General features: G+C 58.5%; 48 protein-coding genes, 1 tRNA gene and 1 pseudogene (2 of these 50 running past the window's edge). 19 read left to right on the top strand and 31 right to left on the bottom strand.

What is annotated here, in order from left to right; all coding sequences use genetic code 11:
• Both treY and H035_RS0106870 read left to right on the top strand, forming a co-directional pair.
• Positions 1-3,023 carry the 3' portion of a malto-oligosyltrehalose synthase gene (gene treY / locus H035_RS0106875; RefSeq protein ID WP_022948250.1) on the top strand. Its footprint begins 2,086 nt before the window's first position, so 3,023 of the gene's 5,109 nt are visible here — the last part of the coding sequence; its start codon lies beyond the left edge, outside the window; the stop codon is at positions 3,021-3,023.
• Positions 3,024-3,052: 29 nt separating this feature from the next.
• Positions 3,053-3,799 (top strand): flagellar brake protein, encoded by a 747-nt coding sequence (locus tag H035_RS0106870; RefSeq protein ID WP_026596360.1) that lies wholly within the window; start codon positions 3,053-3,055, stop codon positions 3,797-3,799.
• A 63-nt stretch (positions 3,800-3,862) separates the two neighbouring features.
• Here H035_RS0106870 and H035_RS0106865 read toward each other — a convergent pair whose 3' ends face one another.
• Genes H035_RS0106865 through sucC form a run of 3 tightly spaced genes read right to left on the bottom strand, consistent with a single transcriptional unit; the run spans position 3,863 to position 7,541 of the window.
• Positions 3,863-5,500: an NAD+ synthase gene (locus tag H035_RS0106865; RefSeq protein ID WP_026596359.1), complete on the bottom strand. Its 1,638-nt coding sequence runs from the start codon at positions 5,498-5,500 to the stop codon at positions 3,863-3,865.
• A 5-nt stretch (positions 5,501-5,505) separates the two neighbouring features.
• Positions 5,506-6,375 (bottom strand): succinate--CoA ligase subunit alpha, encoded by an 870-nt coding sequence (gene sucD, locus H035_RS0106860; RefSeq protein ID WP_022948247.1) that lies wholly within the window; start codon positions 6,373-6,375, stop codon positions 5,506-5,508.
• Entirely contained in the window at positions 6,372-7,541 is a 1,170-nt protein-coding gene (gene sucC / locus H035_RS0106855) for an ADP-forming succinate--CoA ligase subunit beta (protein ID WP_022948246.1), read from the bottom strand. Before sucC ends, sucD begins: the two co-directional genes overlap by 4 nt.
• Before the next feature lie 68 nt (positions 7,542-7,609).
• Between sucC and H035_RS0106850 the strand changes: the two genes are divergently transcribed.
• Positions 7,610-9,223 carry a sensor histidine kinase gene (locus tag H035_RS0106850; RefSeq protein ID WP_022948245.1) on the top strand — a complete coding sequence of 538 codons (1,614 nt, stop codon included), beginning with the start codon at positions 7,610-7,612 and terminating at the stop codon, positions 9,221-9,223.
• The gene (locus tag H035_RS0106845; protein ID WP_022948244.1) at positions 9,220-10,575 is read left to right on the top strand and encodes a sigma-54-dependent transcriptional regulator; all 1,356 of its coding nucleotides are present in this window, start codon (positions 9,220-9,222) and stop codon (positions 10,573-10,575) included. Before H035_RS0106850 ends, H035_RS0106845 begins: the two co-directional genes overlap by 4 nt.
• Here the strand turns inward: H035_RS0106845 and H035_RS0106840 are convergent.
• The 5 genes from H035_RS0106840 to H035_RS0106820 form a co-directional block, all read right to left on the bottom strand.
• Positions 10,572-10,997: a hypothetical protein gene (locus H035_RS0106840; protein WP_022948243.1), complete on the bottom strand. Its 426-nt coding sequence runs from the start codon at positions 10,995-10,997 to the stop codon at positions 10,572-10,574. The two genes, H035_RS0106845 and H035_RS0106840, sit on opposite strands and share 4 nt — an antisense overlap.
• 88 nt (positions 10,998-11,085) lie before the next feature.
• On the bottom strand, positions 11,086-11,898 hold the full coding sequence (locus tag H035_RS0106835; protein ID WP_022948242.1) for a formylmethanofuran dehydrogenase subunit C: 813 nt from the start codon (positions 11,896-11,898) through the stop codon (positions 11,086-11,088).
• Positions 11,899-11,902: 4 nt separating this feature from the next.
• The gene (fhcD, locus tag H035_RS0106830; RefSeq protein WP_022948241.1) at positions 11,903-12,799 is read right to left on the bottom strand and encodes a formylmethanofuran--tetrahydromethanopterin N-formyltransferase; all 897 of its coding nucleotides are present in this window, start codon (positions 12,797-12,799) and stop codon (positions 11,903-11,905) included.
• Positions 12,799-14,460, bottom strand: coding sequence for a formylmethanofuran dehydrogenase subunit A (locus H035_RS0106825; RefSeq protein ID WP_022948240.1), 1,662 nt, complete (start codon positions 14,458-14,460; stop codon positions 12,799-12,801). The genes fhcD and H035_RS0106825 overlap by 1 nt, the downstream gene beginning before the upstream one ends.
• Before the next feature lie 37 nt (positions 14,461-14,497).
• Positions 14,498-15,772: a formylmethanofuran dehydrogenase subunit B gene (locus H035_RS0106820; RefSeq protein WP_022948239.1), complete on the bottom strand. Its 1,275-nt coding sequence runs from the start codon at positions 15,770-15,772 to the stop codon at positions 14,498-14,500.
• Between the two features lie 147 nt (positions 15,773-15,919).
• On the opposite strand from H035_RS0106820, the gene H035_RS0106815 reads away from it, so the two are divergent.
• The 3 genes from H035_RS0106815 to H035_RS21250 all read left to right on the top strand — a co-directional run bounded on the left by H035_RS0106815 (position 15,920) and on the right by H035_RS21250 (position 16,560).
• Positions 15,920-15,996: transfer RNA gene (locus H035_RS0106815), tRNA-Arg, on the top strand.
• 157 nt (positions 15,997-16,153) lie between these two features.
• Positions 16,154-16,351, top strand: coding sequence for a type II toxin-antitoxin system HicB family antitoxin (locus H035_RS0106810; protein WP_022948238.1), 198 nt, complete (start codon positions 16,154-16,156; stop codon positions 16,349-16,351).
• Positions 16,348-16,560: a type II toxin-antitoxin system HicA family toxin gene (locus H035_RS21250; protein ID WP_084684847.1), complete on the top strand. Its 213-nt coding sequence runs from the start codon at positions 16,348-16,350 to the stop codon at positions 16,558-16,560. The genes H035_RS0106810 and H035_RS21250 overlap by 4 nt, the downstream gene beginning before the upstream one ends.
• Before the next feature lie 765 nt (positions 16,561-17,325).
• Here the strand turns inward: H035_RS21250 and ltrA are convergent.
• From ltrA to H035_RS18585, 11 genes and pseudogenes are all read right to left on the bottom strand, one after another.
• Complete coding sequence (gene ltrA / locus H035_RS0106805; protein WP_022948237.1) at positions 17,326-18,657, bottom strand: group II intron reverse transcriptase/maturase; 1,332 nt, start codon at positions 18,655-18,657, stop codon at positions 17,326-17,328.
• A 667-nt stretch (positions 18,658-19,324) separates the two neighbouring features.
• Positions 19,325-20,011: pseudogene (locus H035_RS18590) on the bottom strand (IS256 family transposase); the annotation flags it as partial.
• A gap of 117 nt (positions 20,012-20,128) precedes the next feature.
• Entirely contained in the window at positions 20,129-20,341 is a 213-nt protein-coding gene (locus H035_RS0106795) for a type II toxin-antitoxin system HicB family antitoxin (RefSeq protein ID WP_022948235.1), read from the bottom strand.
• Entirely contained in the window at positions 20,331-20,591 is a 261-nt protein-coding gene (locus tag H035_RS0106790; protein ID WP_022948234.1) for a type II toxin-antitoxin system HicA family toxin, read from the bottom strand. The genes H035_RS0106795 and H035_RS0106790 overlap by 11 nt, the downstream gene beginning before the upstream one ends.
• A gap of 90 nt (positions 20,592-20,681) precedes the next feature.
• Complete coding sequence (locus tag H035_RS22855) at positions 20,682-20,885, bottom strand: addiction module antidote protein (RefSeq protein ID WP_456152363.1); 204 nt, start codon at positions 20,883-20,885, stop codon at positions 20,682-20,684.
• Between the two features lie 216 nt (positions 20,886-21,101).
• Positions 21,102-22,280: a YncE family protein gene (locus H035_RS0106785; RefSeq protein ID WP_022948233.1), complete on the bottom strand. Its 1,179-nt coding sequence runs from the start codon at positions 22,278-22,280 to the stop codon at positions 21,102-21,104.
• Between the two features lie 133 nt (positions 22,281-22,413).
• The gene (locus H035_RS0106780) at positions 22,414-22,689 is read right to left on the bottom strand and encodes a DUF4242 domain-containing protein (protein ID WP_022948232.1); all 276 of its coding nucleotides are present in this window, start codon (positions 22,687-22,689) and stop codon (positions 22,414-22,416) included.
• Between the two features lie 61 nt (positions 22,690-22,750).
• Entirely contained in the window at positions 22,751-23,347 is a 597-nt protein-coding gene (locus tag H035_RS0106775; RefSeq protein ID WP_022948231.1) for a TetR/AcrR family transcriptional regulator, read from the bottom strand.
• Between the two features lie 152 nt (positions 23,348-23,499).
• Positions 23,500-23,790: a type II toxin-antitoxin system RelE/ParE family toxin gene (locus H035_RS0106770; protein WP_022948230.1), complete on the bottom strand. Its 291-nt coding sequence runs from the start codon at positions 23,788-23,790 to the stop codon at positions 23,500-23,502.
• Positions 23,783-24,040 carry a type II toxin-antitoxin system ParD family antitoxin gene (locus H035_RS0106765; RefSeq protein ID WP_022948229.1) on the bottom strand — a complete coding sequence of 86 codons (258 nt, stop codon included), beginning with the start codon at positions 24,038-24,040 and terminating at the stop codon, positions 23,783-23,785. Before H035_RS0106765 ends, H035_RS0106770 begins: the two co-directional genes overlap by 8 nt.
• Positions 24,041-24,290: 250 nt before the next feature.
• Positions 24,291-25,733 carry a sodium/proline symporter gene (locus H035_RS18585; protein ID WP_022948228.1) on the bottom strand — a complete coding sequence of 481 codons (1,443 nt, stop codon included), beginning with the start codon at positions 25,731-25,733 and terminating at the stop codon, positions 24,291-24,293.
• Positions 25,734-26,001: 268 nt separating this feature from the next.
• Here H035_RS18585 and H035_RS0106755 point away from each other — a divergent pair, with 268 nt between their 5' ends.
• The gene (locus H035_RS0106755; protein ID WP_022948227.1) at positions 26,002-26,745 is read left to right on the top strand and encodes a Crp/Fnr family transcriptional regulator; all 744 of its coding nucleotides are present in this window, start codon (positions 26,002-26,004) and stop codon (positions 26,743-26,745) included.
• Here the strand turns inward: H035_RS0106755 and H035_RS0106750 are convergent.
• Positions 26,742-27,842 carry a DUF1207 domain-containing protein gene (locus tag H035_RS0106750; RefSeq protein ID WP_235044550.1) on the bottom strand — a complete coding sequence of 367 codons (1,101 nt, stop codon included), beginning with the start codon at positions 27,840-27,842 and terminating at the stop codon, positions 26,742-26,744. The genes H035_RS0106755 and H035_RS0106750 overlap by 4 nt on opposite strands.
• A 14-nt stretch (positions 27,843-27,856) precedes the next feature.
• On the bottom strand, positions 27,857-28,315 hold the full coding sequence (locus tag H035_RS0106745) for a BON domain-containing protein (RefSeq protein WP_026596355.1): 459 nt from the start codon (positions 28,313-28,315) through the stop codon (positions 27,857-27,859).
• 314 nt (positions 28,316-28,629) lie between these two features.
• On the opposite strand from H035_RS0106745, the gene H035_RS18575 reads away from it, so the two are divergent.
• From H035_RS18575 to H035_RS18570, 5 genes are all read left to right on the top strand, one after another.
• The gene (locus H035_RS18575; protein WP_051149823.1) at positions 28,630-29,775 is read left to right on the top strand and encodes a CapA family protein; all 1,146 of its coding nucleotides are present in this window, start codon (positions 28,630-28,632) and stop codon (positions 29,773-29,775) included.
• Between the two features lie 71 nt (positions 29,776-29,846).
• A complete protein-coding gene (locus H035_RS0106735) occupies positions 29,847-31,535 on the top strand; it encodes a DUF4912 domain-containing protein (protein ID WP_026596354.1) in 1,689 nt (562 codons plus the stop codon).
• Complete coding sequence (locus H035_RS0106730; RefSeq protein ID WP_026596353.1) at positions 31,528-33,111, top strand: glycoside hydrolase family 57 protein; 1,584 nt, start codon at positions 31,528-31,530, stop codon at positions 33,109-33,111. The genes H035_RS0106735 and H035_RS0106730 overlap by 8 nt, the downstream gene beginning before the upstream one ends.
• A 75-nt stretch (positions 33,112-33,186) precedes the next feature.
• Entirely contained in the window at positions 33,187-34,140 is a 954-nt protein-coding gene (corA, locus tag H035_RS0106725) for a magnesium/cobalt transporter CorA (protein ID WP_022949504.1), read from the top strand.
• Between the two features lie 88 nt (positions 34,141-34,228).
• Entirely contained in the window at positions 34,229-34,549 is a 321-nt protein-coding gene (locus H035_RS18570; RefSeq protein WP_022948223.1) for a hypothetical protein, read from the top strand.
• A gap of 51 nt (positions 34,550-34,600) precedes the next feature.
• Here H035_RS18570 and nfi read toward each other — a convergent pair whose 3' ends face one another.
• Genes nfi through gcvH form a run of 5 tightly spaced genes read right to left on the bottom strand, consistent with a single transcriptional unit; the run spans position 34,601 to position 37,759 of the window.
• Entirely contained in the window at positions 34,601-35,275 is a 675-nt protein-coding gene (gene nfi / locus H035_RS0106715; protein ID WP_026596352.1) for a deoxyribonuclease V, read from the bottom strand.
• Positions 35,262-36,053 (bottom strand): nucleoside triphosphate pyrophosphohydrolase, encoded by a 792-nt coding sequence (gene mazG, locus H035_RS0106710; protein ID WP_040574358.1) that lies wholly within the window; start codon positions 36,051-36,053, stop codon positions 35,262-35,264. Before mazG ends, nfi begins: the two co-directional genes overlap by 14 nt.
• Entirely contained in the window at positions 36,053-36,985 is a 933-nt protein-coding gene (locus H035_RS0106705) for a carbohydrate kinase family protein (protein WP_022948221.1), read from the bottom strand. Before H035_RS0106705 ends, mazG begins: the two co-directional genes overlap by 1 nt.
• Positions 36,986-37,010: 25 nt before the next feature.
• Entirely contained in the window at positions 37,011-37,373 is a 363-nt protein-coding gene (locus tag H035_RS0106700; protein WP_022948220.1) for a diacylglycerol kinase, read from the bottom strand.
• Positions 37,373-37,759, bottom strand: coding sequence for a glycine cleavage system protein GcvH (gene gcvH / locus H035_RS0106695; RefSeq protein ID WP_022948219.1), 387 nt, complete (start codon positions 37,757-37,759; stop codon positions 37,373-37,375). The genes H035_RS0106700 and gcvH overlap by 1 nt, the downstream gene beginning before the upstream one ends.
• Positions 37,760-37,900: 141 nt before the next feature.
• Between gcvH and H035_RS20735 the strand changes: the two genes are divergently transcribed.
• The 3 genes from H035_RS20735 (at position 37,901) to H035_RS0106680 (ending at position 43,204) form a co-directional block, all read left to right on the top strand.
• Complete coding sequence (locus tag H035_RS20735) at positions 37,901-38,869, top strand: efflux RND transporter periplasmic adaptor subunit (protein WP_022948218.1); 969 nt, start codon at positions 37,901-37,903, stop codon at positions 38,867-38,869.
• 159 nt (positions 38,870-39,028) lie between these two features.
• Positions 39,029-42,157 carry an efflux RND transporter permease subunit gene (locus H035_RS0106685; RefSeq protein ID WP_022948217.1) on the top strand — a complete coding sequence of 1,043 codons (3,129 nt, stop codon included), beginning with the start codon at positions 39,029-39,031 and terminating at the stop codon, positions 42,155-42,157.
• Positions 42,158-42,238: 81 nt separating this feature from the next.
• The gene (locus H035_RS0106680) at positions 42,239-43,204 is read left to right on the top strand and encodes an IS481 family transposase (protein ID WP_022948216.1); all 966 of its coding nucleotides are present in this window, start codon (positions 42,239-42,241) and stop codon (positions 43,202-43,204) included.
• On the opposite strand, the gene H035_RS0106675 is transcribed toward H035_RS0106680, so the two are convergent.
• Both H035_RS0106675 and H035_RS0106670 read right to left on the bottom strand, forming a co-directional pair.
• Complete coding sequence (locus H035_RS0106675; RefSeq protein WP_022948215.1) at positions 43,183-43,404, bottom strand: hypothetical protein; 222 nt, start codon at positions 43,402-43,404, stop codon at positions 43,183-43,185. The genes H035_RS0106680 and H035_RS0106675 overlap by 22 nt on opposite strands.
• A 196-nt stretch (positions 43,405-43,600) precedes the next feature.
• Positions 43,601-46,387 carry a choice-of-anchor O protein gene (locus H035_RS0106670; protein ID WP_152485980.1) on the bottom strand — a complete coding sequence of 929 codons (2,787 nt, stop codon included), beginning with the start codon at positions 46,385-46,387 and terminating at the stop codon, positions 43,601-43,603.
• On the opposite strand from H035_RS0106670, the gene H035_RS0106665 reads away from it, so the two are divergent.
• The 3 genes from H035_RS0106665 (at position 46,388) to H035_RS0106660 (ending at position 48,492) form a co-directional block, all read left to right on the top strand.
• On the top strand, positions 46,388-46,684 hold the full coding sequence (locus tag H035_RS0106665; RefSeq protein ID WP_152485979.1) for a hypothetical protein: 297 nt from the start codon (positions 46,388-46,390) through the stop codon (positions 46,682-46,684).
• 826 nt (positions 46,685-47,510) lie between these two features.
• A complete protein-coding gene (locus H035_RS21755; RefSeq protein ID WP_161624009.1) occupies positions 47,511-47,969 on the top strand; it encodes a hypothetical protein in 459 nt (152 codons plus the stop codon).
• 67 nt (positions 47,970-48,036) lie between these two features.
• Entirely contained in the window at positions 48,037-48,492 is a 456-nt protein-coding gene (locus tag H035_RS0106660; RefSeq protein ID WP_026596350.1) for a hypothetical protein, read from the top strand.
• Positions 48,493-48,597: 105 nt separating this feature from the next.
• Here the strand turns inward: H035_RS0106660 and H035_RS0106655 are convergent, their stop codons facing one another.
• The 3 genes from H035_RS0106655 to H035_RS0106645 all read right to left on the bottom strand — a co-directional run.
• Positions 48,598-49,929 carry an HlyD family type I secretion periplasmic adaptor subunit gene (locus tag H035_RS0106655; RefSeq protein WP_022948211.1) on the bottom strand — a complete coding sequence of 444 codons (1,332 nt, stop codon included), beginning with the start codon at positions 49,927-49,929 and terminating at the stop codon, positions 48,598-48,600.
• A 15-nt stretch (positions 49,930-49,944) separates the two neighbouring features.
• A complete protein-coding gene (locus H035_RS0106650) occupies positions 49,945-51,669 on the bottom strand; it encodes a type I secretion system permease/ATPase (RefSeq protein ID WP_026596348.1) in 1,725 nt (574 codons plus the stop codon).
• Positions 51,670-51,789: 120 nt separating this feature from the next.
• Positions 51,790-57,671, bottom strand: the 3' portion of a protein-coding gene (locus H035_RS0106645) for a DUF4347 domain-containing protein (RefSeq protein WP_022948209.1). It continues 1,105 nt past the right edge of the window; the window shows 5,882 of its 6,987 coding nt (coding positions 1,106-6,987); the start codon falls outside the window, past its right edge — the gene reads right to left on this strand; the stop codon is at positions 51,790-51,792.

The following is a 57,671-nucleotide window of genomic DNA, read 5'->3' as shown; positions in this document are numbered from 1 at the left end:
AAGACCACCTTCCCGGCACGACGGACAATTATCCCAATTGGCGCCACAAACTGCCGCTGAATCTAGAGGAATGGGGAACGGATACCCGGCTACGCGGATTCGCCGAAGCGATGGTGGCCGAACGCGGGACTTCCGTGACTCCCCGGGTGCCGGCCGAATTGCCCGCCTGCAGTCCCCTCAGCGCGCCTCGCGCCACCTATCGCTTGCAACTTTCCGGCGCCTTCACCTTCAGCCAGGCCCGGGAACTGGTACCCTATCTGGCGGACCTGGGGATTTCCCACATCTACTGCTCGCCCATCCTCCGCGCCCGTCCCGGCAGCGAACACGGCTACGACATCATCGACCACACCGCCCTCAACCCGGAACTCGGCTCCCCCGAAGACTTCGAGTCCCTCCTGGACGTCTTGGAACAACATGGAATGGGGATACTCCTGGACATCGTCCCCAACCACATGGGCGTGATGGGGTCGGACAACCAATGGTGGCTGGACGTCTTGGAAAACGGCCAAGCCTCGGATTACGCGGATTTCTTCGATATCGACTGGGACCCGGTGAAAGCCGAACTGAAGGGTAGAGTGCTGGTGCCGGTGTTGGGAGATCACTACGGGGCGGTGCTCGAACGCGGGGAACTCAAACTCGATTTCGACGAGGAAGCAGGCCAATTCTCCGTCTGGTACTGGGAACACTGTTTTCCGGTGGACCCCCGAGCATATCCCCAGATCCTCGCCCATCGCATGGAACTGCTCGGTGCCCGCCTGGGAGAGGAACATCCGGACTTTCTCGAATACCAAAGCCTGACCACCGCTTTTTCCCACCTGCCCAGCTCCCGCGAGGGCGAATCGCAACGACGCGCCGAACGCAACCGGGACAAGGAAATTCACAAACGCCACCTGAGCGAACTGGCCGCCCGCAATCCGGACATCCTGTTCTTTTTGTGGGAAAACGTGGCGCTTTTCAACGCCATTCCCGCCGAGGCGAGCAGCTTGGAACTCATGGATCGCTTGCTGGGCGCCCAACCCTATCGGCTCGCCCATTGGCGGGTGGCGGCGGACGAAATCAATTATCGACGTTTCTTCGACATCAACGACTTGGCCGCTTTGCGCATGGAACGAGAGGAGGTATTCCGGGCCACCCATCGATTGATCGAGGATTTAATGGCTCGGGGACGACTCGCCGCCCTGCGCATCGATCACATCGACGGGCTATACGCTCCCAATGCCTATCTCGCCCGCCTTCGCCGCCTGTACCGGGAAGCCCAACCCACCGCGACGGCCCCCCCTTACCTCCTGGTGGAAAAAATCCTCGCCCCCCACGAACGACTCCCTCCGGAGTGGCAAATCTGCGGAACCACCGGCTACGATTTCGCCAATTTGATGGGCGGGCTGTTTGTCGACGGCAATGCGGCCGATGCGATGGAACGCATCTGGCGAAGCGTCTCCCAGCGTCGGGACCGCTTCGACGAAACCTTGTATCAAGCCAAGCGCACCATCATGAAGAGCGCGCTTGGCTCGGAGCTCAATATGCTCGCCAATCGATTGGCGCGCATCGCCGAGGCCGATCGTCACACCCAGGACTACACCCTGATCGCCCTGCGCGGCGCCCTGATGGAAGTGGCCGCCTGCTTCCCGGTTTACCGCACCTATATCGGGGAAGGAGAACAACAGGACGAAGACCGCCAGCACATCGAGTGGGCCTGCAATGTGGCCAAGAAACATGCCCGCACCGCCGACGTGAGCGTGTTCGATTTTCTCCGCGACGTGCTGTTGACCACCGCCGGCGAAGGAAAAACCGAGGACTATCGCCAGGCGGTGCTGGAATTCGCCATGCGCTACCAGCAATTCACCAGTCCGGTCACGGCCAAGGGCATGGAAGACACGGCCTTCTATCGCTACCATCGACTGGTGTCGTTGAACGAGGTGGGAGGAGAACCGCGCCGCTTCGGGGTGAGCGTCGCCGCATTTCATCACGTGAACCAGGAACGGTCGCGCGCCACCTCCCTGGCGATGCTCGCCACCAGCACCCATGACAACAAACGCTCGGAAGACGTGCGCATGCGGATCCACGTCTTGTCCGAAATACCCGCCGAATGGCGCCGCGTGGTCAGCCGCTGGCATCGAAGCAACCGCAGCCGCCTGGGCAAGCTCGACGGCACCCCCGCTCCCACCCGCGGCGACGAATATCTGCTCTACCAGACCCTGATAGGTACCTGGCCCTTGGAGGAAGAAGCCGACTTTGCCGTCTACGTCGACCGCATTCGCAACTACATGATCAAGGCCGTGCGCGAAGCCAAGGAAGTCAGCAGTTGGATCAATCCCGACCCGGATTACGAAGAAAAGCTGGCGCGCTTCGTGGAAGATATCCTACCGCCCAAGGCCAACTCCCACTTTCTCCAAGAGTTCGCGCCATTCGCCCGAAGGATCGCCCACTTCGGCCGACTCAACGGTCTGACCCAAACCTTGCTCAAGCTCACCTGCCCGGGCGTTCCGGACATCTATCAAGGCACCGAATTTTGGACGGACAGCCTGGTGGACCCGGACAATCGCCGGCCGGTGGACTATCCGTTGCGCGTCGAAACTTTGAAGCGACTGGACGAGAAAGCAACCGAAACGGACCGACTCACGCTCTGCCGCGAACTGCTTATCGACCTGGAAAGCGGCGCCGCCAAGTTCCATCTGCTCCGCCAAACCCTCGCCGTACGCCGGGAATGGCCCGACCTGTTCGCCCGGGGCGACTATCGGCCGATCGACCTGGAAGGTTCGAAGGTCGACCATCTCATCGCCTTCGCCCGGACCTGGCAAGACCAGACGGTGGTGGCGGTGGCGCCCCGCCTGACCTACACCTTGTTGCAAGGCGAAACCGTCTTTCCTCATGGGGAACCGGTTTGGGGAAATACCGTCTTGAATCTAACGCCCGGGAGATGGCTGAACGTTTTGACCGGCGAGGAATTGACCTCGACGAACGGTACTCTAGAAGCCGCCCAGGTCTTGAGTGAATTTCCAGTGGTGCTATTATGGAAAGTTTAGAATCATACTAAGAAAAACAGGTCCCGCCCATGTCCAAGCATAAACTTGCTGGCGCCACGGACAGCCGGCGATTTTTGCTTAAATCCCCTACCGATATTGTACGAATTTTGCGATTCCTGATGCAGCAACGCGCCATCGTCACCGCTCATCTGGACGGCGGCAAGACCATGCTGGTCACCGCGGTGCTTTTAGTGGATCCAAAACGCAAACTGCTCGTGCTGGATTACGGTCCCGACTCCCGCGTCAACCAACGCGTCCTGGCCAGCGAAAAACTGTTCTGCATCAGCAAGCTGGACCGGATCGAGGTCAAGTTTACCCTGCACGGCATCAGTCAAGCCCGTCTGGAGGGCCAACCGGCTTTCCGAGCCGACCTGCCGGAGACCGTCTATTACCCGGAACGGCGTCACTTCTATCGCCTCACCCTGCCCAAAACTTCCCCCTTGAGTTGTATCGTGAAGCTGAAGGATGACAGCGAGATTTCCTTGAGCGTCGTCGATCTAGGCATCGGAGGTATCGGCTTAATGGATGACCGGGGAGAAGACGCGCTCGAGAGTGGAGCGATCTACCCCGATAGTCGCCTGGAATTGCCGGAGCTCGGTCAGGCGAACTTCGATCTGGAAGTATGCTCGATTGCCGGAAGTCGCGGGCAATCAGGGGAAAAACGTCGACTCTGCTGTACTTTCCACAACCTGAAGCCCGTTGATGCTGCGCTGATTCAGCGCTATCTCAACCAGCAACAGATCAAATTGCGCCAAACCACGCCGGACGGGCGTTGAGGCAGCGATGCGCCGCCGCGGCCCGACGCGTGGCAAAAAAGAGGGGAGGCGTTGCGACCTACCCTATTTATTGAAAGAGGTCACCGGACAGAAGCCGTTGGTGATCGGATAGCGGCGATCGCGGCCGAAAGCCCGCGGGGTAATCCGTACCCCCGGCGGGGCCTGACGGCGCTTGTACTCGTTACGGTCCACCAAGTTGACCACCCGCCGCACCGTGGCCACCTCGTATCCGGCGGCGATGATCTCCTCGATCGATCGATCCTGCTCCACGTACATGGCCAGAATGGGATCGAGCACGGCATAGGCCGGCAAGCTGTCCTCGTCTTTCTGATCGGCGGCCAATTCCGCCGACGGCGGGCGGGTTAAGATTCGGTCGGGGATGACCGGACGAATCGCGTTGATATGCTCGGCAAGACGATATACCTTTAATTTGGTCACATCCTTGATCGGCGCAAACCCGCCGGCCATATCGCCGTACAAGGTGGCATAACCGACGCTCATCTCACTCTTGTTGCCGGTGGACAGAACCAGCTTTCCTGACTTGTTGGAAATGGCCATCAGGGTGACGCCGCGGCAACGAGCCTGAATATTTTCTTCGGTCACGTCCCAGGCCATCCCGGCGAACTCGTCCGAAAGCAAACCGAGGAACGCGCCGAAAGCCGATTCGATGGGGATCACCCGGTAACCTACGCCCAGGTTGGCCGCCAAAGCCTTGGCATCGGAGAGGCTGATCTCGGATGTAAAACGCGACGGCATCATCACCGCCTCCACGTTGTCGGCGCCCAGGGCCTCGACTGCGAGTGCCAAGGCCACGGAAGAATCGATGCCCCCGGACAAACCCAATACCGCCCCCTCGAAGCGATTCTTGCGAGTATAGTCGCCGATTGCCAGCACGATGGCTTTATGGATGCTGGGGATCTCCTCGGCCACTGGCGCGACCGGGCCGGGCCGCGGACTTGCCCGCTCACCGTCCCATTCGAACTCGGCGATTTCCAGCGCCTCCTGGAATTCCGGCAAGCGGCGCACCACCTGCCCGGTGTCGTTCATAACAAAGGAACCCCCGTCGAAGACCAATTCATCCTGACCGCCCACCTGATTGACGTACACCACCGGCATGCGGGTGTCGGCGATTCGGGCGTGCACCGAGGCCTCGCGCTCGTAAATCTTGCGAATATGAAACGGCGAGGCGTTGAGATTGAGCATCAGATGCGCGCCCGCCAAGCAGGTCAGTTCCACCGGGCCGGCATGCCAAATATCCTCGCAGATGGACAAGCCCACGGGAACGCCTTTGAGCAGGAACAGTCCTGCGGCATCGCCGGCTTGAAAATAGCGTTTCTCGTCGAACACCCCGTAATTGGGCAGTTCGTGCTTGCGATAGACGAAACGTAGCTGGCCGTCGCCGAGCACTGCCGCGCTATTATACAAACGGCCGTTGTGGCTCTCGGGAAACCCGACGATGATCTCGATACCCGAAGCCGCCTGCCGAATCCGGTCCAACCCCGTCCGGCAGACGCGCAGAAAATCGGGCCGCAAAAGCAAATCCTCGGGGGGATAACCGGAGACGGCCAATTCGCTGAAAACGACCGCATCCGCCTCCAGCTCGTCGCGGGCCCTTTGGGCGGCGGCGATGATCTTGGTCACATTGCCTTCGATGTCGCCCACGCAATAGTTGAGCTGGGCCAAAGCCAAGCGCAATCGAATTCCTTTCACGTCAGACAATCCTTCATCCGCGCGCCCATTTCAGTGGGCAAATCCACCACCTCCACGCCGGCCCGGCGCAGGGCCGTCACCTTGGCCTCGGCGGTGCCGCGGCCGCCGCTGACGATCGCTCCGGCATGTCCCATTCGCCGCCCCGGCGGCGCACTCCGGCCGGCGATGTACGCCACGACCGGCTTGGAGACCCGCGTGCGGATGAATTCCGCCGCCTCTTCTTCCTCTTCCCCGCCGATTTCCCCCACCAGGATAATGCTGCGAGTTTCCGAATCTTCCTCGAAGAGCGCCAACGCATCGATGAAATTCATGCCGTGGAGCGGATCCCCCCCGATTCCGATGCAGGTGCTCTGTCCCAAGCCCTCGCGGGTGGTCTGCCAGACCGCCTCGTAGGTCAATGTCCCCGATCGCGACACGATGCCCACGCCGCCGCGGCGGTGGATGAAGCCGGGCATGATGCCAATCTTGCATGCATCGGGCGCGATGATCCCCGGACAGTTGGGACCGATCAGCACACACTCATATTCGCTGAGCGCTTCCCGGACGCGCAGCATGTGTAAGGTGGGAATCCCCTCGGTGATGCACACCACCAGGCGCAGCCCGCAATCGGCCGCCTCCAGGATCGCATCGGCGGCAAACGCCGGCGGAACGTAGATAACGCTCGCCTCCGCATCGGTGGCGCGCACCGCCTCGCGTACCGTATCGAACACCGGTAGTCCCAAATGGGTCTGGCCGCCCCGCCCGGGGGTCACGCCGCCCACCAGACGAGTCCCGTATTCCAAGGCCTGTCGGGAGTGGAAAGTCGCCTGCTTGCCGGTGAATCCCTGACAAATCACCTTGGTATTGCCATCGACCAATACGCTCATGCCTCTTCCTCCGCTGCCGCCACCGCCTTATGCGCCGCCTCCAACAGATCCGACGCGGGAATGATCGCCAGCCCCGACTGCTCCAACAGCTTGCGACCCGCTTCGGCTTCAGTGCCCTCCAGGCGCACCACCACCGGCACGCCCACGTGCACTTCGCGCACCGCGGCGATGATGCCCTCGGCGATCAGATCGCAGCGGACGATGCCGCCGAAAATATTGACCAGAATCGCTCTCACCTGGGAATCCGATAAAATGATCTTGAACGCTTCCGTCACCCGCTCGGCCGAGGTTCCGCCGCCCACGTCGAGAAAATTGGCCGGCTCGCCGCCGCACTGTTTGATCAGATCCAGGGTCGCCATGGCAAGCCCGGCGCCATTGACCATGCAGCCGATGTTTCCATCCAACGTGACATAACTGAGTCCGTGCTCCCGTGCCCGCCGTTCTTTCGCATCCTCCTGCGTCGGATCGTGCATGGCCTGGATATCGGGATGCGCATGGAGCGCGTTGTCGTCGAAATTGATCTTGGCATCCAGCGCCATCAACGCGCCCTCGGCGGTTATCGCCAGCGGGTTGATTTCGATCTGGCTGGCGTCCTTGTCCAAAAACAGCCGATAGAGGCCGTTCAAAAGGGCCACAAAAACACCTACCTGCTTTCCCGCCAGTCCCAATCCGAAGGCCATTTCCCGGCCTTGGTAGGGCATCGGACCTGCCGCCGGGTGAATGTGGAAACGCAGGATTTGTTCCGGTTGCTCGGCGGCAACCTGCTCGATGTCCATCCCGCCGGCAGCCGAAGCCATCACCGAAATCCGCCCTCGCCCCCGGTCGATCACCCAGCTCAAATACAATTCGCGCGCCACGTCGGTCGCCGCCTCCACCAGCACGGCATCGATCGGCAATCCACCGGGTCCGGTTTGCGGGGTCGCCAAGTGCGTGCCCAAAAGCTTTCCCGCCGCATCCCTGACTTCAGCGGGCGTCTCGGCCACGATCACCCCGCCCGCCTTGCCCCGCCCGCCGGCGTGAACCTGCGCTTTCACCAGCCAAGGCCCCCCGCCCAGGGCCGCTGCCGCCGCCCGGGCTGCGTCCCGGGTTCGGGCAACCCGGCCGGCGGGAATCGGGATGCCGTATTCATCAAACCAGGTCTTAGCCTGGTATTCGTGGATGTTCATAATGCCGCTATAATTAATTCAACCCCTGGTTGCCATTCTAAGCCAACTGCCTCATTCAAGGCGAGTCCATGATTAACCACCAGCAGCTGCGCCCCTGCCCGTTTTCCAAGTATCGAATCCAAGCATCCCAAGCTTGGCAACTGTTGTCCGTATTTACTGGATACCAGGCGGTTCTGAGCCTATTGCTGTGCATTGCGTTCCAATCCTCTTGGGGACCGGCCCATCTGGGCAAAGTCCATCCATCGCTGTTCCTCTGGACCGCTTACGCTTATTTCCTGGCCATCGTCGCTACCCTTCCGTTCCTAGGGTGGCGCCAACCCAACTATGTCTGGCAAACAGGGATGCACCTTTGTTTGGATCTCGGCCTCCTTCCCTTGCTGATATACACCAGCGGCGGGCTGGAGAGCGGTTTCGGCGTTTTGCTGGCGGTTTCGGTCGTGGCCGCCGGCATTCTGATTGGCGGACGCTGCGCCCTCGGTTTTGCCGCCCTGGCCAGCATCGACGTACTGGCGGTGGAAGCAATCGGCGATTGGTATCACGCTTTCGAAACCACGCATTACACCTACGCGGGCATGCTCGGCATCGCTTATTTCACCATTGCCTTGCTGGCGGTCGCCTTGGCGGGCCGGGCCGAACAAAGCCAGGCCCTGGCCGACCAACGCAAGGTGGACCTGGCCAATCTGGAGCAACTGAATGAATTCATCGTCCAGCACCTCCAATCCGGGATCATCGTCCTCGATACCGCCAATCGCATCCGCCTGATCAACGATTCCGCCTTGAGGCTTTTGCAGTTGCCCGCCAAACCCCGAGAGCTCAGCACCCTACCCGGACTGCTGGTGGCCGCACTGCGCGAGTGGCAAGCCCAACCGGCGCAAAATTTTGCTACCCTTATCAGTCAAACGGAACCGATTCAGGCCCGTTTCAGCCGCCTCCCCATGCACGGCGAAACATTGACCATGATTTTTCTCGAAGACAGCGCTTTGCATCATCAGCGGGTCCAGGAAAGCAAATTGGCTTCCCTGGGCAAATTGACCGCGAGCATCGCCCACGAAATCCGCAATCCCCTCGGCGCCATCAGTCATGCCGGCCAACTGCTGGGGGAAAGCGACGGTCTGGGTCCCCAGGACCTGCGCTTGGTGGAGATCATTCAAAATCATTCCCGACGGGTGGACGAAATCATCGATAACGTGTTGCAACTATCCCGCCGCAACTCCGCGCAACGGGAACGGTTGTTTCTGAAGACTTGGCTGGAACAATTCTGCCGGGAATTTCAGGAAACCGCCTCGCGGGATTCCCTGATCGATCTTCAGCTTCCCCCGGAATCGCCGAGTGCCTGGGCCGATCCGGTCCAGCTCAAACAAATTCTGTCCAATTTGTGCGGCAACGCCTTTAAATACGGCACGCCGGATAACGGCAAAGTTATTTTGCGCCTTCGTCACGATGCGTCCCAAAAGCCTTGTGTCGAGGTCATCGACCGCGGTCCCGGCATCCCCGCCGATCAGGCCCGGCGGATATTCGAGCCGTTCTTCACCACCTCCTCGTCGGGTACCGGTTTAGGCCTGTACATCGCACGGGAATTGGCCCAGTTGAACCAAGCCAAGCTGGAATACGATTTCGGTCCTCACGGCAGTTGCTTTCGCCTCACGCTCGCCAACGCCGATCTAGCCACGATAGAACTATGACTACCCCGCACGCACTGATCGTCGATGACGAACCGGATATTTTGGAACTGATGGAATTGACCCTGGCGCGGATGGACGTCAGAACCCGGAGCGCCACTTCCCTCCAGGAAGCCCGGAACTGGCTCGACCGCGAGACCTTTCAGCTTTGTCTCACCGATATGCGCCTTCCGGATGGGAACGGTCTGGATCTGGTGGCCCATATTCAGGAAAGCTTCCCCAACCTGCCGGTGGCGGTCATTACCGCCCACGGCAATATGGAAGCGGCGGTCAAGGGGCTCAAATGCGGCGCTTATGATTTCGTTTCCAAACCGGTAGATTTGAAGATTTTACGAAAACTGGTCGAAGCGGCCTTGCGGCTGGCCCACGAAACCGGCCGCAAGGACCGCCGCTCGCGCAACACTTTGTTGGGCGAATCGGAAGCGATGCGCGACATCCGTTCCAAGATCGTCAAACTCGCACGCACCCAAGCGCCGATCTTCATCAGCGGCGAATCCGGCACCGGCAAGGAACTGGTCGCCCGTCTGATTCACGCCAAGGGCCCCCGATCCGACAAACCGTTCGTTGCGGTCAATTGCGGCGCGATTCCGGCGGAGCTGATGGAAAGCGAATTTTTCGGCCACCGCAAAGGGAGCTTCTCCGGTGCGGTCGCGGATAAAAACGGCCTGTTCCAAGCCGCCGAGGGCGGCACTTTATTCCTGGATGAAGTCGCCGACCTGCCCTTAGCCCTGCAGGTCAAACTGCTGCGCGCCATTCAGGAAAGAACCGTGCGTCCGGTGGGCTCGGAACAGGAAATCCCGGTGGATGTGCGCATCTTGAGCGCCACCCACAACGACTTGAAACAAAGAGTGGAAGAAGGGCGTTTTCGTCAGGATTTGTTCTACCGAATCAACGTCATCGAATTGAACGTACCGCCGCTTCGGCAACGGCGGGAGGATATTCCCCAGTTGACCGAACGCATCTTGGCTCGCTTGACTCAAGAAAACGGCCTGGAGGAATGCCCGCGACTGACCGAGAAAGCGTGGACGGCGCTCTGCCAATACGACTTTGCGGGCAACGTACGCGAATTGGAGAATATTTTGGAGCGCGCGGCCGCCTTGTGCGAAAACCTAAAGATCGACGTGGCCGACCTTGCTCTCCCCGAGATGGAAACGATCCTGCCGGAGCCGCCTTCCGTCGAGGAAGCCATTCCCGCTGAGGAATTCTTCCTGGAAGATTACCTTCAGAAAATCGAACGGCGCGCCATCGTGGACGCATTGGAAAAGACCCGCTGGAACCGTACCGCCGCCGCGCAAAAATTGGGCCTGACTTTCCGCTCGCTCCGCTACCGGCTGAAAAAACTGGGCATCGATTAAGCCCAGTATTTTTTCAGCCGCTTGAAGTGACCCAACGCCGCTTTGACCTGCTCGTTGGTGGCTTCGTCCTGAAGTTCGTTGTTTTTGTACACCCGGTCCAGCAGGCCCTCGCTCACCAGAGCTTCCTTGATCCAGCGCTTGGCGAAGCGGTAATTGGTGGGAACCGCCGCGGCTTCTCCACTTTCCGGATGACGTAGTTGCTTGACCTGGGCGGCCTCTTCCTCGGAAGCTGCTTCTTCCGGACGAGCCTGCACTTCGACCGGCGCTTCGGCCGACGCTGTTTCTACGGGACCGGTCGCTTCGGCCGGATGGATTTGAGCGTAGAATTCGCCTGAGCTATCGCCTATGAAAGCGGTAATCAGGATATAAGCGATATAAACGATCAGCAGAATGGAAATACCGGCCAGAAGTGTCGTCATCATTGTGAATTCTCCCCCTTTACATCGGGTGTTATCGTTATGTTGCTCAACAGATTGTAGACTAGCCGATCTAGCGTACCTTGCACAAGCACTAAGCACCGGCGCTTCGAATCAGAATTTCCCCCCGTCCCACGGCGGCAAGATCGCCGCCGTAGCGGCGGACCCGCTTGAACACGGATTCGGAGGCGGCAAAGCGGCTGTCCAGGTCGCTCAAAGAAGCGAACCACAAGGGCAGATAAGCCAAGGTATGCGCGCCGCAATCGCCGAAAGTCGGCAGCATTTCCGCCGGCTGTTGCCATAAGAGCACCGTCCCCCGCTTCAGTCCGTACCCCAAGTAACGGCCGGTGCTTCCCATCACCGCGACGGTCCCGGCGATCATCCGCGAGGCGCAGTAGTCTCCCGCATCGCCTTCCACCAGAATGATCCCGCGTCGCATTTCGTCGCCCAAACGATCGCCGGCGTTGCCTTTCACCAACACGATGCCGCCGCGCATGCCGCGTTTATTGCCCGGCAGCGCCGCCCCCAGGAAATCCCCGGCGTTGCCGTCGATCTGAATCAAACCGCCGCGCATCTCGCACCCGGCGAAAAGATCCGCGTTGCCGGTCACCCGGATACGGCCGGACCGGAGTCCCATGCCCAAGTAAGCACCGGCATCCCCTTCCACGGTGATATCCAGATCCTCGCCGTCCTTGCCGATGCAATCGAGCTTGGCATTGGCGTTACGAATGACCCATCGGGAGGTGTCTTCCCCCTCGATTTGGAACAGCTCGTCCATCCGCAGGGTCTTTTTGCCGGACCACACCTTGAGCGCGGCGATTTCGGCGACGGTCAAATGGGGCGCCCCGCTCAACGGAGACAAATCCACTCGCTGCTTGGGTTCGGCCTTCAAAGTTAAAGTCAGCATAGGTCTACGCCATGATTTCCCTTAGGTGAAAATGGAACGGTCCCAGCTTGCCGCCATAGTTGCCGGCGCTGATCCGACGAATACCGTTTTTCGCCCCCAACGCACAGGCGGCTTCGATTCCCGCGCGCATGGCCCGCCGGATATCTTCCTCGGTCAGACCGTCGATGACGATCTCCATCACCGATTCGATCTCCGGCGACAATTGGGATTTCGTCACTCCCTTGAGGGTGGGACAGAAGGCATCGTTGGTGGACGCGTTGAGCGCCTTGTACTTGGAACCCACCTTGGAGCCGGAACGCACCACCCCGCCGGGAAACGGCATGATCACGTTGGGAACCTGCTTCATCGCCGCCACCGCCGCTTCGCACGCGGCCAGCGCCTGGGGTTGGGATTCGGCCAGGATCAGGAAGTTGCCCCCGCCGACCGCGCCTACCTGGTAGGTGAACTCCTCGGTCAGAAATTCCCCGTCCATCACCGGAACGCGCCAATAACGCTTGCCGCCGATCTTCTTGGAGATCTGAAAACCGTCGCCGAAAAAGCGCAGGTTCTTTCCCAAGGGGACCGGCTTGCCTTCCTCGATGCCGGCGAACAGCGCCGAGGTGGGCGAGGTCAACACGCATTGACCGGCGCGGGTTTCCACCTGCTTGGCGAGCGCCTTGCCGCCCATGGCGAAAAACAGCACCGACACGCCGGGGCGCCCGTCGGGGGTTTCCTCCGGGGACAGCTCCCGCTCGATGCCCGCCTCGCAGCCGCAGGCGATGACCGAAGTGGCGAATCCCGTCATGGCGCGCGCGCTGTGATAGGCCCACTCCAGGTTTTGGGCGGTAATGAGGGCGCGCGTGCCCTTCATGGGGAAGGCCTCGGCGAAGGTTTCGTCGATATGAACGCCGTTGATTTCCATCACTCGCGCCCTCCACAGGAATGCACCGTCACGCTGCCGCGCCCGTCCTCGCTGATTTCCTCGTCTCGGATGACGAAATTATCCAGTTTCATGGTGAGATAACGATCGAAGTAGGCTTCCAAAGACTTTTCGATGCCGGGGTCGTAGTCGGGTTTGACCGTGTGGGTCGTCCCCCACACCACGTCCACCACCCGGCCGTTCTGTATGACCAGCCGGCCATCCTTGAACACGTAATCGGGACGTTCGAACATTTTTTCCTTGTCCTCTTGCGGCGTGTAGACCGTGATGTCGGCCGCCGCTCCCTGACCCAAATGCCCCCGGTCGGCGAGCCCCAGCAGCCGCGCCGCTCCGGCCCGGGTCATGATCGCGATTTCATAGAGGGAATATTCACGCTCGATGCTCGCCAGGGGCGTCATCTTCTGAGCTTCCGGATGGAGGCGGGACAGTTGTTCGTTGCGGAAGGTCCGGTCCATCAGCAGGCGGATCAGGTGGGGATAGCTGGTGAAAGGCGCGCCGTTGGGATGGTCGGTGGTCAAAAATACCCGCCAGGGGTCGCTGACCATCAGGAATATTTCCAATCCGATGGCCCACTGGAGCGCGTTGACGAAGTTCTGGTCCCGATATTTGAAAGGCACCACCCCGCAACCGGCGTCGCATTCGATGTCCATGCACACCCATTTATTGGGATGGGCGTGGTGAACGTTGGCGTGCTGGCGCATATTGTCGCCGGATGCGGTGACCGTCTGGCCGAACAGCACCTGCCCCACGTCCACGGTGATATTGGGGTTGGCGTTGACCGCCTCCGCGATCCGGGCCGCCCCCGAGGAGAATTTGAAATCCCCTTCGGTGCCGTAGCTGTGGAACTGGATATGGGTCAAATGCATGGGCAACCCCTCGATCCCGGTGATCGTATTGAGGGTCGTTTCCATGTTGCCGGGCACCCCCAGATTACAGCCGTGGACGTGGAGCGGATGGGGGACGCCCAATTCGTGCACCGCAGTGGCCAAACTTTTGAGCACCTGACGCGGGGTGACGCCGTAATAGGCATTCGGTTCGTCCAAATCGAGCGCCCGCTGATTGAATTTGAACGCGCTGATGCCGCCCGGATTGACCACCTTGATGGCATGACATTGAGCCGCGTTCAGCGTCCAGGCCACGTAATCGTTGACAAGTTTCTGGTCGGCGCCGTCTTTCAGCAGGCGGAGAAGAAAGTCGTCGCTGCCGAGCATGGCATAACCGCCCTTGTCGAGCATGGGCGTGTCGCCCATTTCCATATGCGCCTGACGGGCATTGACGGGGAGAACCGCCGGCTCGAAGGCGGTGGTGAACCCCATCTCGGCATAGCGATAACCGGTGGTCCAGGTGCTGGGCGCCGCATGCCCGCAACCGGAGCGCAACAACTGGGTATGATAGGCGGGATCGGCGCGGTGATCCTCGGGCAGCATGGTGCGGGCGATATTGACCTTGCCGCCGCCGATATGGGTGTGCATGTCGATGGCCCCCGCCATCACCACTTTGCCGCGCAGATCGTATTCTCGATCCACCCGAACGCCCGGTTCCGGCTGGACGATACGCCCGTCCTGGATAAAAACGTCGCGTACCTGACCGTCGATTCCGTGCGCCGGATCGTAGACGGTACCGCCTGTCAATTTGATCAGCATGAAAGACTATCCTTCCTGTCGGTAATTGGCTTCTTACTTAGATCAACGCTTGCTCGATTTCCCCCAGCACCCGGGCCGTGGCGGGCAGATCGGTGTCACGGAGCCTGGCAAGCCGGACCGCCACCACATTGTCGGTTCGATAGGTATGGCCGGCGTGGTCGATGCCGGGGCAACCCACCGGAATGAACACCTCGGGTTCGCGTTCGAAGGTCATTCCGCCGCGTCCCACCGCAATCGTGGGCACCTCGGCGACCGGCGGCGTGCGCTGAGGGTTGTAGGCCGATACCCACAGCAGCGCATCGGCTTGCTCCTCGGCCAGCAAGCGTTCACCGTCGTTGAGATAGGGGTCGTATTCGGGACATCCGCGGCTGAACCGCAGCCGCAAGGGATAGCCGGTCTGCCAGCCGCACACTTGCGTCGCGGTCTGATCGCCTTCCATCCCGCCCAGGGGCAGGCCGCTGCAGCGGGTGGTATGGTTGAGCTCCTTGATCGTCTCGCACAGCGTCTGGACGGTCAGTTCGGCATGCGCCCAGTCCAGCGCGCCGGCGGCCCAGGCGATCACGCCGTAACGGGCGTTTTTGAGCCGATCGGCCAATGCCGCCAATTCGGAAACGGCGATTCCGCCCACTTTTTCAGTCGCGACTCGCTCTCCCTTGACCAACGCGCGAAGTACCGCCGTCACCGCGGGCAAATCGGCGTCCTCGCATGCCATTGCTCGAGGCTCGCGTCCATCCGGAGAAACCGCCGCCTTTCCCGAAGGGGTCTTCCCCAAATAGACGATATCCCGTTCCTTCGCCTCGACGAACATGCCGTCCACCCAGACGTGGCGCTCGAAGAAACGGGGGAAGCGGGCTTCCAAATCCACCCCCGCCACCACGATCAGATCGGCGCGGTTCTTGACCTCGGACAAAGTGGTCGTCATCCAACCGGCGTCCTGCTGCACCAACAAATTGCGCAAGGCGGCCCCGGCGTTCATGGTATCCACCACCGCCCCCAACCGATCTGCCAGAGACAAGGCCGCACGCATGCCGTTGACGTCGGTGGCCAAGCCGGCCACCAAGGGCAATTCCGCTTTCTTGAGAATCTCGGCGGCTCGAGTCACCGCCTCTTCCAGCGAGGCCGGCTTGCCGCCGACCCGCGGCCGAGCATCGCCCAAAGGCTGCTCGAACCCGGCCCGGGTAATCGAATCACCGTTTTCCACTATCTCGAGTCGACCGTCGTCGGCCACCCGAATCTTCAGATCATCAGCGGCGATGCCGCAGAACGGGCTGGGCACCTGCGTCCACACACCCGGTTCGATCATTTTCGCCATGCCGTCAATTCCTTGTTTGCGCGGATACTGTCCCGGCATTATAACAACTCACCGCCGCTTCAGAACACCTAAGCCTTTCCATCCCTTCCAAACGACATAAAAATTTGAGCAAAACCGCCAAAACAGATAAAATTAGCTCTTCTTAAAGCGCCCGTAGCTCAGCTGGATAGAGCGCAGGCCTCCGGAGCCTGAGGTCGCAGGTTCGAATCCTGCCGGGCGCGCCAATTAGATCAAAGGCTTACAGAAAAGCACCAAGATACTCGCATCCATGAATTTTCTGTTTGGTACGCCCTTGGTACGCTCATTCGCATTTTTCCCGGAAACGGATTATGAAAATGCCCCACCAGTACATCACCGACGAAACTGGAGCGGCCCAATATCATGCTTACCGTTGAAGTCGAACGCGAAGAAGACGGGCGCTATATCGCGGAAGTTCTCGAACTCCCCGGCGTCCTGGCGTATGGATCGGATCGGGCTGAAGCGATAGCAAAAGCCGAAGCCTTGGCCTTGCGGGTGCTGGCGGAACGCCTAGAGCATGGCGAAGACATACCCGACCTGAAAACCCTGTTTGCCGCGTGAGTCGTTGGCCGTCGTGTAAGGCAAAGCGTGTCTTGGCGGCTTTGATGCGTATTGGTTGGAAGGTGAAGCGTCAATCAGGATCACATCGGACATTGGCGCGGCCAGGTTGGCAAGACGTGGTTTTCGCCTTCCACGATAACGAAGAGATTGGGCCACGGATGATGGCGCGCATAGCAAAACAGACCGGCCTTAAACCAGAAGACCTGTAAACACCACAAGCCAAAACCGGAAGGCCGGAACCGTCCACCACGCCAGCGCCGACCATCCCGGTATCTCCATGACCATCAGCCCCCGGCCACAGCGCCATCGATGCGTGGCGGCTTCCGGTCGATAGTTCACTATTTCGCAATAAATCAGTATTCCATGATTTAACGTATAGGGAATAATAGAGACGGTGTAACAAGGATTTATCTTACCTCGCCTTGGTGTACTTCACGGTGGAATGCAGTCTATTGCGGTTTATTATTCACAATGCGATGAATTGTGCCAATTTTTGAAGGTCTTTGGAAATTTTCTTGTAAGGAAACTATCTGCCGTTGGAGTGGTGGTGGCCGGTAGCTACAGCATGGGCATGATGATGGTGGTCGGTGGTGCCTGGCCTTATCGATCGGTTCAGGCTTTTTACGCCGTCCGATGTTGGCGGTGTTCATTGCAGAATATTCGGGGTCAAGAATATTCGGGGTCAGAGTAAGAATATTCGGGTAGAGTAGAATATTCGGGGTCAGAGTAAGAATATTCGGGTAGAGTAGAAGACAGGTTACCACTACCGTAGCACCGACCTATCTGTTGCCGCCTCTTTCGTCTGGCGGTGCCTCACTAGCCGAGGCGTAGTCATGTTGGCCTGTCCTCCCTCATCAAACCGTGCATACGGTTTTATTCGCCCCCTCCCTGGGGCTCACCCCTGCGGGGCCAGCCTGCGTCTGTTCAAATTGGCTCCCGGCCAATTTGTCCCGTACACGGCTTTCCGATGTTCTTCACACCGAGGCATGCGCCGAGCGCCAGGGCGCCGTCGTCGGCAGCTTGAAAAGCCCATAACGTCCATAGATTATTCGGCCCGGAAAGCGATGATATCCCCGGCTGGCCAGCTTGTGACGCCGCCGCAGGTGGATACGCACCCGCTCTTCCACTTGCAGCTTCACTTTGGACATCACCCGAGTGCAGTTGCGGTGGTGGAAATAATTGGACCAGCCACGCAAGGTGGCGTTGAGTTCGCCCATGATCATTGGCATCGGAACCGGGGTGCGCCGCCGGTCGGTCAGCGCCTTGGTGCGATCTTTGATCCGCTGCACCGCCTGCTTGGACGGTTCCACGTGCGGGTAGTGTTTGCCACTCTTGCAGCTCCGCTTCACGCGAAAGCTGAATCCGAGGAAGTCGAAGGATTCCTCGCGAGCATCCACTACCCGGGTCTTGGTCTCGTTGAGGCTGAGGTCCAGCTTCTCCAAGATCTGTCGCAGCGCCGCCAGCGGCGCCTCGACATCCCCTGCGCACAATGCCACTATATCGTCGGCGTACCTCACCAGCCGACAGCGGTAGCGTGTTTCCAGTCCATGCCGTTCCCATATCCGATCCAGAAGATGCAGATACAGGTTCGCTAGCAACGGCGAGATCACCCCGCCCTGGGGCGTGCCCCGCCGATTGCTTTTGCCACCTCCCCTCGTCCGCCGTGTGCCGTCGTCGTCTTCTTCCACCACCGGTGCCTTGAGCCATTGCTTGATGAGCGCCAGCACCGCACCATCGCTGATGCGTTCGGCCACTGCCGCCAACAGCTTGGCGTGGGGGAGGGTGTCAAAATACTTCGACAGGTCCGCGTCGATCACTTGGGCGTGGCCGCTCAACAGGGCGTCCGCCACGGCATCCACCGCGTCATGGGCCGAGCGCTTCGGACGGAAACCATACGAGTGCTCGCAGAAGTCCGCCTCGAAGATCGGCTCCAGGACAATTTTGGCCGCCATTTGCACCACTCGATCCCGGATGGTGGGAATTCCCAGCGGCCGTTTGCTGCCATCGGGCTTGGGTATCCCTACCCGACGCACCGCGTCCGCTTGGTACGTCTTGCTTTCCAACTGCTTCTGTAGGCGTTGCAAGAATTGCGCTTCCCCTTCTTCTGCCTCGATGGCCTCGAAGGTCTGCCCGTCTACGCCGGGCGCGCCCTTGTTCGACCGGACCCGCCGATAGGCGTGACTCAGAATGTCCGCCCGGCACAGCTTGTCGTACAAGGCATAGAAGCGGAAGTCCGGCTCCTGATTGGCCTTGGTGTAGAGCTTCCTCTGCAGCGTCCTGATCTTTTCCGGGGTTCGTAGCACCATGGCACAAAATCGCCGGGAGCGATTTTGAACAGCTGCAGGCTGGCCCCGAAGGGGTGAGCCCCAGGGAGGGGGGCGAATAATCCCCTGATCCTCCACTCTTCGGTTGCGTGAACAAAGCAGGGCCCCTTCCCTCGGACCGGGTTGTGTTGTCCCAAGTCCTCGAACGGTAGTATGGACCCCTCCGACTTCCACGACGGCCCGGCACGACTTCGGCACTCGCCTTATACGCACCCGTTGGCGGTTCTGCCCCGCCACCGCCGCGGATCTCCCGCACTGCACTGGTTTTCTTCCGTTACCTGCCGCCCCTGCTACCCCGGGAGATCCGGTGGAACGCTTCCGTTCTCTCATCCCATCGACAGCGGCCTTCCCCTTCTGACCACAGGGTCGGCATCTCCAACTAATTGACGAGGCTACCCGTAGGTTCGCTTGCGCTACGGCCGGCAACTTCGCCCCTCGGAAACTTACAACCCCCGATTGCTCGGACGCTGCTTCCGGGCGCTACAAAGGTGTACGGACAACTCCTTTCGCGGGACTTTAACCCGCAAGAAAAACAGCCGGTTACGGCATACGGTCAGAGTAATATTTATGTTTCAATATTACAATTTCATGTGCTGGTAATAGTAGATAAATATTACTCTGACCCCGAATATTTGACCCCGAATATTCCGTCTTCGACCCCGCGGTTTTTCAGGTCGTTGAAGACCAAGAACCAGAACTTGGCCCCTTCACGCTCACTCATCCATAGGCCCAGCAGCTCCTTTTCGCCTTCCAGGTTGATGCTCAGCGCCAAATAAACTGCCTTGGTCTTCACCGGGCCATCCTGGCGGGATTTTACGAATAGGGCATCGAAGTACAGAATCGGGTAGACGGCCGACAGCGGCCGGCTTTGCCAAGCCTGGACCTCTTCGTGCACGGCATCGGTGACGTTGGAGATCAGCGTCGGGGAAACTTCGATCCCATACAGTTCCTCCAGTTGGGCCTGGATCTCTCGGGTCGACTGTCCCCGCGCGTACAAAGCCAGCACCTTGTCGTCGAAACCGTCAAGCCGTCGCTGGCGCTTCTTGACCAGCTGGGGCTCGAAACTCCCGTTGCGGTCGCGGGGAACGTCGATCTCAAATTGGCCGGCATCGCTCTGGATGGTCTTCCTACCCTTGCCGTTGCGACTATTGCCGGTGGCTCGGCCTTCCGGAGCATGCGGCTCGTAACCCAAGTGCAAGGCCATCTCTGCCTCAAAAGCGCGCTCTACTGCCCGCTGGGTTAATTGCTTCAACAGGCCATGTTCGCCCAAAATGTCTTCCGGACTCTTACAGTCCTGGATGAGTTCGTCGAGCAGGGCGTCGGTCTTTTTCTGAATTCTGGTCACTGGTCATTCTCCTGCTTGTCGATTACAGATAACCAGTTACACAGTTATTTGTACACCCTCGCGCTTGACAGCGACCGAGCTGTCAAGCGCCGGACTGCAGCGCCCTTGTTATGCATACATCAGTCGACCTTTGGGTTCCGGGATGGCGCGGCCAAGTTCTTGCGCAGTTTCTATCCACTCCTCAATAACCTGTCTGGCGTTGGTCACAGCTTCCTCATACGTTTCACCATCAGCCATACACCCGGGTAACTCTGGAACCTCTACTACGAAGGCACCATCTTCGTCGCTCCAGTAAATTATCAATTCATACTTAATCGACATCAGCATCTCCCAATCGATGTTTGACCAAGATACTCCGTACCTGTTTGACTTGGTACGGTTTCGCCTTCTTGCCCCGAGGCTGCAAATTGATGATCTCAGAGACATCGCCTCGTGTGAAGATGTAATGATCCCCTTTTATCCTTTCTTCAAAGCCAAGACGGGTCAGCAACTGGCGAAGGGAAGAGAATTCGATATTTGTATCCGCTCCGCCCGCGAGAATCTTGTCTCTCAGTTTCGAATACTTCCCCATACTTGTTTTTCTCCTGCCTTATCGGAACGTTTTGTTGCATAAGGGCGAAGTACATGCTTGACCAAGTGCCTCAGCTTATACAGATGCTTGTCATACCCCCGCTGTGCCTTGCGATTTTTCCGCGGCGGAATCTACCCCTCCATGCCTTGGCGGCGCGGCTGCTTCAGCGTGTAATTTCAAACCCAGTGCTTTTATAACTTTGAGTATGGTATCGAAGCCAGGGCTTCGTTCTCCGGAAAGGGCCTTATACAGACTTTCGCGTGACAGGCCTGCATCCCGTGCGACCTGTGACATGCCCTTGGCACGAGCAATGTCACTCAGAGCCTTAGCGATAAAAGCGGCATCGCCATTTCCTCGGGAGTGCGGAGGTGTTCGGCAACATCGTAGCGGGTAGTGATGGTTTTCGCCATGATACATTCCTACAGGTTTTGCGCGAGACGCACGGGCGAAAAAAACGCCCCTCCCTCCACATGGAACGAGGGGCGTGTTCCCTGCCGCCTGCCCGATGACTCAATGTCCGGCCAAATGATTCCACTGCGGCAAGAGGACGATGCTGTTGGGCAGCAAATCCTGCTTTTTGAGTGTATCGATGCGCGCCACGACTTCTTGGGATGTTAAATCGACCACGGTGATTTCGCCGTCTCGCATCCCCTCCAGGTTGAGCAGGGAATTTTGTACGAAGGCGTAACGCCAGTCCTTGGTGAAGGCCACGTGATGCGCGCCTTCGGCGGCGGGAATCGAATGAAGCAATTTGGGCTGCAGCAGCCCTTCGCTCAAATCGAAGATGTGCAAATGACCGGGCTTGGCGGTGGTCACGAAAAGCCGGTCGCCCTTGTCGTTAAAATAAATTTCCAGCGGGACGTTAAACCCGCGCTCCCCGAAATCGAAGACCGGGCGGGGCTCGAAGGTTTTCGACTGCGCCCGCCAGGTCAACGCCCAGAGAGTGCCACCATACATATTGGCGACGTAGGCGGTGGCCGGCTCGCTGGCGGGCACGAACAGCACCTCGACCGGCGCCACCCCGGAAGGGGACTCCTTGTCGGATACCTTGACGGTCCCTAGAACCTCGTTCGTGCTGGGCTGAATGACGGTCAAAGCCTCGCCGGCCTTGCTCATATCGGTGGCGTTTATGGTACTGGTGGCAAGCGCCCGGTCGATGCGATTATTGATGGCGAAACCGTGGGGATAAGGCGCCGCGGTTTTGATGGTAGCGGTCACCCGATCGGTGGCCGCATCGCCGACGACGACCTTGTCGCCGTCCATGCAGGTCACATACCAGGTTTGATTGTCATCGGAAAAGCTAATGTCTTCGGCAAACGCGCATTGCGGCAGATCGACCAAATCCATGCGATAAGGGAATTGATCCATTTCGATGACGCCGAGCTGCGAATTTCTCAAGAAGACGACATACGCCTTGCGCATGCTTTTGTCATAAAAAATATGATGCGCCTCCCATTCGGGATTCAGCGGAATGTCGACCAGAATTTTTCCGAAACGCGGCGATTTCGGATCGACGTCCATTATCGCAATCCCTTCGCGGCGCGCTTTCATGCCGAACAATGTCACCCCTTTCGGCGTCTCCAACCGCTTGCTCTCGTAGTTCACCATCGCCAGAATTTCAGCGCCGACCGGCCCGGTCGTCAGCGACAGCCCCGCAATCAAGAAGATAAATATTCGTTTGATGCTCATAAGGAAACCATTTCAAAAGTCACGACACTTCTTCAGAAGCAAGAAGGCTTGAGAGCGGCTCAGGCCGGTCGTTACCTTAAAATGCCTTCGCCGCCCGGATTCGATGACAAAGCCTCCTTTATTTCACTCCCCCTCAACCCTCACCGGTGGTAGGGTCGATTACCGTGTTGACCCGGCTGATTTTATTGGCCGGGAAACCGCCCTGACTGGCGTGCTCCCGGACGGCTTCCTCGCTGGGAGCGATATACACGCAGTAGATCTTGTCTTGGGTCACGTAGCTCTCCAGCCATTGGATTTGCGGTCCCATTTGCTGGAGAATCCCGCAGGATTTTTGCGAAATGGCCTGCAATTCCTCTTCGCTCAGATTGCCGGCACCGGGGATTTCGCGTTCGATCACGTACTTGGGCACGATTGCCTCCTTTTGGGTCGGTTTAAAAATGACCGGTCAGTTTTCCGGTCGGCCAAAAAAATTATCCGGGTAGGGTGTGTTCAAAAATATGGCGCATGAACGCGTGCAAGGGCACGACGGAACGCTCGATTTTCATGCGCAGCAAGGTGCCTTGCCAGTAATCGACCATCAAATCGGCCAATTCCTCCGCGCTCCGGTCGGTGCGAACCTGTCCCCGGGCTTGGGCCTGCACCAGCCCCTGCCGAATCTTGTCCCGATAGCAGTGAACCGCTTCTTGCAGAACCCGCCGACAGGTGTCGCTGGTGTCTCCGATTTCCCCCATCAAGTTGCCCAAAAGACAGCCACCCTTGAAATCGTTGCGGGCGGACTCCTGGATCAAGGTGTCGAAGTAACTCCGCAAAGCGCTCAGAGGGTCCAGGTCGGGCCGGGAAAGGAAGTCGTCCAATTGCGCGATGAACGGCTCGATGTAATGACGGATGACCTCGGCGCCGAAAGCCTCCTTGCTGGAAAAATAGTTATAGAAGGAGCCCTTGGGGATGTTCACCGAGGCCAAAATTCCCTGGATGCCGGTAGCGTGATAGCCGTTTTCCATGAGCAATTGAACGCCCCGGTCGAGCAGTTTCTCGCGGTTGAGTTGTTTGCGTGCTTCTCGGTTCATGTCTCAAATGATATGACCGGTCGTCTCGAAATGCAAGCCTAAAAAGGTACGAAGCCAGACATCGAAGTATCTCCACACAATCGGCGGTTTCCCGGCGGTCGATGGGCGCCTTTTTAGCTCCCATTTCCGACAGAAAATCTGGCCGAGACGGATCATAAATGCCGGTCCGGCTCCATTTCTTCGTGAAGGACACGGACGATCTCGATTTGCCCCGGTTGCACCCGATAATACACCATGTGATGTTTGACTTGAAACCGCCGGTAGCCCAGCCGGATAGAGTCGCAATTGACCCCGATCAATGGATTTTCGGCGATGATCGCGATCCCCTGAGCGAGCCGATCAAGATAAGCATCGGCCTGTTGGGGGCCCCATTGTGCGAACGTATAGCTCCAAATACCGATCAGGTCCTCCTCGGCTGACGCTCGCTTACGAATTTCATGCATCGGATGGAGGCAACCCCGCCTTTTGCCTGGCTTTTTGCTTGATTTCCTCCATATCGAGCTTCCCTGCGGGACCGCTTTCCTCGCCTTCGATCAAGGCCTGGACGAGCACGTGGCGCTTTTCCTGATACAGCTGATCCCGCCGGATCAAATCGCGGATATAATCGCTGGAATTGGCGAACTTACCACCCTTAACCCGGGCTTCCACCCAATCTTTCATGGGGTCGGGCAACGATACATTCATGGTTGCCATGATTCACACCTTTCAAAAATTATCATTTGGTTTCAGTATGGCAAAGATTGCCATAAACAGCCAAATAATTAACCGGGCCTTTATTAATGCTCATTGGAAGGGGGACTCCGGACGTTCGGCGTAAGTCTACTAGCCCGGAGCCGGGCTTCCCTGCGAGGATCACGAGGCGCTTGTTCAGCGTGAGAAAAGCTAACACAGAAAACTCACCTGCTCCCTATCTCGCTCTCGGGAGTAATGGATGACTTGATGGTCAATCTCCTACGGCTCCTGGTTCTTTGCGCCCACTTAGCAAGTAGTAAACACCATATACCGCCGCGGCAGCCAGAAAACCGGGCATGGCCTTGAAAATATCGTCGTCGAGACCGGCGAATTGCCACGCCACCACGGTTATCGTGGCGACGCCCATCATGGCGATCCCCACCGAGGTGGGAAGCGGCAAATCGAGCACCCGGACCACCAGTACCGAACCCAGGGCCGCGCCCAGGACGCTCCAGGCGATCAACACCAGAAAGAACACCCCTTCCGGCTCGAGCAGCGCGATCAGCAAGGCTAGCCCCGTGATCGAGAAAGTGCCCAGTTTGGAGGCCAGGTACGACTGACGCCACTGGGGCTGGATGTCCTGGGTGATGGCTCCGGAACAAACGATGATTTGCGAGTCGGCGGTGCTTATGGTGGCCGCGAACAGTCCTGCCAGTGCGATGCCGACGAAAACCTGGGGCAGCAGCGCCATGGTGATCAGCGGCAGGGCCAGCTCCGTCGGCTCCTCCAGCCCCCGGGCCACGTCGAGTTGACCGATGTCGGGCAGGATCGCCCGGCAGTACAGCCCCACGCCCACCGAGGCGATGAAGAAGGGCACGAACCAGAGAAAATAATACAAGCGCGCCCGCTTGATGGCACGAGTCGATTCGATGGCCATCAGCCGGGTCATCAGGTGGGGTTGGCCGATTACCGCGAAACCGGCGAAGAAAAACCCGGCGACGAATGGTCCGATCCCGAAAGTCAATTGATCGGGAAAGATTCGAACCAGACTCGGGTCCTGATTGCGCAGGTTGTCGAATAGGTCCCCCACCCCGCCCAGCTTCATATAGGCGGCCACCAGGATGCTGACCATGGCCAGCAGCATGACGAAACTCTGGGCGGCGTCGGTCCAAATGTCGGCCCGGATGCCGCCGGCATAGGAGTAGAGAAGCACGATGGCCGCCCCGATCAACACCCCCACATGCATCTCCCAGCCGAATAATGCCGTGAGCGCCGTCCCCCCGGCCTTGAACTGCCCCGCCGCGTAGACCGCCAGGAACAGGAAGGTGAGCACGCCGCCGGCGACGACGATCCAACGGTCGATGCTGTTCTTTCGCGTCCCGATCAGACCGGGCAGCGTGTTGACGTCGAGATCATGGGTGGCGGACCGGACCCGGGCGTGGATCGTGAGCCAGGCCAGCAAGTCGCCGACGAGCCAGCCCACCATCATCCAAATCGATTCGATCCCGATCCGATAGGTGTAGGCGATCATGCCGATGAACATGAAGCCGCTGTTGTTGGTGCCCACCGTGCTGAGGGCCGTCAGCCAAGGACTGACGCCGCGGCTGGCCAGAAGATAATCCTCCGGCGTCTTGCGCTTGTGGACGATCGCCATGGCCCCGGCCGAGGTCATCAGAATCATCACAACGATGAATGAGAAGATGGCAATCGTCATATCAGTTTTTCAGCGGCTCAGCCGGAAATACGCATAATGGATCATGGGATGATGCCAATGAAACCATTTGCCATATTACGCTGTTTCCACGCGGCGATCCGCCCTCTTTTCCCTAGCATGGAGCTAGGGTAAGTATTTTTACTAACTTTCAAACCTAAAATCCCTGTGTTACAAATTATCTGCAAAATTCCGCCTATATTTGCTTTGGTTTTTTGTTCATCCCCGAAGCGGAAACTTTGGTTGTGACTGACGGATGGCGAGGTCATATATGGCTGACCTGGATACGCCCAGACAAAACCATCTCCTCGACGCGCTTACCGAAGCGGCATACGCACGCCTTTCTCCTCAGTTGGAACGTGTCTATCTGTCATCCGGAGAGGTGCTTTCTGAATCCGGGCACGAAATGGTGGATGCCTATTTTCCCGCCACCTGCATCGTATCCTTGCTGTACGTGTTGCAGAATGGTGCTTCGTCCGAGATAGCCGTGATCGGCAAGGAAGGCATGACCGATGTCGGTCTCTTCATGGGCGGACAAACCACACCGAACAAGGCCGTGGTGTGGAGCGGCGGCTACGCTTATCGGCTACGGAGAGATCTGTTGATGCGGGAATTCACCCGCACGGGGGGGCGTCGCAAGGGGGTATTGCACAACGTATTGCTGCGTTACACTCAAACGTTGCTGGTTCAAATGGCACAGACGGCTGTCTGCAACAGGCATCATTTCGTTAACCAAAGATTGTGCCGCTGGCTACTGCTAAACCTCGATCGGCTTTCGTCGAATCAATTGACCGCGACTCAGGAATGGATTGCCGGCATGCTGGGAGTACGCCGCGAAAGCATTACGGAAGCCGCCGGAGAATTGCAGCGAGCAAACGTGATTGTTTGTAGCCGGGGCCGAATCACCGTTCAGAATCGAGCGGGACTGGAAGCGCGAGCCTGCGAATGCTACCAAGTGATCAAAGGGGAATGCGATCGTCTTCTCCCCTCCAACCTCGATGGCAATGGCCATTAAAATAAATAATGCGCTCCCAGACCGATATATTCCACTTTTTCGTTATAAAACTGACCGCTCGGCGAGAAACCGTTGAAATATTCCACAAGCACTTGAAGCTTCCGGCCCAAGACTTGGGTATTTTCAAATTCGACCCCCGCTCTGACCGATACATCGGTATTCCAATCGTTTTCCTCAAAATTCTTGAAGTCTGCCGCGACGATGGGGCGCATTGCCGCAAATTCAAAGCGCCAAGGGCTTCTAAACTCCATGCCATATTGGGTCGACCACGGTTTCATATCCTCAGGCTCCCTATGAAAAAGCCCTACCCCACCGCCATAGATCCGCAAGCCCAAGGGAAGCTCATAAGACAACTTCAGATCCAAGCCTTCATAGCTGAGATTCACACGCTCGAATTTATCGGAAACATGGCGCAGCAGAAATTCGTCCCCCAGATGCGAGCTCTGATGATAAATGCGAGCGAAAGCCGAAAACCGGCCTGCGCGCAGGCTCGAATAAATCGCTCCAATAAAATCGGTATTGACAAGATCGGACGAGGAGGCGCCCAGATTGAAATCACTGAAGATCCCTCCTTGAATCCCTGCTTCCCACTGCACCGCGGTTTGCCCGAAGTTGGCACGATAAAAGGGGATGGTTTCGCCGAAGCTGACGGAGCCGATATGTCTACCATCAAAGTTGTTGCTTCGGTAATTTCGATAAGCGGCCGAAAAATGCGGCCAGCGCGGATCGGCCAATAATGGCTTAAATATCTGACCGTCGGGCAGAACCCCGGTCGATAACCCCTTTTCTTCCTCGGCGACCTGGATAGGCTCTGAAAAACGGGCATCCTCAGGGGCTTGCGGAGCCGCTTTCGTAAGCTTGACAGCTTGAACGCCGGGGATTTCCGAGACGATCCGCACCAATGCCGCCTGCTCGGAGGCATCCAGGTCGGCGACCCGCAAAGTCACCACGCCCTCCCGGACACTTAATGACGGTTTATCCTGGTTGAAACTGTATTTCAATATCCCGGTGGCGTAACCGGCAATATACCTGTCATCCAGCTCGGCAGAATGAACAACGCATGCCGGCATCAACAGAATACCCAAAACCGCCAGCAATCGACAACGATTCATTATTCGTAGATCGATGCGCCTTCATCGACCATTAACTCGTTCTCCACCGATTTCACATTCTCCTGGCGCTCGGCCAGCTCTTCAGCCCTGTCGACACTTTGCTCGGAATCCACCGTGCCGGTCAATGTCACAACGCCGTCAACCGTAGTGACTTCAATTTGAGACGATTTGAGCATCGGGTCATTTAAAAAGGCCGCCTTGACCCGAGTGGTAATGACCGAATCGCTGACGTATCCGCCGGCTGATTCGGCAGCCGATTCGATTTCCTCTCCGGCTTTTTCCGTCGTTTCCTTAATACCTTGCCCAGCGCTTTCAGCCGCCTGATCGACTTTTTTTCCCGTTTTTTCCGCGGTTCCTTCCTGCTGGCAACCGGCTATTCCAAGAATGGCGGATAAACAACCCATAACGAGCATGTTGCTGACCGTCATTTTTTTCATGCACTCTTTCGTCGTTTTCATGGGGAACTCCATCGCGTTGAGTTTATAAAATTCGCCAGCTGACGGATCGCCGCTTACGAAAGTTGAAAGAGCCGGCCAAAATCAAACACTTCAAACAGGTCGGCTTTGATGAGTCATGCAAAACCTAGCGAAAAAACTGGGTTGCGTCTGTACGCTGCCGTACATAAGATCATAAATCGAGCTCTAAAAGCAAAGCGTCAATGTTGCAACAGGGTGATTTTGTTAAAGTGGACTCGACTTGGCAAAAGGAGCGACCTTCTGGAAAGCTGGCCATCCTTCACCACCCGAATTATCCGGCTGGACCGATCCATCAGATGAAACCATCTTCGCGCCCCATTACCCTCTTCCTATGCGGCGACGTCATGACCGGCCGGGGAATCGACCAGATTCTGCCCCACCCGGCAAAGCCGCATTTGTACGAATCGTACATGCGTTCGGCGCTGGGCTACGTAAAAATCGCCGAACAGGCGAACGGTCCCATCCAACGCCCGGTGGACTTTTCCTATATTTGGGGCGATGCCCTGGACGCCTTCCGCCGGGTGGGACCGGATCTTCGCATCGTCAATCTGGAAACCGCGGTGACCGCCAGCGAAGACGCTTGGCCGGGCAAGGGCATCCACTACCGCATGCACCCCGCCAATCTCCCCTGCCTCACCGCCGCCGGCATCGACTGCTGCGTCCTGGCCAACAATCATGTGCTGGACTGGGGCCGCTCAGGCCTGATGGAGACTTTGAGCACCCTGCATCGGGCCGGCATTCGGACCGCGGGCGCCGGGCGCGATGCCGCCGAAGCCGCAAAGCCCGCCGTTCTGGAGGTACCCGGCAAAGGGCGGGTATTGGTTTTCGCCTGGGGAATGGCGGACAGTGGCGTTCCGTACCAATGGGTCGCGGAGGAGACCCTCCCCGGCGTGAACTTTCTGCCCGATCTCGGCGAGGACAGCGCGGAAACCGTCACCCGGCAAGTGCGCCCCGCGAAACGAACCGGCGACTTGGTGATAGCTTCCATCCACTGGGGCGGCAACTGGGGGTTCTCGGTCTCTCCGGACCAGCGCGAATTCGCCCACCGCCTGATCGATGCGGCCGGCGTGGATCTGGTGCACGGCCACTCCTCCCACCACGTAAAAGGGATCGAAGTCTACCGGGGCAAACCCATCCTGTACGGCTGCGGCGACTTCTTGAACGACTACGAAGGAATTGGGGGGTACGAAGCATTCAGGGGCGATCTGGCTCTGATGTACTTTCCCACCCTGGAAAACAACCGATTGAGCCGCTTCCTTTTGACCCCCACCCAAACCCGACGCTTCCGGGCCAATTACGCGCCGGAGGCAGGGGTGGCTTGGCTCAAGGCGACTTTGAACCGCGAAGGAAAACGGTTCGGGACTCGGGTTACCCCATCAGGGGAACACGACCTGCGACTCCATGGGTACGGCACAAACCGTTCAAATCGTCGGTGCACCTGACGATGCCAGGGAGGGCATTCAATTCCCCCCTCATAAACGATACACTAAGCGAAAACGCTCGAGAGAAACGCATGAAGGCTTCGCAAAAGCGGCTCAGGGAAATCGCCTGGAAGGTCGGCAAGCATTATCCGATCCCTCTGTCGACCGATTACATCGCCCTCTCCATGGTCAGCCCTCATCTCGGTCAGGTGCACTGGCATGTGGACGAGGCGCTGATTCAAACCGCCGGCGGGCGCGAAGAGATACCGCCTCCCCGTCCGCCACTCATCGTTCGCGTTTACGACGTGACCGATATCCTGTTCGATGGCACCAACGCCCACGGCTTCATCGATCTGGAAGTCAACCGGCTTGCCGGCAACCATTATTTTTCCCCGCCCCGGTTAGGCAGGGATTATCTCGCCGAGATCGGCCGTCATTTCGACGATGGCGCCTTTTATCCGTTTGCCCGCTCCAACACAGTGTTTTTCGAGCACGACCGGCCCACCGGCAATTATCAAACCGGTAGCCTGTTCGTCGGCGGCGCATTGCAAAGAACCTTTCCGGTGGAAAATGTTTTCGACGCGCCGGTCTACGAAAGAATGAATCAGGCCTTGGCCGAAATGGACAAACCGGAATCGCTTTCCGTCGCCTTGGTGCTGGTGGGAATCGACCGGGAAACCGGACCGGAAAGCACTCTGGCCGATTCGTTACAAAAGTTTTCCCGGAGGGTCAGTCAGTTCGGCGGCCACGCCCGCCTGTTCACCCCCTGCTTGGACGAACCCCAGCCGCCGCAAAGCGAACACTTGTTGACCGGATTGACCCGGCTCTCCAAAACCTTGGTTCGAGATTTGACCGCCGCTCATCGGAAGAAACCTTTTTCCATCCTCCATTGTCACGATTGGTATTCCGCCGTGGCGGGCCATCCGGCGGCGAAACAATTGAATCTCCCCTTGATTCTTTCCCTCCACTCCACCGAATACGAACGCACCCACGGTTACGAGAGGAACCGACTGTCGGCGGCGATCTGCGAGCAGGAAAAGGCCGCGGTCGAAGCAGCCCGCCTGGTGATTACCCCGCATTCATCCACCCGTCAACAGGTCATCAACCTGTACGGCGCCTCTCCGGACAAGGTCGTCATTATTCCAGATGTCTTCACAGAGCACGCCGAAGCCCCTTTCGATTCGAACCGGGTCAAGCGTGAATTCGAGATGCCGCCCGACGCGCCGTTGGTGCTGTTCGCCGGAGAGATTTCCCACGCGGCCGGCGCCGATCTGTTGCTGGAAGCGGCGACCCATGTTTGCCGCAAGCACGATGCGGTGCAATTCTTGCTGGCCGGCGACGGACCCTTGAAAGGCGAGTTGGCAGCCCGCGCCCATCACGGCGGCATCGGCCACCGCTGCCGCTTTTTGGGCGATGTTTCCAGCGAAACATTCGAATCCTTGCTGGCGGTGGCCGACTTCGTGGCGATCCCCGCGCGCACCTGGCAGGACGAAGATCTGGCCCAGTTGGCCGTCGAATACGGCAAGCCCGTGCTCACCACCCACCAAGCGGGCATCCACTGTATCGTCCACGGGCAAAACGGCCTGCTCACTTACGACAACCCGGGCTCGATCATTTGGGGCATTCAGGAATTGCTGGCCAATCCTTTGCAAGCCAGCATGCAGCGCCTGCTGGCTAAAAAAAAAGCCAATAGGGGCGTTTCCCTCGACAACATAACGGCGCAACATTACCTCTACTACGCAATCACCTTCAAGCATCGACAGGAATGGGCCCATGGCTAAAGGTTATCTGGCATTCGTTCTGCATGCGCATTTACCCTATGTGCGCCACCCCGAGTACGATAATTTTTTGGAAGAAAGGTGGCTGTTCGAGGCAATCACCGAAACCTATCTTCCCCTGATCCGAATGCTCGATCGCCTGGCCAGCGAACGGGTGCCGGTCAAATTGACCCTTTCGGTCTCACCCAGCCTGTTAGCCATGCTGGAAGATCCCCTCCTTCAACAGCGCTATGCGGCCCATTTGACGAAGCTGATCGAATTGAGCGAGAAGGAACTGGAACGGAACCGGCACGATCCCCATTTTCATTATCTGGCCGGAACCTATCAGCGGCTGTTCAACCAAGCGCGGGAGGTTTTTCTGGATCAATACGAAGGCCGCTTGTCCACCGCCTTCAAAAAACTGCACGAACAGGGAATCATCGACCTGATCACCACCACCGCGACCCACGGCCTGCTGCCTTTGCTCGCTTCTCAACCCAAGTCGGTCGCGGCCCAAGTACGGACCGGTCTGGATGACTTCGAGCGCGTGTTCGGTTTTCGTCCCAGCGGCATGTGGCTGCCCGAATGCGGTTATTACCCCGGCTTGGACGAACTGCTGAGCCGCGAAGGAATACGCTTTTTCGTCATGGAATCCCACGGCCTGGAACACGCCGATACGACGCCCTTCTACGGCGTGCACGCGCCCCTGTACAGCCCTTCGGGCGTGGCCGCCTTCGGCCGCGATCAGGGCAGCACGAAGCAAGTGTGGTCGGCGCGGGAAGGGTTTCCGGGCCACCCCGACTACCGCGAGTTTTACCGCGACATCGGTCACGACCTCGATTTCGATTACATCCGGCCTTATATCGCCGGCGATGTGCGGGTAGATACGGGAATCAAATATTTCCGGATCACCGGCCCCACCGCCTGGAAGGAACCTTATCATCCGGAGGTGGCAAAAGAGCGCGCGGCCCTACATGCGGGCGAATTCCTCTATCAACGGATTGCCCACATCGAATACTTGGATTCGATGATGGAAACGGCGCCCGTCGTGGTCGCCCCTTTCGACGCGGAATTGTTCGGCCACTGGTGGTTCGAGGGTCCCCAGTGTCTGGAATTCGTTTTGCGCAAAGGCGCATTCGACCAGGACACCCTCGAATTAGGCGCCCTTTCCGATTACCTCGACCGTCATCCGGTCCATCAGGTAGGGACGCTTTGCACTTCCACCTGGGGCCATAAGGGCTATTTCGAGGGTTGGATGAACGGCAAGACGGATTGGATTTACCCCCAACTCTATGAATGCGGCCAGCGGATGGAAGGGTTGGCCAAGCGCTACGTCAACCATTCGGTACCTTCCTTGATCCGGCGGGCCCTCAATCAATGCGTGCGGGAATTGTTGCTGGCCCAGAGTTCCGACTGGCCCTTTATCATCAACAATGAAACCGCCACCGATTACGCCGAGCGCCGGGTGAAAGACCACGTGGCGCGTTTTCATTATTTGGCCGAATCCCTGGAACAGGAGGCGATCGACGAAGAATATCTGGCCGCCTTGGAATCCATGGACAATCTCTTCCCGCAGGCGGATTACACGCTTTTCCAATAGAATACCCTCGGGGAATTCAAGATCCCCCTTGTCCGCGGCATTAGCCATGTTTTCGCGAGAAATGGAAAGCCCGTCATGCTCCGACTGTTCAAAATCCGAAGCGGCCTGATTACCAAACTGAACGCCACCGGCATCAAGCAGGCGCTCGATATCGGCGGCGCCGATTGGATCGACGTCCGCGACCCGGACGAAACCGAGCGCGCCCTGCTGCACAAACTGCTTCGCACCGCCCTACCCCACGGGGAAGAGGTGGAAGAAATCGAAAGCTCGGCGCGCTACTTCGTCGACGAGGCCGGCATTCATATCCATTTGCTGTTCCTGGCGCAAAGTGAAGGACGCCACGCCACCACGTCCGTTGCCTGTATCTTGCAACCCAACCGGCTGATTACGATCCGGGACACCAATTTGGCCGATTTCCGCCTGCTGCGCATGCGCGCCCGCCGAGGCCGATTGGAATGTCAAAGCCCGGCGGAATTGTTGGTCACGATCCTGGATCAAAAAGTCGAGAACCACGCGGATAACCTGGAGGATATCCACCGCCGCCTGGAAGGGGTGAGCTACATGGTGTTGGAAGATGAAAACTCCGAACTGGAAGACGCGATCAGCCAATTGGCCAGGCTGGAAGACAGCAACGGCAAAATCCGGCTCTGCCTTATGGACACCCAGCGCAGCATCGCCTTCCTGCAGCGCCACCTGCGAGAACGCCCCGAATTGCAGCAAACCTGCATCGATATCACCCGCGACATCGAAACCCTGATGTCGCACACCACCTTCCTGTTCGAAAAAATCAACTTTTTGATGGAATCCACTCAAGGTTTCATCAATATCGAACAGAACCAAATCATTAAGATTTTCTCCATCGCCGCGGTGGTTTTTTTGCCCCCCACCCTCATCGCCAGCATCTACGGGATGAACTTTCAATTCATGCCCGAGCTCGATGAACCTTGGGCTTATCCGACGGCCTTGGGGCTGATGATTCTGTCGGGCATTGCGCCCTATTGGATTTTCAAACGCAAAGGATGGTTGTAGCCGCTGGATAAAGCTTGGATTCAGGTAACGAGTGTTATTTTGTTGGCGAAGGTTCAAGGTAACTTTTCACAGAACCTTGGAGGTCAACATGAACATTCAAGCATTCAAAGTAATCGGCGCCGCGCTGATACTCGCCGGCTCTCTTGTCGCCGGACCCAGCGCCGCCGACGTCCGCCTGGGATATGGCGGTTATTCCGGAAACACCGGCCTGTCCATCCGGATCCATTCAGGCCCATCGAGATACTACGGCTATCGTCCGAAACACCGGCGCCGGCACCACCATCGCCCCCGTCACCGTTATTACCGGCGCCACTGGCATCCGCCACGCCGTCATTTCCGTCCGCGGCGCTTCCATCGCGGTTACGGCTATCCGATTTCCTATCGGCCCCGATATCGCCGCTGCGATTGAAAGCCCGCGATTCCCGACGGAGGGGGTATTCGTTCCGCCTCCGTCGAATCTTTAATCGCGGGAGGCCAAGCGATCCGCCCAGCGGGTCGTTTCCGGCAGTTTGTAGCGGGTGGTGCACGCCATCACCCATCGAACGGCCGATTCCAGGTCAATCCGGTGTCCCGGAGAGACATAGATGGGCTTGACTCCTTGCCGTGTGCGCAGCACGGCGCCGATGACCTCGTCCCCATCGGTCAACGGCACCCAAGCGCCGCGCTCGTCGGGCACCGGCCCGTGCTTGCCGGTCAGCCGGCTCTTGCCCACGCCGATGGTGGGATGATCCAAGAGAATCCCCAAATGGCTGGCAATCCCCAAGCGGCGCGGATGAGCGATGCCCTGGCCGTCGCAGAGAATCAGATCGGGCAAGGCCCGCAGCTTTTCCAATGCCGCCAGCACCGCCGGAAGCTCGCGGAAGGAAAGGAGGCCGGGCACATAAGGAAAGGAAGTGGGCACCTCCGCCGAGAACTGGGCCTGTAATTTCAGCGAAGGAAAATCGAGCACCGCCACAGCGGCGCGGGTGACTCGACCGTTTTCCTTGAAACCCACGTCGACGCCGGCAACGGCATGAACCGGATCGGGCAGATCGTCTTCAAGCCTTAGATAGCGCCGCAACTCCTGCTGAAGGGCGATAGCCTCTTCGGGAGACACATCCCACCGGTGCGAATGGCGGAGTTCAAGTCCGGCCACTGCCTTTGGCCTCGTCCCACAAGCTGTCGAGATCGGCCAGGGGCGTCTCGGCAAGCGTTTTACCGTCCTCGGCCAGACGCTTTTCCATGTAGCGGAAACGGCGACCGAACTTGCGGTTGCTCTCCCGCAGCGCGGTTTCGGGATGGACGTTCAAATGGCGGGCCAGATTGACCGCCACGAACAGAAGATCGCCCACTTCCTCCTGGATATGGGCGGCGTCGCCGCTGGCGTAGGCTTCCCGCAGCTCGTCCAACTCCTCTTCCACCTTCTCGAATACCGGCGGCACTTCCGGCCAATCGAAGCCATGGCGGGCGGCTTGGGTTTGGATCTTTTCGGTCTGCAACAGCCCCGGTAAAGTGGCCGGAATATCGGCCAGCACGCTGTCATCCTCCGGGGCGGGCTGGTTGCGACGCTCGGCCCGTTTGATTTCCTCCCACGCCCGCTTGCGCGCTTTCTCGGAAGCATATTCGACGCCGGCGAAAACGTGCGGATGGCGGCGCTCCAGCTTGTCGCAAATCCCCTCGACCACCCGGTCGAAATCGAACCATCCCTGCTCCTCGGCGATGCGGGCATAGAACACCACCTGCAGGAGCAGATCCCCCAGCTCGCCTTCCAATTCTTCCCACGCCTCGCGCTCGATGGCGTCGGCCACTTCGTAGGCTTCCTCCAAGGTATAGGGAATCAGGCTTTCGAAGGTCTGTTTGCGGTCCCAGGGACAGCCGGTCTCCGGGTCCCGCAAGCGGGCCATGAGGGTTAATAGGCGGTCGATAGAACGCATCAGAGATGGTAACCGAAATTGTCGTAAAAACGCTCCCGAAACCCTTCCATGGTAAAGGTGTGGTTCTGGGTCCCCGCGCTCTCCACCTTGATCGCCCCCATCAGGGAAGCGATGGCGCCCACGGTTTCCCAATCGTAGCCTTCCAAAAGACCGTAAATCGCGCCGGCCCGGTACGCGTCGCCGCAACCGGTGGGATCGGTCACCGCGGTCGGCTTGGCCGGGGAAATCTTGATCGGCTCGCGGTCGATATAAACCACCGATCCTTCCGCCCCCTTGGTCACCACCACCGCATCCACGTCGTCGGAGATCAGCTCCGGGGTGAGACGAGTTTTTTCCTGGACCAACTTGGCTTCGTAATCGTTGAAGATCGCCCAGGTGGCCAGCTCGATGAAGCGGAGCAATTCCTTCCCCTCGAACATGGGCGTCCCTTGCCCGGGGTCGAAAATAAAGGGAATCCCGGACCGATGGAACTGTTCGGCGTGTTCGATCATGCCGTCTCGTCCGTCGGGGGCGACAATGCCGATGCGGATGTCGCTGTCTTGAGGCACCTGGTTGAGGTGGGCCCGGGACATGGCCCCGGGATGAAATGCGGTGATCTGATTGTCGGCCAGGTCGGTGGTGATATACGCCTGGGCCGTGTAGGCATCGTCGATTTCCCTCAGATAACGCTGGTCGATGCCCAAGCGGCTCAACCATTCCCGATAGGGGCCGAAGTCCTTGCCCACCGTCGCCATGGGAAGGGGGGCTTTTTCCAAAAGCTTCAAGTTGTACGCGATGTTGCCGGCACACCCCCCGAACTCGCGCCGAAGCTCGGGCACCAGAAACGCGACGTTCAGAATATGCACCTGATCCGGAAGGATATGGTTCTTGAAATGATCGTGGAACACCATAATGGTGTCGTAGGCCATGGAGCCGGTTATCAATGCGGTCATCGTTTGCTTATCCCCATCCAAAATTTTAATTAAACAGAATCAATCCCCATACCAGCAGCGCCTGGAAAATGGCGAGGAGCACACTGGCCGATGCGATATCCTTAGCGTAACCCGACAGGGGATGGAAGTCGGTTCCGATGCGGTCCACCACCGCCTCCACCGCCGAGTTGAGGGTCTCCAAAATCGGGATTAGAAACACACTGCCGATCAAAAGGGCCTGTTCGACGCCGTTGTCTCCCAACCAAATCCCGAAAGGGAAAGCCAGGATCAGCATTAAAAGTTCCTGGCGGAAGGCCTCCTCCTTTTGCCAACAAATTTTCATGCCAGCCATGGAATTTTGAAACGCCGCGATCAGGCGCGGCAATCCTTTCAATCCCGGCTGCCCCATCAGACCGCTCCGATCAGGGATCGGTAAGCCTCGGCATCGAGGAGTGCGTCGAGCTCCGACGAATCGGCGGGACGAATCCGCAACAACCAAGCTTCGTAAGGCTGTTCGTTGATTTGTTCGGGACGGTCGGCGACGGCGCGGTTGATTTCGACAATTTCCCCGGACACCGGCGCATGCACGTCGGAAGCGGATTTGACCGATTCCACCACCATGCACGGTCGACCGGCCTGAACGGCGTTGCCGACTTCCGGCAGATCCACAAAGACCAGATCCCCCAATTCCGCCTGGGCGTGATCGGTAATTCCCACCGTTACCGTCCCGTCGGTCTCTTGTTTCGCCCATTGATGGGTGGAAGAGTATTTAAGGTCTGGCGGCACCTGGCTCATGCAAAATCCCTTGGTAATTTAAGAAAGCCGCCATTGTACCCCAGCCCTTCCGTTGACAAGCAACCTCGATGCTTTACAATCCGCGCCACATCCGCGAACAAGACGATTCTCCTATTCCCCGTCGAGTGATACTTTGGGCGCATGTCAATTCCCGCTTTTCACCTTCGACTCCGACTGATCCTTCTGAGCAGTCTGTCATTGTTTCCCTTTTCCTCGGCACTGGCGATCCAAAAATCACCTGACCCGACGCCTTTTATCGAACTCAGTCAGACACGCCAACGCCTGGCCGGTATCCGCATACAAACGGTCCAACGGCGATCGTTCACGCCCCGGACGCCCGTCCCGGCCCGCGTCGTCGATCCGCTGCCGCTGCTGGAAATCGCCAACCGTCTCGAGCAACTGGCCGCAGAACTGAGCGCCGCCGAACCTGCCGCCGTCATTGCCCGGAAGCGCCTTAGTCGCCTGGAAAAAGCCGGACAGGCCATTCGTCGAGAGCGACTGGAGCAGGTCCGCCAGGAATGGCTCGCCGCCCGAACCCGCGCGGATACTTTGCGCCTGAAATCTCGCCGCTTGCAAAACCGGCTGACGGCCGAATGGGGTCCCGTTGTAAGCGGCTGGATCGCCTCCGGCGACGATACAATGCAGGACCTCGTTCACCGCCGCGTTTATCTGCTTTTGCTCACCCTGCCCGACGAGGATGCCTCCCTTACTGCCGTGCTTGAAAACATGGACACCCTGCGCCCCTTACAATACGTCTCCCCCGCTCCCCGCACCGACTCGACCTTATCCGGTCCCACCCATTTCTTCCTCGCCGACGAACCCGCCGAACTGCGGGTCGGACAACGCCTGACCGCCTGGCTGACCGAGACCGGCGAAGCCGTGCCCGTTCCCGCCGAAGCGGTGGTCTGGTACGGCGGATTGCCCTGGGTCTTTGTGCGGAAGGACATCAGCCGGTTCGAACGCCGCCGCTTAAATAAATGGCGCGATGCCGGTCCTCGGTGGTGGATTCAATCCGGGTTGGAAGGAGGAGAGCAAGTCGTCACCCGGGGCGCTCAACTCCTCCTGTCGGAGGAATTTCGATCTCAAGTGCCCGAGGAAGACGATGATTAGAAGGAATTCAGGAGTCGGCGGTGTCGATGCGGAACCGTTCGCAGCATGGATGCTGCGATCCGAGCGTACAGGGAAGTATTCACAGCGTGTTGCGCATCGACACCGCCGACTCCTGCTCAATGCCATGCCTAGTTGATGCCAAACATTCCAAGCAAGCCGATGCTGGCCGCGCTGATCGAAACCGCCATTCGCCTGCGCGGGGCGATGGTCGGCCTATGCGTGGTGCTGTGCCTTTACGGCGGCTGGCGGCTGTCGCGGGCGGGACTGGATATTTTCCCCGAGTTCGCTCCCAAGCAGGTGGTGATTCAAACCGAAGCGCCGGGGTTGACCGCCGAGCAGGTGGAACGGCGGGTAACGCAACGCATCGAAAACACGCTCGGCGGGCTATTGGGGCTGACCGATCTCCGTTCCGAATCCATCGCCGGATTGTCGGTGATCACCGCCGTTTTCGAGGACGCCACCGATCTCTATCGCGCCCGCCAGCAGGTGACCGAAAGGCTGGCTTCCGTCGCCCAGACCTTGCCGCCGGGCACCGGCCCGCCCCTGCCGGTTCCCCTGTCGTCGTCGTCGGCCACCATCCTTACCTTGGGCCTGACCGGCGACGATCTGATGGTCCTGCGCGACTTCGTGGATTGGACCTTGGCCCCCCGGCTGCGATCCGTTCCCGGGGTGGCCGACATCAATGTGTTCGGCGGCGGCGAGCGGCAACTGCAGATCCGGATCGATCCGGAGCGGCTCATCCGTTACGGACTCGGATTCAACACGCTCCTGGACGGACTGCGGGGGAGTTTGCAACGCCACGGCTCGGGTTTCGTGGAAACGCCCAATCAACGATTGAATCTGAATCTGGCCCTCGACCGCGAGCCGCTAGGCGGGCTCCGACAGCTGTCCCTCGGACGCACCGACGGTTCTCCCCTGCCCCTGGAGCGGATCGCCGATATCCAATGGGGAACGGCTCCCGCCGTCAGCGCGGCCCAAATCGGCGGCGAACGCGGCCTGGTGCTGATGGTCATCGGTCAATACGACGCCAACACCCTGGAAGTATCGCGCGGGGTGGAAGAGGTTCTGGCCGAATTCCAACCGCTGCTGGAAAAACAGGGGATTACCCTTTACCCCCGTCTGTTCCGCCCGGCCGATTATATCGAGCGTTCGATCAAGAGCCTCGGCGGCCATTTGCTCATCGGGGCGTTGTTCGTGGTGCTGGTGCTGTACGGCTTCCTGTTCGACTGGCGCAGCGCCCTGATCTCGGCCCTGGCCATTCCCCTGTCCCTTCTGAGCGCGGCGTTGATTTTGCTGGAAACGGGGGTCAACCTGAACATCATGGTGCTGGGAGGGCTGGCCATCGCTTTGGGGGAAGTGGTGGACGACGCCATCATCGATACCGAAAACATTTTCCGAAGGCTTCGGGAAAATCGCCGAGCGGCTCGACCGCGCTCCCCCGCCCAGGTGGTTCTGGAAGCCTCCCTGGAAGTGCGCGGTTCGGTGGTCTACGCCACCCTCATCGTGATGCTTGTCTTCCTGCCGCTACTTACCCTGAGCGGGGTGGCCGGACGCCTGTTCGCCCCCTTGGGGGTAGCCTATATTCTGGCGATTCTGGCTTCCCTGGGCGTCGCCCTGACGGTCACTCCGGCCCTGGGTTATCTGCTTCTGGGCGGTGTCCGGCATACCGACCCCCCGCCTCCGGTGCGCTGGCTCCAGTACCGTTACGCCCGGCTCCTGGCCGTGATCGGGAACCGTCCACGCCTGACCTTTGCCGGCACCGTGCTGGTTTGCCTGGCGGCCCTGGCCAGCCTGCCGGGGCTGGGCGGGCGTTTCCTGCCGGACTTGCGCGAAGGCCATTTCATCGTCCACACCGCCAGTCTGCCGGGAACCTCGCTGGATGCTTCGCTGCACTTGGGAAAACGCTTGATTGAAGCGTTCTCCAATATTCCCGGGGTGGTGTCGGTTTCCCAGTGGGCCGGCCGCGCCGAACGGGGCGCCGATACCTACGGCAGTCACTACAGCGAGTACGAAGTCCATTTGGAACCCTTGTCGGGTCAAGCCCAGCAAGGCGTTTTGGAGGATTTGCGGGACACTCTGGAACGCTTCCCCGGGATCGCCTTCGAGGCCAACACCTTTCTCGTCGAACGGGTGGACGAAACCCTGTCCGGCTATACCGCGCCGATAGCGATCAATCTCTACGGACCGGATCTGACTCGGCTGGATCGCCTCGCCGGGCGCATCGCCGACCTGATCCGCGATCTGCCCGGTGCATGCGAAGTACGGCTCCGTTCTCGGACCGCCCTGCCTCAGCTGAGTCTCGTGCCGCGCCCTCAGGACCTAAGCCTTTGGGGCCTTTCCCCCGGCGATCTGGGGCGGGTCCTGAAAAGCGCCTACCAAGGCCGCATCGTGGGAGAAGTCTACCGCGGCAACCGCAGTTTTCCCATCAGCGTCATTCTGCCGCCGGCATTGCGGCGCAGCCCGGCCATCCTGGCGTCCTTGCCGATGCAAAGCTTGGGAGGAGAAAGCTGCCGAACACCCGTCGCCCATTCCTCGGGAAGCCAACCGGGCAAATGCACTCCTAAACTGATCCCTCTGCGGCATCTGGCCGAAATCCGTCAAACCGAAGCCCGTTACAATTTATTGCACCGCAACGCTCAGCGCGTGCAGGTGATTACCGCCAAGGTCGACGGCGACTTGGATAGCTTCCTGACCCGCCTTAAGCAAAAGATACTGACGGAAATCGATTTTCCTCCGGGTTTCTACCCGGAATTCACCGGCGCCGCCGTCGCTGGAAACCAAGCCAGACAAACGCTGCTTTTACACGCCTTTCTGGCCGGTGCGGGGGTGCTGCTGCTCATTTACGTCGCCTTGGGCTCCTGGCGGCATACCCTGCTGACGCTGATCAATCTCCCCTTCGCTCTAGTAGGCGGAGTCGCCGCGGTCTGGCTGCAGGGAGGAATCGTCTCGGTGGGATCGATGGTGGGTTTCGTGACCTTGTTCGGAATCACCGTGCGCAATGCGATCATGCTGATCGCCCATTGCCGCCATCTGGTCCTGAAGGAAAAGCTTTCCTGGAATACCGCCACCGCCATCCGCGGCGCTCAGGAACGTCTGCCCGCGGTGTTGATGACCGCCCTGGTCACCGCCCTGGCGATGCTGCCCATCGCCCTGGACAGCGACAATCCGGGCCGCGAAATCATGGGCCCCATGGCGGCGATCATCATCGGCGGACTGGTGTCGTCCACCGCCTTGACCTTGCTGCTCCTGCCGCCGCTGCTGGTTCGTTGGGGGCGGTTCAAGGGATAGTTGTCGTGTCACGGATGATTCCCTAATAGGCCGTCGGTGTGGTTTACTGATGGCCAGAGACATCATGCGAGAGGTGACAGGATGCAAGTAAGACTGCACAAAAACGCGACGACCACGCCCCGAATCCGCGCTTTGATCCAGGCGAGCACGGAACCGAATACGGTGTTGGCCAAGCGCTTTGGCGTCACGGTGGAAACCATCGCGCGCTGGAAGGGACGCGATTCGGTGGAAGACTTGCCGCATACCCCGCACCGGCTGCCCACGACCCTGACGCCGGCTCAAGAGCAGGTGGTGTTGGTGCTGCGCCAGCAGTTGGACTTGTCCCTGGACGACTTGCTGGCGGTGGTGCGGGAATTCATTCATCCGACCCTGACCCGCGCTTCGTTGCATCGGATGCTCAAGCGACACGGGGTGTCTCGCAGACCTCCGGCGGATAAAAGCCCACCTAAGGCGAAAGCCTTCAAAGCTTATGTCCCCGGCTTTGTGCACATCGACGTCAAATATTTGCCCCAAATGGCCGATGAAACCCGGCGGCGGTATCTGTTTGTGGCCATCGATCGGGCCACGCGTTGGGTCTTTGTGCGTCTCTATCACAGCAAAAGCGCCCGCCATGCGCGGCATTTTCTGGCGGCGCTGGCCAAGACCGCGCCGTTTAAGATCGAAAAGATTCTTACCGATAACGGAAAAGAATTCACCGATCGCTTTGTCACCCGGGGTGAACGGACCCCGACCGGACAGCACGTCTTCGATCAACTGTGCACGGAACTGGGCATCGAGCATCGACTCATCCGCCCCAAAAGGCCTCAAACCAACGGCATGGTGGAGCGATTCAACGGGCGTATTGCCGATATCCTGCGTACGTATCATTTCCGCTCCGGAGAGGAACTGGAAACCACCCTTCGACGATACGTCTGGTTGTACAATCATCAAGTGCCTCAGAAAGCCTTGGGGCATATTCATCCAGTGCAAGCCCTGAAAAATTGGCAAAGGTCACACCCACACTTGTTTCATAAACGTGTCGTCAATCATCCGGGACACGACACATAGCCATCAGCCTCCACCGACCATCCACTACTATCCACGCTGCCTCCATTGGCATCGGTGACACCGCTCAAGGTGAATTCCAACGAGGCGTCGGCATTATACATGGAGAGGGCATTCGCCGCAGGCGCAATACCCATGGCGAAGGCACCTACCGCCAGGGCGGCGGTAATATTATTTATGTTTTGAAATATTTTAAATTTCATGAGACTTCTCCTGATTAACATTTTTATTCTCGAAAACTGCATCGATTGCGGCGATAGCCTGGCCAGAATGCTTTACAGATTAGGCAAGATACCATTGTCAGGATCTCCTGAAGACAGCGCAGTCATCTTGCCGGAAGGATGGTGGACCGCCGAATCAACGGTCCACCGACTTGCCGGACTTCCCTAAATCTCGGCCTTAATTGGGTCCTTGGCCGGTGATCCAGGCAAAGTCCTCAGAGATATAGCCGTCGAGGTACCAAACCCGGCGCCACATGGCATCGGACTCGCCTGTGGTTTCGTCGGTCTGTGACCAGACGCCATACAGCCATTCGCCGCTGGGGTTGGCCTCGATGCTGCCTTCGCCGGAGGCGATGTCCTGTTTGCCCTCGAGATCGTCGAACTCGTTGCAGAACCCGGAACCAGCCACGACGTCGGAGACATCCGGATCGTCGTGGGCATCGGATGGGTAGCAAACGCTCAGGTCGTCTTCCTCGGCCCAGACCTGATAGTTGTCCCCGAAGTGGACGCCGCGGCTGTAAAACAGGTTCAAGGACTCGGCCTCACCGAACTCGACGGTCCGGTTGTCGCCGGTCTCGTAGACGATGAAATACCGAGAAGGATCCCGGGTGTCTCCTTCTCGAATGGAGTCCGGAATAGTCGGAGCCGTCTCCGAATAGCGCGGATCCAGGATGGTGAAGGCCATGGATTTCAGCTGCGAGACGTTGCGAGCCTGTTCAGCGCCACCGGCACCATAGCTGAAACAACCCTTCGGCTGTTCAGCACCCTCCTCGCCGCGGAAGGTTTCGCAAGTGACCGCCCCCTGACCGCTGTGGCGTGTCCGATCGTAATGACGATACCTTGTAGGGAGCATGGTCCAGGTCTGGCCGCCGTCAAAGGAGCGCCGGACATAGAGTTCGTAGCGGTCCTTGCCCTCAGTGTTGAGCTTCCAATTGGGCGACCAAGCGTAAAGGATCATAATGAAGTCGCCGTCGATGAAGCCCCGATGCCCCTTTGCCACGTCCAACGGGTTGTACCAGGATTGGTCGGTGAAGTTGTTCGCCCGATTCGTGGCGTTGTCCGCGCAGACTGTCACCGGGGTAATCTCGTCGCTGCTGCTGACCACCGAGGCGTCATTCGGGCATTGGTGCCAGGTAAAGACTTTGGTGGTATTGGGTACCGGAACATCGCTACCCCGCAGAATGGGATTGGTGTCTCCGATTCCATTCTCCACCTTGGGACAATCCACTGAGTCGCCGGTCGCGTTGTCCACGCAGGTGTCCGGGGTCACTGACGACAGGTTAAGGGCTGGTTCCAGACATAGCCCATCCGGATAGTAGGGATTGGAACCGTCGGCGTAGGCCCATTCATCGCAAGCCATGTTGGTGAAGGCGTACGGATTGTCCACGCCCTCCCTGTAGCGCCGGGGCAAGAGGATGCGCCGCGCCATCACATCGGCCGGGCCGCCCTGCTGCATGATGCCCTGCTTCCAGGTCGGCAAGGCCGTCAAGCGGTGATGAGCAAAGGAGCCCTGGCGACGGTCGACCTTGGCCGCATTCTGAGCCAATAAACTGCCGCGACGAGCGATTTCCGTCTCGTAGACGTCATAGTTGTAATCCCCAAAATCCCAGAACTCCGACGTATTGACGGCCTGATAGAAGGCACCGGTCTCCCAATCCACCGCCGGCTGGTTCAGCATGTTGCCATGGCCGGCGAGGTTGGCCATCAACCCATTTTCTTCGGTCGCCCTTGTATCGAACAAGGACATGCTGAAAGTGTGGTACCACATGTTCTTGCCTTGATCGAACGCGAACCGGCCCAGCCCTTTGGACTCCTCTGTCACAAAGACCACCCACCCGCTGTCATTCACGCCATCTCTATTGGAATCGTATCCAAACAGGTTCACGCGGGGACGAGTGGAAGCGGTGTTGCCCACCAGTGGCAGACCGTCTTCCGTGACACAAACGGGTGCCGGCGTACCCTGAGGTCCCGTAGGGATATTCACGGTATCGGCGCACATATCTTTCATGCCGTAAGCCAGGGGATTTAGGACGTTCTGGTTTTGAATCGCCGAGCCGTTGCAGTAAGGTGCCGGATTGTCCACGTTACACTTGGCGTTGTCGGTCACCCGCATGGGCATGGCCACGGGGATGCCGACCTTGGGCCGGTTCGAAGTCCCCGTGTAGTCTGCCAGAGCCACGATCTCGCCAGTGGAATCGCCTTGCTCGTTCTCCTGCTGGACCAGCCCGAAGTGATCCCACTCGATAAAGGAATACCACACATCGGTCTCGTGATTGGCAACCGCACCGCTCCAACCGGCGCCCGGGCCGAGACCCTGCCCGGGCCGCAAGCCTTCCGGATCTTCCTGCCAGGTGATCACAGCACCGACACCTTCCACCATGTCGACTTCGACCCGGTTGACGTCTCGACGACCGGAGGTAAGGCGCTCGGCCTTGCGCCAAACCACCTGGTAGGTGTCGTCATCCTGTTGCTCGAGCGTGCCCCGCGCGGTCCATAGACAGGCGTAGGGCACCTCGCCAACGATTTGATTTTTTTCAAATTCGTCCTCCGCATAATCCACCGACTGCTGCTGGCCGGAAACCCGGTACATATCGGTGAGGTAAAGATCATCGTAGGATGCGTTATTCAGGTCGATTCCGAGGTAATCGGCGATAGCCGCGCGCCGTTCCGAATCGCCACTTTCCAGGGCATAGTTGGGCTGACCACTGCCGCAGTAGCGGCTGAACCAGGCCACGATGGTGTGATCACCGGCGGTAGCTTGGGCAATGTTGAGGACATCCCCCGGATAGTTGATACCGTCGTCGCTGTAGAGACTTACATCGGTTCGATCGAAATCGGCGGAACTCTGATCGGCCGATTCAGACAGATTGGTCAACTTCCAAGTGTTGCCATCGTCGAGACTCACCGCAGCATAGGCCTCACGCTTGCCATGACCGGTAAAACCAATCTCCTCGTTGCCTTCCACATGCTCGACAGGACCGTAGAGGAAAACGCCAATCTGGGGTTTGACCTCGCTAAGTGTCTCCTCAAGGACGCCATCGATATTGAAATGCTCTACATCGTTGTCGCTACCATCGGCGGCTTGCGATGGTACATACCGACTCATCACATCGACGAATGCGTGCTCGGCTTCGCCGCCAGCCGGGAGTTTCTGCGATATGCTTTTCAGGAAAGGCGAGCCGGGGTTCCCGTTCCCCCCATCGTCTGCGAATGCGCCTGGTATTACCAGCAGCGCTGCTGCGATCGAACTGAATATAGTTGATCGATTATGTCTCATTATTTGATCTCCTCATACAAATGAACGCACAGATGCCCGATCCATGAATTTATTCCTTTAATTTCCTTTTCATGCATGCCACTTTGCGCAGGACTAGAACAGATTTGCATAACACACCGATCGGGATTGATGCCCTGAAAAATGCCCCTTGTTTGTTAAAAAGGACATCTTTTAGAGATTAGGCAATTTTGGTGCCATGCAACTTTTTTAAATAAAATCAGTATCCTATAACCAATCTCATTAAGAGACCCTATCGGAACGTAAAAAATCTTGACGAATACGATCCATCGTCTCTAGTGCGCCACAGCCGGCGTATACCCTGAATAGGGAAATAATTCGTCGGTAGGGTGTCACCTATGTATCGTGCCCCCGGGGATTACCAACACGACTGCCTCGTGTCATTGTCCGAAGCGACAAACGCTGACGGCAATGGATCATGCCAGTTATTATATTTATGTAGTCCTTGGAGCGATTGAAAGATTCAGACCAAGCAGAACTGGAAAAAAACCCTTCTATCCAAAAAATAGTGATGTAATTTGATCAATATTTGATTTCCAAATACTGATCAATGTTATGATTCAGAACCATACTAGAAGGATTTCGCTTGAGGGCTGCTACAATGTTAAGCTTTGGGTGCAATGTTTTTGACTAGTCTCATTTCGATTCTGTCACATCTTGCATAACTCCTCTGGAAGTCAGAGGCTTCATCGTAGAACTATTACATAATTTGACGGAACACGTAACCAAATAAATTACCAATGATAAAATTGGCTGAAACGTGAGATCAGAATTCAGGATAAGGTGTGTGACTATGAATAGTTATATAGAAAACTTTTTTCCAATTATAGCGCTAACATTATCTTCTCAAGCTTTATTTGCAGCAAATGAACTAGGTGAATTTTGTTTTTCCGGAACGTTCCAAAACACTGGAAACTGCTTGATTAGTATTGAAGCCACTCAACACAATAAATATTATTCATTGAACGGTTCAAGCGAATGCGAAATAGTTGAAGGAAAAGAATGGTTTGCTGAGTTGTATTCGGGTATTGCTTATGGTAGCGGATACCTAAAAGACGCCAAAAATTTTAATGGTGCTCTTCGAATTTCTTCTCCTACCAATAGTGACATGACACCGAAAACAGTTTTATTTGAGTTCAATATTGACACACAAACGGTTGCATTCAAAGCTTCATCAGAGGATAACAATTTTTGCTCAGGTGAAGATGATTGCATTTTAGATTATGATTTTATTTTCGTAAATTGCCCATGAAGTTCGATTAAACTTATCAAATAGTTTGAATAATATTTTAGATATTATTTCTGAAAAGGTTTTCGAAATGAGGATTATATTAAATACATTAAAAGCAATGCTGTTAAGTTCAATTGCTCAGATGACTTATGCTGCTGATGAGCTAGGTGAAATTTGTTTCTCTGGTTCATTCAAGAATACAGGCGAATGCTTTATTAGCATAGAAGTAACTCAGCATATCAAATATTTTTCCCTTAATGGCTTGAGTCAATGTGATGTGATAGAGGGGAAGGAATGGTTAGCACAAGCTTATTCCGGCATTACTCACGGCAATGGTTATATTGATGAGGAATCTATTTTCAATGGCGCTTTAGATGTTTTCAGCCCCACCAACAGCGATCTAATACCAAAAAGCTTGATATTTTGGGTGGATCTAGAAACCCAGGCGGTCCAATTCAAGGCAACTACGGATGGAACAGACTTTTGTAGTCCATTTCAAAATTGCGAATCATTAATTGATTTCGACATCATTCAATGCCCTTAAAATTATTGGTTCGCGCTCGCATCAATACTGTGAATTTTTTCAGCGGCGGATTCCAAAAGCAGCCTCCCGTCAACCGGCTAACCAACAATCCAATCCGCATAATTTCTACTCTTCGGTCAAAGCAACATGGAGCCGACTGAGCAACGGCCGAAGCAGATACGCCAAGAAAGTCCGTTCGCCGGTTTTTACGATGACCGTCGCAGGCATTCCGGGCTGCAATCGATGATGACCCAACTGTTCGATTCCCGCATCGGTCACCTCCACTCGCGCCAAGTAATGGGGCGGCATATCGGAGTTAGCGCTCGGAATCAGGTCGGCGGAAACGGAAATCACCCGCCCCTCTACGATTAGTTGCGGTTGATTGACGAACGCCTGCAGTTGAATATCGGCCAACTGCCCTGCTTGAATACGGTCGATCAAATGGGAAGGAATCCGTGCCTCGAACAGCAAGCGCTCATCCCGGGGCACGATTTCCATCATCGGTTCTCCCGGCTTGACCACACCGCCCACCGTATGGGCTTCCAAATGATTCACGTACCCTGCAACCGGGGCTCGGATCACGGTGCGTTCCAACGCCTCCTTTAACGCCCGCACTTTTTCTTCGGCCACCACCGCTTGCCGCACCGTATCGGCCAGTTGGGTTTCCACTTCCTTGCGATAGTTTTGCTTGAGCCTCAAGGCTTCCAGTCGGGTATCTTGTGCCTCGCGGCGAGCCAGATCGATTTGATTGCCGAGATCCAAGGCCTGACGTTCGAGCTCCAGACGGGCATTCCGCGGCGCATAGCCTTCGGCGGCCAAATTCCGCACCCCCTCCAATTGTTCGCGCAAGAACTCCAGCTGCGCCGCCTTGGCGTCGGCGTCGGCGGTATGGGTGTCGACTCGGGCGGCAAGCAATCGGAGTTCGCTATCGAGGGCGGATCGCCTGGCCGAAAAGAGTTGGCGCTGCGCTTCTATCTGAAGGTTGGCGCGACCTTCGCTCCCCGCTTCAAGAAGTTCGTCAGGGAAAACGACGCTTTCGGCGCCTTGCCGTTCCGCGCGTAAACGCGCCTCCATGGCCAGCAATGCGTAGTATTCTTTCAGGGCGCTGCGATAGCTGGCGGCAATTTCACTATCGTCCAAGGTAATCAGAGGCTGCCCCGACTTCACATACTGAGCCTCGGTCACATGGATCGCCTTCACGATCCCGCCGGTCAAATGGGCCACCGTCTTGCGGTTGGACTCCACCACCGCGGTTCCCGGTGCGGGCACACCCGCATCCAGGGGAGCCAGCGCCGTCCAGGTCAAAAAACCGCCGAACCCGACCGCCAGCAGCCACACTCCCAACCGGACAAAACGCCCGATATCATCGGGGGGTATCGCAGGCACCTCAATGTCAGCGGTTTTTCCGGCAATCGGTTCAGAGGCTCGCACCGACAGGACTTTCTTTTCAACGGCCATGAACTTATTATTCCTTTAACCCGCCATCGATGCGGCTTTCCCGGCCTTGGCGGCTTGCTGAAAAGCATTTCGAAGCATTGCCAGCACCTCATCCCGGGAACCATGGGCTTGTAGCTTGCCATCGCGGAGCAGCAACAATCGGTCGACTTCGTTCAAAATGCTCGTCCGATGCGTGATCACCACCACCGTCCGGCCATCCGCCTTGGCCTTTCGAACCGCCCTCACCAACGCCGCCTCGCCCGCATCGTCCAGATTGGAATTGGGTTCGTCCAAGACAATCAAGCGCGGATCGCCAAACAAAGCTCTTGCCAGGGCGATCCTCTGACGCTGCCCCCCGGACAGCACCGCCCCGCCGGGGCCGATCTGCGTATCGTAGCCCTGCGCAAAGCGCAAAATCATTTCGTGCACGCCGGCGGATTTGGCCGCCGCAACGATATTGTCCGAGTCCAATTCCCCGAAGCGGGCGATGTTCTCTGCGACGGTGCCCTCGAACAACTCGATGTCTTGGGGGAGATAACCGAGGTACGGTCCCAGTTCCGTCTTGTCCCAATCGGCCACATCCACCCCGTCGAGTCGCACCTTACCCGAGGAGGGATTCCAAACGCCCACCAACAAACGCGCCAGAGTGGATTTGCCCGATCCGGACGGACCGACGATGCCCACCACCGTACCTGCGGGAATTTCGAAACTTAACCCCATGAGCACCGGCGTCTCGGCGGCGGGAGGTAGGGCCGTGACATTCACCGCCGTCAGATTCCCGGCGGGAGGCGGCAACGATAAACGCTCCGAGGGGGGTGGGAAACGGTCGAGCAACTCGCCGAGGCGCGTATAGGCGCCTCGCGCGTTCACGAACCCCCGCCAATTGGCGATCAACTGCTCCACCGGCGCCAAGGCTCGCCCGAGCAGGATCGAACCGGCGATCATGCCGCCCGCAGTCATTTCTCCCCGGATCACGAAATACGCCCCCAAACCGAGAACCAGCGACTGAACGGTCACCCGCACGAAACGACTGACCGCGGCGATCAGACCGGCCCGGTCGCTGGCCAGCGCCTGCCAGGCCAATTGTTGAACGTGTCTTTGCTTCCAGCGCTGACGCATTCGGGGCAGCATGCCCAAGGCCTCGATCACCTCGGCATTGATCAAGTGATTGCCGGTCGCACTGAGCGACTGGCCGGCGATATGATTGGCCTCCTGCAAAGGTCCGCGCGTCAGCCACTCATTGAGCAGGGTCACTCCCAGCAGAATCAAGGTGGCCGCCACTCCGAACCAGCCCAGGAGCGGATGGAGCAGGAAAATCACCGCCAGATAAATCGGCGCCCAGGGCGCGTCGAAGAAAGCGAACGGCCCGTTACCCGTCAAGAACTGGCGCAGCCGGGTCAAATCCGAGAGCGCCTGGCGCGCATCCTGTCCTTCTCGGCGCAAGGTGGCCTCAAACGCCGCATCGAACACGCGCTCGTTGGAATCGGCTTCCATCAAAGCCCCCACCCGCACCAGAACTCGGGAACGCACTAACTCCAAAGCGCCCATGAGCATGTACAATCCCACGACCAACAAGGTCAGCAAGCCGAGGGTCGTTTCGTTGCGGCTGCTCAACACCCGATCATAGACCTGCAGCATGTAGAGGGAAGGCGTCAACATCAATAGATTGATGACGAAAGAAAACGCTCCGACGATGAAGAAGTACCGCCGCAGACGTCTCAAAATGCCCAATAACTCCGGAAAATTCGCCGATTTGGCCACAAACCTGATCCAATCCAAATATTCCCAAGCCGAGCCATCCCCCGGCCCGGAAGATACTTTTTATCTTTCCAGCGCGCCCAGGCGGAACCGGAAAGCCGGTTAATCAAACCGTCAAGGGTCTCACACCCAACCGTCGAATTCCATCACGCTGCCGATGGTGGCAAGGGCCTCGTCGCTTTGAGCCAGGTCCACCGCCAAGCCGTTCCGGTCCAATGCACCGGCCTCCAATTGCGCCTGATAATTGTGTACCTCCTCAACCGACGCGTCCCGACCCACGGTGTTTTGATAGAGGGTTTGGATGTATTCGCCGTCGTTCAAAGACGCAAAATCGGTCTGGTTTTGGAACCAATTGAGGATCTGCTCATCGGTGATGCCCGGGTTTTGCAAGGCTTCCCGGCCCATTTGCCATTCGTCCGCGGTGGCGCTGCGGTCGAAAAAGGTATGCACCAGACGGCCCAAGGCGGCTTCGGTGGGATCGTGGGCCAACACGACGGTGTCGCCGTCGTCGAAGGCGATCATTTCGGCATTGGTCAAGGAAAGCATGGCGCCGTCTTGGTAGCGGGTCAGCTCGAGACTGCCGCCTTTGGCTTCCAGATGAACCCCTTCTCTCCCCCCGCTAAGCTGCAGGACGTCATGGCCCGTGCCGCCATCGGCATTCAACGCCAGCCCCATCGGCAGATAGCCCTGATCGTTGCCCTCGCCGCCGACAAAGTCGCGGTCGACATCCAGGGACAGGATCGACGGGTTGTCGTCGAGACCGGCCAGCAGTTCGTCGGCGCTCTTGTCCTGCAGTTCGACCGGCGCCAAAAGCCGCTGAAAAGCGTCGACGAGGTCTTGCGGGCTGGCATCGCCCCAATTCTGCACCGCCGCCGCTTCTTCCCGGGTCAAGTCGCGGTCCAACCAGGTGGTGACCAAATGCTGGGCGACCGCTTCCCGTCGGCTATGGGCGATGGCCAAACTCTCACCGGTATCGAATTGAATGCGCTCCACATCGATGAACGTGTCGACCTCTCCGCTGGGCGGATGAGTCAGGGTCACCCCGGGACCGTTCACGTTCATTATGTAATCGGCCAATTCGCCTGACTGAAGCGCCACGTCGAAGCCGAATCCTCCATTGAGCCGGTCGCGGCCGCTGCCGCCGCTCAAAATATCCTGGTCGGCGCCGCCGTAGACGATATCGGCTCCGCCGCCGCCGAAGGTTTGATCGTCGCCGCCGAGGCTACCGACGGTGTCGTCGCCGCCATTGCCGTGCAAGCGGTCGTCGTCTTCCCCCAACACGATAAATTGGCTGCTATCGTCGCCCACTGCAACGTTTCTGCCCTGCCCCCCCACGGCATGGGTGGAACCGATGAGGGTGACGAAGTCCACATTGTCGATTTGCAGGACGGTGCCGGAAGGAAGATCGCGCACGTCGATCACCAGCGCCGTACGGGTGCCTTCTTCGGCTTGATTGCCGGTGACGATGATCGGCGCACCCGGCGCGTTGCCGCCGGCGACGGTGGGCAAGACCGTTTTCACGACCAGGGAGTCTTCCGATGGCAGGCCATTGAGGAAGGCTTGTCCCTCTTGCGTCAAGGATTGCCGTTCGGGACTGCCGGACTCCGTCATAGTTTCGATCCGTCGGATTAACTCGTCCGTCGCGCTTTGTCCGACAAGCGGCATCGTCCGTCCTTCCACGTTGAGCCCCACGCCGGTGGGAATACTGACCGTCAACAGGTCGCGGCCTTGATCGTCCGTGGCTACCGGAATATCGGCATGGGTCGACAGCGGCGTGTCGGGGTCGTCTTGGCGATCGTCCTCCACGATAGGCACGGTGAGGATTTGGGTGCCGTCGGATCGGGTTTGGCTGTCGATAGAGACACCGTCGAAAGTGTTACCCGGCTCTGGCTCGGGCTCTGGATCGGGGGACGGAGAGGGCAAAGGGGGATTGCTGGCTTCCAGAAGGTAAGTGGCGGTGACCGGTGTGCCTACTATGCCGTCGGTTACGGAGATATCGATGCCGGCATCACCGGCGCCGGCGGCGGTAAACGTCGCATCGGCCAAGGCGGCATTAATCGTATCCACCGCGCCGGTCAATTGTATGCCGTCGGCATCCGGGTTCGAATCGGTTACTTGGCGGATCGTTCCATTGGAGGCGGTCAGCGTCACCGTTAAATCGTCGCCATCCACGTCGGCTACGGTGAAATCGGCTAAGGAGGCCGCTTGACCGACGATGACGGATTGCGCGGTGCCGGGCACGCCTGCAATCGTCGGCACATCGTTGACGGTATTAACTGTAAGAGCGGCGGTCTCGCTTGCACTCGAGAAAGCGGTGCTGCCACCGTTCACGGAGACATCGACTTTGGTGCCAATCGAACCGGAAGTGGTATCCCAACCCCGGTAGCTCACCGTGGTCGTGCCTTGCCAATCGGCATCGGGGACAAAACGCAGACGAGTATCGGCATCGGCTGCCAGCAACAGCGCACCGCCTTCGCCGACCGTCCCTACCGCGATCCAGTTCACGCCGCCATCCGTGGAGTATTCCCACGCGCCGTTGACCTCATCCATCGATGTAACCGCAATCCCTTCGCTCGCACCGGCATCCACATCGGTGAGGCTGGTGCCGAGCAGATCCGAAATCAAGGTGCCGTCGTTGGCGGCGGAATCTTCGTCGATGGCGGTTAAACTCGGACTGCCGCTATTGTCTAATTCCGGCGCGTCGTTGACGGCGGAAACGTCGATGGTCTGGGTGTAGCTCGCGGTGGAGTAGTCAGCGCCATCGTGCACTTTGAAATCGAAATTAGCATAGGCGGTACCGTTGGCATCAGGGGCAGGCGTGAAAGTCAGTTTGCCGGCATCGATATCGCTCCTGGCGATCGCCTGGTTGGCGCTGACGGCGACACCATCCAGGGCCAAACTGCCGGCGGAAGGCAGGTCGGAGATCTGCACCTGGGTCAGGCTGCCACTGTCGACATCGGAAAAATTGAAGTCTCCCGCAGTGAAAGTGAAGCTGCTATCTTCGTCGAGAATGACAGTGCGATCGGCCGCCGTAGGTGCATCGTTGACAGAGACAACCGTTACCGTAGAACTGACGGAAAGTCCGGCATGGGTATCTTCGCCGCCATTGGCGGTGCCGCCGGTGTCCTGGACAGAAGTAAGGGTCACCGTGCGATTCGAAGTGTCGGGGGCGTCGCTGGCATTGCGGTAGCCGAGATTATCGATCAGCGTCTGCCAATCGGCGGCGGTGGCGCTTTTGGTTAGGGTGACCGTGGCGGTGACGCCGGAAACGGCGACGCTGTATCCGAAACCGTTGGCCGATGTGGTGCCGGAAGTAGCGTCGGTCAGGACGACCTCCTGACCGTCGATCGAAAGCCTTTCGTCGGCGCCGTCGTTGACGTTGGTTACGGTGAGAACGACCTCTCCGATATTATCGGCGGACTCTACCGGGTCGATACTGGTGGCACTAAACAAGGTCACCGCGGCATCGTCTTCGGTATAGGTGGGGTCGGAGCCGGCGGCGGTCAGCGTGGGTCGATCGTTGACCGGCTCGACCGAGATCGTCGCGGTGGCATCGGCACCGGCGTTGTCGTCGTTGTCGACGGCGCTGAAGGTAATCGAACGGTCGCTTGTGTCGGGGTCGTCGCTGCCGTTGTCGTAGCGGATCGACGCCATCAGCATTTGCATGGTCGTCGCATCGGCGGAGGCGTCGTCGACGGTGACGGTCAACTGGCCGGTGCCGCTGTCGTAGGCACCGATGGTCACCGCCTCGCCGTTCACCGTTTGATTGCCGCTCCCGAAAGCGGAAGCCAGGCTTTCGGCGGTGCCGTCGGGACGATTGGTCAGGGTGACGCTCAGGGATTTGAAGGTGCCGTCGTCGGTGATGGCGGAATCGCTGTCGGCCACCGCGACCGCGCCCCCGCCCTCGGTAAAGCTTCCCGAGTAACCGCCGCTGCCCGCGCCGCTGGAGTCGTCGCCGTCCAAGTCGATGAGGGGGGCTCGCACCAGATTCACGGTGACGTCTTGATGGGCCGAAGTCTCGGTGCCGCCGTCGCCGTCGGTCACGGTGATGCGTACGGTTCGTGCAGCGGTATTGACACTGTCGGGATCCGAGTTGGCGTACTGGATCGACCGCGCCAGATCCTGAACCCTGGCCGACGTGGCGTTAGCGTTCAGCGAAACGACCAGATCGTTGCCGCTGGAACCGCCGCTGACGGTACCGATGACGGTTCCGCCGCCGTCGGAATGAACCACGTTGGAGCCGGTAACCGAAATCGCGCCGACGTTGCCGACGGCGAGTACGTCCTCGCCGGCCTGGCCATTGGCGACAATCGAGGCGGTGACGTTGCCCCCGTCGAAGTCCGGAGAGTCCACATCGGACACGGCGGCATCCCCGTTCGCGTCCAAGGAAACACCATTGGCGCCGAGACTGTGGGAGACCGAATCGCCGTCGAGATTGGCCAGGACGGGCGCTTCGTTGACGTTGTTGATCGTGATCGACAGATCGGCGTCGGTAGTGTTGCCAGCATCGTCGGTAGCGCGCACGGTGATGTCGTGGCTGGCGTTGACTTCGCGATCGAGCAAACTGCCGTCGGCGACGGTGACGTTGCCCGAACCGTCGATGGCGAAGCGACCGCCGGCGTCATCGGCGAGACTGTAGGTGACGCCGTCGGAGCCGCCGCCAGTGACCGTTCCCGCCGCCGTGCCGTTGGCGCTGTTCTCGTCCACGGCCAGGGTGCCCGTTGGGGTGCCGGGGCTGTCATTATCAACCGTGGCGTTGGTCGTATCGGCCGTAGTGGTCGCGTTGCCGGCATTATCGGTGGCGGTCACCGCGAGGTTCAGATTGGTCCCGTCAATGCTCCCGCCGCCATCCTCGGTAAGCGTGTAGGTCGCCGTCCAGGTACCGGCGCTGTTGCTCGCGGCCACCGCCGTTCCGCCCCCGAAAGCGCTGAAGTCGACGGTCACGCCCGAAATGGTGTCGCTATTGTTGTCGCCGCCCGCGGTGTCGTTCCAAGTGGCGGTCACCGTGTCGCCCACTTTGAAGGCGCCGCCGGTCCCCGAAGCGCCGGAAATGGAAATATTGGCGTCGGTTACCGTCGGGACCACGTTGTCGACCGCTGCATTGGTACTGTCGGCCGTAGTGGTCGGATTGCCGTCATCGTCGGTGGCGGTGAGGGAAACGTTGAGGTTGGTCCCGTCAATGGCTCCGGCGACGATGGTATAGGTCGCCGTCCAGGTGTCGGAGCTGTTGCTGGCGGCCACCGCAGACCCGCCGCCGAAAGCGGAAAAGTCGACGGTCGCGCTTGAGATGGTATCGCTGTTATTGTCACCGCCCGCGGTGTCGTTCCATGTAGCGGTGACGGTGTCCCCCACTTTGAAAATGCCGCCGGTCCCCGAGGCGCCGGAGAGGGAAATGTTGCCATCGGTTACCGTCGGTGCCACGTCGTCGGTGACATTGACAGTGACATTCTGGTCGGCATTGGTGGTGCCGTCCGTCGCCCGGATGCTTAGGGTGTAACTGGCGGCATTGTTGGTTCGATCCAACTGAGTGGTGTCGTTGACGATGATCTCGCCGGTGGACGAATCGATGGCGAAAGCGCTGCCGGTGTTGCCGGACTGGATGGAGAAGGTGATTGAATCGTCGTCGCCGGTGGCGGCGACGGTGCCGACGGAGGTACCGTCGCCGTCGCTTTCGTTGACGCCGAAGGATTGGCCGGAGGTAATGGCGGGGGCGATGTCGGAGACGGTGACGGTGACGTCGGTGGTGGTGGTGTTGTTGGACGATTCGCCGTCGTCCGCCTGGATGGTCAAGGTGTAGGAGGTACCGTGGGTCTCGTAGTCCAGGTCGTCGGCATCGTTGACGGTGACCGTCCCCGAGGCGCTGTCGATGGCGAAAGCCTTGTTGGTATCGCCGTCACCGTCGGGGTTGCCGGCGGTGATGGCGTAGGTGATGTTGGCATCGTTGGCGCCGCCGTCGCCGTCGTTGGCCTCGATGTCGGCGTCGGTCAGAACGGTAGCGCCGTTGC

The organism is Methylohalobius crimeensis 10Ki, from assembly GCF_000421465.1.
Taxonomy (GTDB): Bacteria; Pseudomonadota; Gammaproteobacteria; order Methylococcales; family Methylothermaceae; genus Methylohalobius; species Methylohalobius crimeensis.
This window is presented reverse-complemented; position numbering and strand designations above follow the sequence as displayed.

Coding starts and splice junctions, on each gene's coding strand:
- H035_RS0106870 (WP_026596360.1), top strand. CDS start 3,053: ATGTCCAAGCATAAACTTGCTGGCGCCACGGACAGCCGGCGATTTTTG.
- sucD (WP_022948247.1), bottom strand. CDS start 6,375: ATGAGCGTATTGGTCGATGGCAATACCAAGGTGATTTGTCAGGGATTC.
- sucC (WP_022948246.1), bottom strand. CDS start 7,541: ATGAACATCCACGAATACCAGGCTAAGACCTGGTTTGATGAATACGGC.
- H035_RS0106850 (WP_022948245.1), top strand. CDS start 7,610: ATGATTAACCACCAGCAGCTGCGCCCCTGCCCGTTTTCCAAGTATCGA.
- H035_RS0106845 (WP_022948244.1), top strand. CDS start 9,220: ATGACTACCCCGCACGCACTGATCGTCGATGACGAACCGGATATTTTG.
- H035_RS0106840 (WP_022948243.1), bottom strand. CDS start 10,997: ATGATGACGACACTTCTGGCCGGTATTTCCATTCTGCTGATCGTTTAT.
- H035_RS0106835 (WP_022948242.1), bottom strand. CDS start 11,898: ATGCTGACTTTAACTTTGAAGGCCGAACCCAAGCAGCGAGTGGATTTG.
- fhcD (WP_022948241.1), bottom strand. CDS start 12,799: ATGGAAATCAACGGCGTTCATATCGACGAAACCTTCGCCGAGGCCTTC.
- H035_RS0106825 (WP_022948240.1), bottom strand. CDS start 14,460: ATGCTGATCAAATTGACAGGCGGTACCGTCTACGATCCGGCGCACGGA.
- H035_RS0106820 (WP_022948239.1), bottom strand. CDS start 15,772: ATGGCGAAAATGATCGAACCGGGTGTGTGGACGCAGGTGCCCAGCCCG.
- H035_RS0106810 (WP_022948238.1), top strand. CDS start 16,154: ATGCTTACCGTTGAAGTCGAACGCGAAGAAGACGGGCGCTATATCGCG.
- ltrA (WP_022948237.1), bottom strand. CDS start 18,657: ATGGTGCTACGAACCCCGGAAAAGATCAGGACGCTGCAGAGGAAGCTC.
- H035_RS0106795 (WP_022948235.1), bottom strand. CDS start 20,341: ATGTCGATTAAGTATGAATTGATAATTTACTGGAGCGACGAAGATGGT.
- H035_RS0106790 (WP_022948234.1), bottom strand. CDS start 20,591: ATGGGGAAGTATTCGAAACTGAGAGACAAGATTCTCGCGGGCGGAGCG.
- H035_RS22855 (WP_456152363.1), bottom strand. CDS start 20,885: ATGTCACAGGTCGCACGGGATGCAGGCCTGTCACGCGAAAGTCTGTAT.
- H035_RS0106785 (WP_022948233.1), bottom strand. CDS start 22,280: ATGAGCATCAAACGAATATTTATCTTCTTGATTGCGGGGCTGTCGCTG.
- H035_RS0106775 (WP_022948231.1), bottom strand. CDS start 23,347: ATGAACCGAGAAGCACGCAAACAACTCAACCGCGAGAAACTGCTCGAC.
- H035_RS0106770 (WP_022948230.1), bottom strand. CDS start 23,790: ATGCATGAAATTCGTAAGCGAGCGTCAGCCGAGGAGGACCTGATCGGT.
- H035_RS0106765 (WP_022948229.1), bottom strand. CDS start 24,040: ATGGCAACCATGAATGTATCGTTGCCCGACCCCATGAAAGATTGGGTG.
- H035_RS18585 (WP_022948228.1), bottom strand. CDS start 25,733: ATGACGATTGCCATCTTCTCATTCATCGTTGTGATGATTCTGATGACC.
- H035_RS0106755 (WP_022948227.1), top strand. CDS start 26,002: ATGGCTGACCTGGATACGCCCAGACAAAACCATCTCCTCGACGCGCTT.
- H035_RS0106745 (WP_026596355.1), bottom strand. CDS start 28,315: ATGAAAACGACGAAAGAGTGCATGAAAAAAATGACGGTCAGCAACATG.
- H035_RS18575 (WP_051149823.1), top strand. CDS start 28,630: ATGAAACCATCTTCGCGCCCCATTACCCTCTTCCTATGCGGCGACGTC.
- H035_RS0106735 (WP_026596354.1), top strand. CDS start 29,847: ATGAAGGCTTCGCAAAAGCGGCTCAGGGAAATCGCCTGGAAGGTCGGC.
- H035_RS0106730 (WP_026596353.1), top strand. CDS start 31,528: ATGGCTAAAGGTTATCTGGCATTCGTTCTGCATGCGCATTTACCCTAT.
- corA (WP_022949504.1), top strand. CDS start 33,187: ATGCTCCGACTGTTCAAAATCCGAAGCGGCCTGATTACCAAACTGAAC.
- H035_RS18570 (WP_022948223.1), top strand. CDS start 34,229: ATGAACATTCAAGCATTCAAAGTAATCGGCGCCGCGCTGATACTCGCC.
- mazG (WP_040574358.1), bottom strand. CDS start 36,053: ATGCGTTCTATCGACCGCCTATTAACCCTCATGGCCCGCTTGCGGGAC.
- H035_RS0106705 (WP_022948221.1), bottom strand. CDS start 36,985: ATGACCGCATTGATAACCGGCTCCATGGCCTACGACACCATTATGGTG.
- H035_RS0106700 (WP_022948220.1), bottom strand. CDS start 37,373: ATGGGGCAGCCGGGATTGAAAGGATTGCCGCGCCTGATCGCGGCGTTT.
- gcvH (WP_022948219.1), bottom strand. CDS start 37,759: ATGAGCCAGGTGCCGCCAGACCTTAAATACTCTTCCACCCATCAATGG.
- H035_RS20735 (WP_022948218.1), top strand. CDS start 37,901: ATGTCAATTCCCGCTTTTCACCTTCGACTCCGACTGATCCTTCTGAGC.
- H035_RS0106685 (WP_022948217.1), top strand. CDS start 39,029: ATGCTGGCCGCGCTGATCGAAACCGCCATTCGCCTGCGCGGGGCGATG.
- H035_RS0106680 (WP_022948216.1), top strand. CDS start 42,239: ATGCAAGTAAGACTGCACAAAAACGCGACGACCACGCCCCGAATCCGC.
- H035_RS0106675 (WP_022948215.1), bottom strand. CDS start 43,404: ATGAAATTTAAAATATTTCAAAACATAAATAATATTACCGCCGCCCTG.
- H035_RS0106665 (WP_152485979.1), top strand. CDS start 46,388: ATGCTCGACAGGACCGTAGAGGAAAACGCCAATCTGGGGTTTGACCTC.
- H035_RS21755 (WP_161624009.1), top strand. CDS start 47,511: ATGAATAGTTATATAGAAAACTTTTTTCCAATTATAGCGCTAACATTA.
- H035_RS0106660 (WP_026596350.1), top strand. CDS start 48,037: ATGAGGATTATATTAAATACATTAAAAGCAATGCTGTTAAGTTCAATT.
- H035_RS0106655 (WP_022948211.1), bottom strand. CDS start 49,929: ATGGCCGTTGAAAAGAAAGTCCTGTCGGTGCGAGCCTCTGAACCGATT.